The sequence below is a fragment of the Thioalkalivibrio sp. AKL8 genome (genome assembly GCF_000380525.1).
GTDB classification, from domain to species: domain Bacteria; phylum Pseudomonadota; class Gammaproteobacteria; order Ectothiorhodospirales; family Ectothiorhodospiraceae; genus Thioalkalivibrio; species Thioalkalivibrio versutus.
This window is the reverse complement of record NZ_AQYF01000012.1, coordinates 1-50447: the sequence shown is the minus strand read 5'-3', so window position 1 is coordinate 50447 and position 50447 is coordinate 1. Positions and strand designations below refer to the sequence as shown.

Annotated in this window: 64 protein-coding genes; 54 read left to right on the top strand and 10 right to left on the bottom strand. The window is 66.4% G+C overall.

Annotated elements, in window-relative coordinates; all coding sequences use genetic code 11:
* The 29 genes from tuf to rplQ form a co-directional block, all read left to right on the top strand.
* Positions 1-873, top strand: an 873-nt coding sequence (gene tuf, locus G335_RS0112775) for an elongation factor Tu (RefSeq protein ID WP_018176986.1), incomplete at its 5' end; no start/stop codon positions are given.
* Between the two features lie 5 nt (positions 874-878).
* A complete protein-coding gene (gene rpsJ, locus G335_RS0112770; protein ID WP_017941070.1) occupies positions 879-1190 on the top strand; it encodes a 30S ribosomal protein S10 in 312 nt (103 codons plus the stop codon).
* A 110-nt stretch (positions 1191-1300) separates the two neighbouring features.
* A complete protein-coding gene (gene rplC / locus G335_RS0112765; RefSeq protein WP_018176985.1) occupies positions 1301-1945 on the top strand; it encodes a 50S ribosomal protein L3 in 645 nt (214 codons plus the stop codon).
* Between the two features lie 4 nt (positions 1946-1949).
* Positions 1950-2555: a 50S ribosomal protein L4 gene (rplD, locus tag G335_RS0112760; protein WP_018168211.1), complete on the top strand. Its 606-nt coding sequence runs from the start codon at positions 1950-1952 to the stop codon at positions 2553-2555.
* Positions 2552-2848 carry a 50S ribosomal protein L23 gene (gene rplW / locus G335_RS0112755; RefSeq protein ID WP_018146458.1) on the top strand — a complete coding sequence of 99 codons (297 nt, stop codon included), beginning with the start codon at positions 2552-2554 and terminating at the stop codon, positions 2846-2848. Before rplD ends, rplW begins: the two co-directional genes overlap by 4 nt.
* Before the next feature lie 2 nt (positions 2849-2850).
* Positions 2851-3672, top strand: coding sequence for a 50S ribosomal protein L2 (rplB, locus tag G335_RS0112750; protein WP_018168210.1), 822 nt, complete (start codon positions 2851-2853; stop codon positions 3670-3672).
* A gap of 12 nt (positions 3673-3684) precedes the next feature.
* Positions 3685-3957 carry a 30S ribosomal protein S19 gene (gene rpsS / locus G335_RS0112745; protein ID WP_018146456.1) on the top strand — a complete coding sequence of 91 codons (273 nt, stop codon included), beginning with the start codon at positions 3685-3687 and terminating at the stop codon, positions 3955-3957.
* Between the two features lie 9 nt (positions 3958-3966).
* Complete coding sequence (rplV, locus tag G335_RS0112740) at positions 3967-4308, top strand: 50S ribosomal protein L22 (RefSeq protein ID WP_018146455.1); 342 nt, start codon at positions 3967-3969, stop codon at positions 4306-4308.
* A 2-nt stretch (positions 4309-4310) separates the two neighbouring features.
* Positions 4311-4991: a 30S ribosomal protein S3 gene (gene rpsC / locus G335_RS0112735; protein WP_018146454.1), complete on the top strand. Its 681-nt coding sequence runs from the start codon at positions 4311-4313 to the stop codon at positions 4989-4991.
* Between the two features lie 10 nt (positions 4992-5001).
* Positions 5002-5415, top strand: a complete 414-nt coding sequence (rplP, locus tag G335_RS0112730) for a 50S ribosomal protein L16 (protein ID WP_017941078.1) — start codon at positions 5002-5004, stop codon at positions 5413-5415.
* Positions 5415-5609: a 50S ribosomal protein L29 gene (gene rpmC / locus G335_RS0112725; RefSeq protein WP_018168209.1), complete on the top strand. Its 195-nt coding sequence runs from the start codon at positions 5415-5417 to the stop codon at positions 5607-5609. The genes rplP and rpmC overlap by 1 nt, the downstream gene beginning before the upstream one ends.
* Before the next feature lie 4 nt (positions 5610-5613).
* The gene (gene rpsQ, locus G335_RS0112720; RefSeq protein WP_018146452.1) at positions 5614-5880 is read left to right on the top strand and encodes a 30S ribosomal protein S17; all 267 of its coding nucleotides are present in this window, start codon (positions 5614-5616) and stop codon (positions 5878-5880) included.
* 22 nt (positions 5881-5902) lie between these two features.
* Positions 5903-6271: a 50S ribosomal protein L14 gene (gene rplN, locus G335_RS0112715; RefSeq protein WP_018146451.1), complete on the top strand. Its 369-nt coding sequence runs from the start codon at positions 5903-5905 to the stop codon at positions 6269-6271.
* A gap of 7 nt (positions 6272-6278) precedes the next feature.
* On the top strand, positions 6279-6593 hold the full coding sequence (rplX, locus tag G335_RS0112710) for a 50S ribosomal protein L24 (protein ID WP_018146450.1): 315 nt from the start codon (positions 6279-6281) through the stop codon (positions 6591-6593).
* 18 nt (positions 6594-6611) lie between these two features.
* On the top strand, positions 6612-7151 hold the full coding sequence (gene rplE / locus G335_RS0112705; protein ID WP_018146449.1) for a 50S ribosomal protein L5: 540 nt from the start codon (positions 6612-6614) through the stop codon (positions 7149-7151).
* Positions 7152-7166: 15 nt separating this feature from the next.
* Positions 7167-7472: a 30S ribosomal protein S14 gene (gene rpsN, locus G335_RS0112700; protein WP_019563614.1), complete on the top strand. Its 306-nt coding sequence runs from the start codon at positions 7167-7169 to the stop codon at positions 7470-7472.
* A 14-nt stretch (positions 7473-7486) separates the two neighbouring features.
* On the top strand, positions 7487-7879 hold the full coding sequence (gene rpsH / locus G335_RS0112695) for a 30S ribosomal protein S8 (RefSeq protein WP_018146447.1): 393 nt from the start codon (positions 7487-7489) through the stop codon (positions 7877-7879).
* Positions 7880-7889: 10 nt separating this feature from the next.
* Positions 7890-8420, top strand: a complete 531-nt coding sequence (rplF, locus tag G335_RS0112690) for a 50S ribosomal protein L6 (RefSeq protein ID WP_018168207.1) — start codon at positions 7890-7892, stop codon at positions 8418-8420.
* Between the two features lie 10 nt (positions 8421-8430).
* On the top strand, positions 8431-8784 hold the full coding sequence (gene rplR / locus G335_RS0112685; RefSeq protein WP_018168206.1) for a 50S ribosomal protein L18: 354 nt from the start codon (positions 8431-8433) through the stop codon (positions 8782-8784).
* A 26-nt stretch (positions 8785-8810) separates the two neighbouring features.
* Complete coding sequence (rpsE, locus tag G335_RS0112680; protein WP_018146444.1) at positions 8811-9317, top strand: 30S ribosomal protein S5; 507 nt, start codon at positions 8811-8813, stop codon at positions 9315-9317.
* Between the two features lie 3 nt (positions 9318-9320).
* Positions 9321-9500 carry a 50S ribosomal protein L30 gene (gene rpmD / locus G335_RS0112675; protein ID WP_018168205.1) on the top strand — a complete coding sequence of 60 codons (180 nt, stop codon included), beginning with the start codon at positions 9321-9323 and terminating at the stop codon, positions 9498-9500.
* Positions 9501-9502: 2 nt separating this feature from the next.
* Entirely contained in the window at positions 9503-9934 is a 432-nt protein-coding gene (gene rplO, locus G335_RS0112670) for a 50S ribosomal protein L15 (protein ID WP_018146442.1), read from the top strand.
* Between the two features lie 3 nt (positions 9935-9937).
* The gene (gene secY / locus G335_RS0112665; RefSeq protein WP_018146441.1) at positions 9938-11284 is read left to right on the top strand and encodes a preprotein translocase subunit SecY; all 1347 of its coding nucleotides are present in this window, start codon (positions 9938-9940) and stop codon (positions 11282-11284) included.
* 15 nt (positions 11285-11299) lie between these two features.
* Positions 11300-11413, top strand: coding sequence for a 50S ribosomal protein L36 (gene rpmJ / locus G335_RS14080; protein ID WP_077277041.1), 114 nt, complete (start codon positions 11300-11302; stop codon positions 11411-11413).
* 66 nt (positions 11414-11479) lie between these two features.
* A complete protein-coding gene (rpsM, locus tag G335_RS0112660) occupies positions 11480-11836 on the top strand; it encodes a 30S ribosomal protein S13 (RefSeq protein WP_018139891.1) in 357 nt (118 codons plus the stop codon).
* 21 nt (positions 11837-11857) lie between these two features.
* A complete protein-coding gene (gene rpsK / locus G335_RS0112655; RefSeq protein ID WP_017941093.1) occupies positions 11858-12247 on the top strand; it encodes a 30S ribosomal protein S11 in 390 nt (129 codons plus the stop codon).
* A 15-nt stretch (positions 12248-12262) separates the two neighbouring features.
* Positions 12263-12883 (top strand): 30S ribosomal protein S4, encoded by a 621-nt coding sequence (rpsD, locus tag G335_RS0112650; RefSeq protein ID WP_018146440.1) that lies wholly within the window; start codon positions 12263-12265, stop codon positions 12881-12883.
* Between the two features lie 30 nt (positions 12884-12913).
* Positions 12914-13903, top strand: a complete 990-nt coding sequence (locus tag G335_RS0112645) for a DNA-directed RNA polymerase subunit alpha (RefSeq protein WP_018168204.1) — start codon at positions 12914-12916, stop codon at positions 13901-13903.
* Positions 13904-13945: 42 nt separating this feature from the next.
* Entirely contained in the window at positions 13946-14335 is a 390-nt protein-coding gene (gene rplQ, locus G335_RS0112640; RefSeq protein ID WP_018146438.1) for a 50S ribosomal protein L17, read from the top strand.
* Positions 14336-14507: 172 nt separating this feature from the next.
* Here the strand turns inward: rplQ and uvrA are convergent, their stop codons facing one another.
* On the bottom strand, positions 14508-17360 hold the full coding sequence (uvrA, locus tag G335_RS0112635) for an excinuclease ABC subunit UvrA (protein WP_018176984.1): 2853 nt from the start codon (positions 17358-17360) through the stop codon (positions 14508-14510).
* A gap of 192 nt (positions 17361-17552) precedes the next feature.
* On the opposite strand from uvrA, the gene G335_RS0112630 reads away from it, so the two are divergent.
* From G335_RS0112630 to lnt, 7 genes are all read left to right on the top strand, one after another.
* Positions 17553-18923, top strand: a complete 1371-nt coding sequence (locus tag G335_RS0112630) for an MFS transporter (protein ID WP_018168202.1) — start codon at positions 17553-17555, stop codon at positions 18921-18923.
* Between the two features lie 128 nt (positions 18924-19051).
* Positions 19052-19537 carry a single-stranded DNA-binding protein gene (gene ssb / locus G335_RS0112625; RefSeq protein WP_018146435.1) on the top strand — a complete coding sequence of 162 codons (486 nt, stop codon included), beginning with the start codon at positions 19052-19054 and terminating at the stop codon, positions 19535-19537.
* Positions 19538-19582: 45 nt separating this feature from the next.
* Positions 19583-20935, top strand: coding sequence for a tRNA (N6-isopentenyl adenosine(37)-C2)-methylthiotransferase MiaB (miaB, locus tag G335_RS13615; RefSeq protein ID WP_018168201.1), 1353 nt, complete (start codon positions 19583-19585; stop codon positions 20933-20935).
* 12 nt (positions 20936-20947) lie between these two features.
* The gene (locus G335_RS0112615; RefSeq protein ID WP_018168200.1) at positions 20948-21961 is read left to right on the top strand and encodes a PhoH family protein; all 1014 of its coding nucleotides are present in this window, start codon (positions 20948-20950) and stop codon (positions 21959-21961) included.
* Entirely contained in the window at positions 21951-22466 is a 516-nt protein-coding gene (ybeY, locus tag G335_RS0112610) for an rRNA maturation RNase YbeY (protein WP_018168199.1), read from the top strand. Before G335_RS0112615 ends, ybeY begins: the two co-directional genes overlap by 11 nt.
* Positions 22459-23391: an HlyC/CorC family transporter gene (locus G335_RS0112605; protein ID WP_018176983.1), complete on the top strand. Its 933-nt coding sequence runs from the start codon at positions 22459-22461 to the stop codon at positions 23389-23391. Before ybeY ends, G335_RS0112605 begins: the two co-directional genes overlap by 8 nt.
* Before the next feature lie 5 nt (positions 23392-23396).
* Positions 23397-24887 (top strand): apolipoprotein N-acyltransferase, encoded by a 1491-nt coding sequence (gene lnt, locus G335_RS0112600; RefSeq protein WP_018168197.1) that lies wholly within the window; start codon positions 23397-23399, stop codon positions 24885-24887.
* A 4-nt stretch (positions 24888-24891) separates the two neighbouring features.
* Here lnt and G335_RS0112595 read toward each other — a convergent pair whose 3' ends face one another.
* Complete coding sequence (locus G335_RS0112595) at positions 24892-25449, bottom strand: zinc ribbon-containing protein (protein ID WP_018168196.1); 558 nt, start codon at positions 25447-25449, stop codon at positions 24892-24894.
* Positions 25450-25646: 197 nt separating this feature from the next.
* Between G335_RS0112595 and G335_RS0112590 the strand changes: the two genes are divergently transcribed.
* Positions 25647-28061: a Lon protease family protein gene (locus G335_RS0112590; protein ID WP_018176982.1), complete on the top strand. Its 2415-nt coding sequence runs from the start codon at positions 25647-25649 to the stop codon at positions 28059-28061.
* A 117-nt stretch (positions 28062-28178) separates the two neighbouring features.
* Here the strand turns inward: G335_RS0112590 and G335_RS0112585 are convergent, their stop codons facing one another.
* On the bottom strand, positions 28179-29033 hold the full coding sequence (locus G335_RS0112585) for a DUF2189 domain-containing protein (RefSeq protein WP_018146427.1): 855 nt from the start codon (positions 29031-29033) through the stop codon (positions 28179-28181).
* 221 nt (positions 29034-29254) lie between these two features.
* On the opposite strand from G335_RS0112585, the gene leuS reads away from it, so the two are divergent.
* From leuS to G335_RS0112545, 8 genes are read left to right on the top strand one after another with little or no spacing between them, the layout of a single operon-like run.
* The gene (gene leuS, locus G335_RS0112580) at positions 29255-31846 is read left to right on the top strand and encodes a leucine--tRNA ligase (protein WP_018176981.1); all 2592 of its coding nucleotides are present in this window, start codon (positions 29255-29257) and stop codon (positions 31844-31846) included.
* Positions 31843-32382 (top strand): LPS assembly lipoprotein LptE, encoded by a 540-nt coding sequence (gene lptE, locus G335_RS0112575; protein ID WP_026304845.1) that lies wholly within the window; start codon positions 31843-31845, stop codon positions 32380-32382. The genes leuS and lptE overlap by 4 nt, the downstream gene beginning before the upstream one ends.
* Complete coding sequence (gene holA, locus G335_RS0112570; protein WP_018176979.1) at positions 32382-33419, top strand: DNA polymerase III subunit delta; 1038 nt, start codon at positions 32382-32384, stop codon at positions 33417-33419. The genes lptE and holA overlap by 1 nt, the downstream gene beginning before the upstream one ends.
* 4 nt (positions 33420-33423) lie before the next feature.
* Positions 33424-34731, top strand: coding sequence for a glutamate-5-semialdehyde dehydrogenase (locus tag G335_RS0112565; protein ID WP_018176978.1), 1308 nt, complete (start codon positions 33424-33426; stop codon positions 34729-34731).
* Between the two features lie 45 nt (positions 34732-34776).
* Entirely contained in the window at positions 34777-35427 is a 651-nt protein-coding gene (nadD, locus tag G335_RS0112560; RefSeq protein ID WP_018168190.1) for a nicotinate-nucleotide adenylyltransferase, read from the top strand.
* 8 nt (positions 35428-35435) lie between these two features.
* Positions 35436-35828 (top strand): ribosome silencing factor, encoded by a 393-nt coding sequence (gene rsfS / locus G335_RS0112555; protein WP_018146421.1) that lies wholly within the window; start codon positions 35436-35438, stop codon positions 35826-35828.
* A gap of 22 nt (positions 35829-35850) precedes the next feature.
* Positions 35851-36321 (top strand): 23S rRNA (pseudouridine(1915)-N(3))-methyltransferase RlmH, encoded by a 471-nt coding sequence (gene rlmH / locus G335_RS0112550; protein WP_018176977.1) that lies wholly within the window; start codon positions 35851-35853, stop codon positions 36319-36321.
* A gap of 7 nt (positions 36322-36328) precedes the next feature.
* Entirely contained in the window at positions 36329-36919 is a 591-nt protein-coding gene (locus G335_RS0112545; protein WP_018176976.1) for a nucleoside triphosphate pyrophosphatase, read from the top strand.
* Positions 36920-36938: 19 nt separating this feature from the next.
* Here the strand turns inward: G335_RS0112545 and G335_RS0112540 are convergent, their stop codons facing one another.
* Positions 36939-37361, bottom strand: a complete 423-nt coding sequence (locus tag G335_RS0112540) for a DNA polymerase III subunit chi (RefSeq protein WP_018176975.1) — start codon at positions 37359-37361, stop codon at positions 36939-36941.
* Positions 37362-37377: 16 nt separating this feature from the next.
* The gene (locus G335_RS0112535) at positions 37378-38856 is read right to left on the bottom strand and encodes a leucyl aminopeptidase (RefSeq protein WP_018176974.1); all 1479 of its coding nucleotides are present in this window, start codon (positions 38854-38856) and stop codon (positions 37378-37380) included.
* A gap of 88 nt (positions 38857-38944) precedes the next feature.
* Between G335_RS0112535 and lptF the strand changes: the two genes are divergently transcribed.
* Genes lptF through G335_RS0112520 form a run of 3 tightly spaced genes read left to right on the top strand, consistent with a single transcriptional unit; the run spans position 38945 to position 41783 of the window.
* Positions 38945-40072, top strand: coding sequence for an LPS export ABC transporter permease LptF (gene lptF, locus G335_RS0112530; protein ID WP_018176973.1), 1128 nt, complete (start codon positions 38945-38947; stop codon positions 40070-40072).
* Entirely contained in the window at positions 40069-41142 is a 1074-nt protein-coding gene (gene lptG / locus G335_RS0112525) for an LPS export ABC transporter permease LptG (RefSeq protein ID WP_018176972.1), read from the top strand. The genes lptF and lptG overlap by 4 nt, the downstream gene beginning before the upstream one ends.
* Positions 41139-41783 carry a GDSL-type esterase/lipase family protein gene (locus G335_RS0112520; RefSeq protein ID WP_018176971.1) on the top strand — a complete coding sequence of 215 codons (645 nt, stop codon included), beginning with the start codon at positions 41139-41141 and terminating at the stop codon, positions 41781-41783. Before lptG ends, G335_RS0112520 begins: the two co-directional genes overlap by 4 nt.
* Positions 41784-41856: 73 nt before the next feature.
* On the opposite strand, the gene G335_RS0112515 is transcribed toward G335_RS0112520, so the two are convergent.
* Complete coding sequence (locus tag G335_RS0112515) at positions 41857-42396, bottom strand: RDD family protein (RefSeq protein WP_018168182.1); 540 nt, start codon at positions 42394-42396, stop codon at positions 41857-41859.
* Positions 42397-42455: 59 nt separating this feature from the next.
* Between G335_RS0112515 and G335_RS0112510 the strand changes: the two genes are divergently transcribed.
* Positions 42456-42809, top strand: a complete 354-nt coding sequence (locus tag G335_RS0112510; protein ID WP_018168181.1) for a PilZ domain-containing protein — start codon at positions 42456-42458, stop codon at positions 42807-42809.
* A gap of 19 nt (positions 42810-42828) precedes the next feature.
* On the opposite strand, the gene glp is transcribed toward G335_RS0112510, so the two are convergent.
* Genes glp through mobA form a run of 3 tightly spaced genes read right to left on the bottom strand, consistent with a single transcriptional unit; the run spans position 42829 to position 45276 of the window.
* On the bottom strand, positions 42829-44085 hold the full coding sequence (gene glp / locus G335_RS0112505; protein WP_018168180.1) for a gephyrin-like molybdotransferase Glp: 1257 nt from the start codon (positions 44083-44085) through the stop codon (positions 42829-42831).
* Positions 44086-44099: 14 nt separating this feature from the next.
* A complete protein-coding gene (gene mobB, locus G335_RS0112500; RefSeq protein WP_018168179.1) occupies positions 44100-44642 on the bottom strand; it encodes a molybdopterin-guanine dinucleotide biosynthesis protein B in 543 nt (180 codons plus the stop codon).
* 52 nt (positions 44643-44694) lie between these two features.
* Positions 44695-45276, bottom strand: a complete 582-nt coding sequence (gene mobA, locus G335_RS0112495; protein ID WP_018168178.1) for a molybdenum cofactor guanylyltransferase MobA — start codon at positions 45274-45276, stop codon at positions 44695-44697.
* A gap of 127 nt (positions 45277-45403) precedes the next feature.
* Here mobA and G335_RS0112490 point away from each other — a divergent pair, with 127 nt between their 5' ends.
* The 5 genes from G335_RS0112490 to G335_RS0112470 all read left to right on the top strand — a co-directional run bounded on the left by G335_RS0112490 (position 45404) and on the right by G335_RS0112470 (position 49970).
* Positions 45404-46945, top strand: a complete 1542-nt coding sequence (locus G335_RS0112490; RefSeq protein WP_018168177.1) for a nodulation protein NfeD — start codon at positions 45404-45406, stop codon at positions 46943-46945.
* Between the two features lie 39 nt (positions 46946-46984).
* On the top strand, positions 46985-47803 hold the full coding sequence (locus G335_RS0112485) for a slipin family protein (protein WP_018168176.1): 819 nt from the start codon (positions 46985-46987) through the stop codon (positions 47801-47803).
* 3 nt (positions 47804-47806) lie between these two features.
* A complete protein-coding gene (gene xerD / locus G335_RS0112480) occupies positions 47807-48712 on the top strand; it encodes a site-specific tyrosine recombinase XerD (RefSeq protein ID WP_018168175.1) in 906 nt (301 codons plus the stop codon).
* A 91-nt stretch (positions 48713-48803) separates the two neighbouring features.
* Positions 48804-49517, top strand: a complete 714-nt coding sequence (locus G335_RS0112475; RefSeq protein WP_018168174.1) for a DsbC family protein — start codon at positions 48804-48806, stop codon at positions 49515-49517.
* A 51-nt stretch (positions 49518-49568) separates the two neighbouring features.
* Complete coding sequence (locus G335_RS0112470; protein WP_018168173.1) at positions 49569-49970, top strand: OsmC family protein; 402 nt, start codon at positions 49569-49571, stop codon at positions 49968-49970.
* Between the two features lie 164 nt (positions 49971-50134).
* On the opposite strand, the gene G335_RS13610 is transcribed toward G335_RS0112470, so the two are convergent.
* Positions 50135-50447 (bottom strand): IS110 family transposase (locus tag G335_RS13610; RefSeq protein ID WP_043689836.1); only part of this gene is annotated, 313 nt, incomplete at its 5' end.

Genomic DNA, 50447 nt, shown 5'->3' with positions numbered 1-50447 from the left:
TCGGCGGCCGATGGCCCGATGCCGCAGACCCGCGAGCACATCCTGCTGGCGCGTCAGGTCGGTGTTCCGTACATCGTGGTGTTCCTGAACAAGGCCGACATGGTCGATGATCCGGAGCTGCTGGAGCTGGTCGAGATGGAAGTCCGCGACCTGCTGTCCTCGTACGACTTCCCGGGTGACGACACCCCGGTCATCACCGGTTCCGCGCTGAAGGCGCTGGAAGGTGACGAGAGCGAAGTAGGCGCCCCGGCGATCTACAAGCTGGTCGAGGCGATGGACAGCTGGATTCCGGAGCCGGAGCGTGCCGTGGACGGCGCGTACCTGATGCCGGTGGAAGACGTGTTCTCGATCTCCGGTCGCGGCACCGTGGTGACCGGTCGTATCGAGCGCGGCGTGGTGAAGGTGGGCGAAGAGATCGAGATCGTCGGTATTCGCGACACGCAGAAGACCACCGTCACCGGTGTCGAGATGTTCCGCAAGCTGCTGGATCAGGGCGAAGCGGGCGACAACGTCGGCATTCTGCTGCGCGGCACCAAGCGAGACGACGTCCAGCGTGGTCAGGTGCTGTGCAAGCCGGGTTCGATTACCCCGCACACGCACTTCGAGGCCGAGGTGTATATCCTGGGCAAGGAAGAGGGCGGTCGTCACACGCCGTTCTTCAACGGGTACCGTCCGCAGTTCTACTTCCGCACGACGGACGTGACGGGCTCGGTGGAGCTTCCGGAAGGCACCGAGATGGTGATGCCGGGTGACAACGTGAAGATGACGGTGTCCCTGATCAATCCGATCGCGATGGAAGACGGTCTGCGCTTTGCGATCCGCGAAGGCGGCCGCACTGTGGGCGCCGGCGTCGTCTCCAAGATTATTGAGTGAACCAGATGGCTAACCAGCGCATTCGAATTCGTCTGAAGGCCTTTGATCATCGACTGATCGACCGTTCCGCGGCCGAGATCGTCGAGACTGCAAAGCGGACCGGTGCCCGAGTCAAGGGCCCGATCCCCCTGCCGACCAAGAGCGAGGCGTATACCGTCCTGGTTTCGCCGCACGTCAACAAGGACGCGCGGGACCAGTACGAGCTGCGCACGCACAAGCGACTGATGGATATCCTCGATCCGACCGACAAGACCGTGGATGCCCTGATGAAGCTGGATCTGGCTGCAGGCGTAAATGTTCAGATCAGGCTTAACTAACGTTAAATTTTCTGCCATACTATTGGGCTTTCCGTGGCCCGGCGGAATTTTCGCCGGGCCACGGCTTTAGGGCGCTTGTTAGCGCCGTCTGATACGGAAGGGGTTTTGTAATGGCTCTTGGACTCATCGGTCGCAAGCTCGGCATGTCGCGCGTCTTTACGGACGATGGCGTCTCTGTGCCGGTTACGGTGCTACAGGTGGACAACAATCGCGTGGTCCAGATCAAGCGCACCGAAGGCGACGGCTACAACGCGGTCCAGGTGACGGCGGGCTCGCGCAAGCCGTCCCGGGTAAGCAAGCCGGAGGCCGGGCACTACGCCGCGGCGTCGGTGGAGCCCGGGCGCGGTCTGTGGGAGTTTCGCGTCGACGAGACCGACCTCGAAGGCCTGGCTGCCGGTGATGCAATCACCGTCGACCGGTTCGAGGAGGGGCAGATCGTGGATGTGACCGCTCAGAGCAAGGGCAAGGGCGTCCAGGGTGCCGTGAAGCGTCACAACTTCCGCACCCAGGACGCGACCCATGGCAACTCGCTGGCGCATCGCGCTCCGGGTTCCATCGGTCAGAACCAGAGCCCGGGCCGTGTGTTCAAGGGCAAGAAGATGGCCGGGCACATGGGCGCCGAGCGTAAAACCATCCAGAACCTCAAGGTGGTGCGCGTCGACGCTGATCGCAGCCTGGTCCTGGTTCAGGGTGCCGTGCCGGGCGCGCCGAGTACCGACGTGATGATTCGTCCGGCCGTGAAGGCGAAGGGTTAAAACAATGCAAGTTACGACTGCCGATACCGGGGCCAGCGTGGAGCTGTCCGCCACCTGCTTTGAGCGGGATTTCAATGAACCGCTGGTGCATCAGAGCGTCGTCGCTCAGCTGGCCGGCGCCCGCAGCGGGACCCGTGCCCAGAAGACCCGGGCCCAGGTCAGTGGCGGCGGCATCAAGCCGTTCCGCCAGAAAGGGACTGGGCGCGCTCGCGCTGGTACGATTCGCAGCCCGCTGTGGACGGGTGGCGGCAAGGTGTTCGCTGCGCGCACTCAGGATTTCTCGCAGAAGCTGAACAAGAAGATGTACCGCGCCGCCATGGCGTCCATCCTCTCCGAACTGCTGCGGCAGGATCGCCTGAAAGTGGTCGCTGCATTCGCCGTCGAGTCGGGCAAGACCCGTGACGGCATTGCCAAGCTCGGCGAGCTCGGCCTGGAGCGTGGGCTGGTGGTGCTGGCCGAGGATGACGCGATGACCGAACGTGCGTTGAGCAACGTCCCGCACGTGGATGTGATCGATGTGAGCGGTGTCAATCCCGCCAACCTGGTCGGGGCCGATACGGTCGTGATTACGGAAGGCGCCATCCGCAAGCTTGAGGAGTGGCTGGCATGAATTCGCGTCTGATGCAGATTATTCAGGGCCCGGTGGTGTCGGAGAAGTCGACCAATGCCGGCGAAGTGGGGCAATACGTGTTCCGTGTGCTGCCGGATGCCGACAAGGCCGAGATCAAGGCCGCGATCGAGAAGCTGTTCGAGGTTCGGGTGGAGCACGTGCGCACACTGAACCAGCAGGGCAAGAACAAGCGCTTCGGCCGCATGTTCGGGCGTCGCAACCACTGGAAAAAGGCCTATGTGGCCCTCGCTGAAGGCGAGAGCATCGACATGGGTGAAGGAGAACAGGTCTAGTCATGGCGATTATCAAGACCAATCCGACCTCTGCCGGGCGCCGTCACGCGGTGAAGATCCGCGGCGAGGGTCTGCACAAGGGGGCGCCGCACGCGGCGCTGCTCGAAAAGCAGACTCGCTCGGGGGGCCGCAACAACGCCGGCCGCATTACCACGCGGCACGTCGGTGGTGGCCACAAGCAGCGCTACCGCATCGTTGACTTCAAGCGGAACAAGGACGGCGTGCCCGGCAAGGTCGAGCGGCTGGAGTATGATCCGAACCGCAGCGCTCATTTGGCGTTAGTACTGTACTCTGACGGCGAACGCCGGTACATTATTGCGCCCCGCGGGCTGAAGCAGGGTGATGCCGTGACTAGCGGCTCGCAGGCCCCGATTCGCGTGGGTAACGCGATGCCGCTGCGCTCCATTCCGGTTGGCACGGTGATTCACTGCATCGAGATGAAGCCGGGGAAGGGAGCGCAGATTGCGCGGTCCGCCGGCGCTTCGGCCCAGGTCGTGGCACGTGAAGGCGCACACGCGACGATTCGCCTGCGCTCCGGTGAGATGCGCCGCATCCAGTCCGAGTGCCGGGCCACGATCGGCGAAGTCGGTCACAGCGAGCACAGCCTCAAGAAATTCGGGAAGGCCGGTGCCAAACGCTGGATGGGTGTCCGCCCAACCGTGCGTGGTACCGCGATGAACCCGGTCGACCACCCGCATGGTGGTGGTGAAGGTCGCAACTTCGGGCGTCACCCGGTGACCCCGTGGGGCCGCCCGACCAAGGGTTACAAGACCCGCAACAACAAACGTACCGACGGCATGATCGTGCGTCGGCGCAAGAAGTAACGGAGTGCCAGCATGCCGCGTTCACTGAAGAAAGGCCCGTTCGTCGATCATCACCTTCGCAAGAAGGTGGATGAGGCGCTCGAGAAGAACGATCGGCGTCCGATCAAGACCTGGTCGCGCCGCTCGATGATCATCCCGCAGATGGTGGGTCTCACCCTCGCGGTACACAACGGGCGTCAGCATATTCCGGTGCTGGTCAACGAAAACATGGTCGGCCACAAGCTGGGCGAGTTTGCGTTGACGCGGACCTTCAAGGGTCACATCGCCAACAAGAAGTCGCGCTGAGGACGAACGATGGAGACGATTGCAAAACTGCGCTACGCGCGCATCTCGCCGCAGAAGACGCGGCTGGTCGCCGACCAGGTTCGTGGCATGCGGGTGGAAGAGGCTCTGAACGAGTTGACTTTCAGCCCCAAAAAGCCGGCAGCGATTGTAAAAAAGGTGCTGGAGTCCGCGATTGCCAATGCGGAGAACAATGACGGTGCAGACATCGACGAGCTGCGCATCTCGCGCATCCAGATCGACGAAGGGCCGGTTCTCAAGCGCATGCAGGCGCGAGCCAAGGGTCGCGGCAACCGCATCATGAAGCGCACTAGCCACATTGTAGTGGGCGTGAGCGAGAAGGGAGCGAACTAACCATGGGTCAGAAAGTACATCCAACCGGCATCCGGCTGGGCATTTCTCGCCCGTGGTCGGCGACCTGGTACGCGGACGGTCGCGAGTTTGGTGAAACGCTGAACAACGACATCAAGCTGCGCACGTTTCTGCAGAAGAAACTTGCCCACGCGTCGGTCAGCCGAATCACCATCGAGCGTCCCGCCAAGGCCGCGCACATCACGATTCACACGGCACGTCCGGGGATTGTGATTGGCAAGAAGGGCGAGGACATCGAGAAGCTGCGCCGCGAAGTGGCAGCCGAGACGGGCCTGGAGCAGGGCAACGTCAAGATCAATATCGAAGAGGTGCGCAAGCCCGAGATCGAAGCCCAGCTGGTCGCGGAAGGCATCGCCCAGCAGCTTGAACGCCGCATCATGTTCCGTCGTGCGATGAAGCGCGCCGTGGGTAACGCGATGCGCCTGGGTGCTCAGGGCATCAAGGTGCACGTGGCCGGTCGCCTCAATGGCGCCGAGATCGCGCGTTCCGAGTGGTACCGCGAAGGCCGCGTACCGCTGCACACCCTGCGTGCGGACATCGATTACGGTTTCGCCGAGGCGCGTACGACCTACGGGATCATCGGCGTCAAGGTGTGGATCTTCAAGGGCGAAGTTTTCGGCCTGGAACCGGTCGAAGGGACGCGCGCTGCGGCCAACGCGAGCTAGGACATAGACCATGTTGCAGCCAAAAAGAACCAAATTCCGCAAGCAGTTCAAGGGCCGGAACCGGGGCATGGCCTCCACCGGCGCCAAGGTCAGCTTCGGCGAGTACGGCCTTCAGGCCGTGGAACGCGGTCGCATTACCGCGCGCCAGATCGAGGCGGCGCGGCGTGCGATGGTGCGTCACATCAAGCGTGGCGGGAAGATCTGGATCCGGGTGTTCCCGGACGTCCCGGTCACCAAGAAGCCGCTTGAAGTGCGCATGGGCAAGGGCAAGGGCGGTGTCGAGTACTGGGTCTGCAAGATTCAGCCCGGCCGCGTGCTCTACGAGATGGAAGGTGTGCATGAAGACGTTGCGCGTGAGGCAATGCGTCTGGCCGCCGCCAAGCTCCCGGTCAAGACGGTGTTTACCCGTCGGCAGGTGATGTGATGAAAGCAGAAGAGCTCAGAAAGAAGTCGGACGGCGATCTGGACCAGGAGCTGGAAGCGCTCTACAAGGAACAGTTCGGCCTCCGCATGCAGAAGTCGGTCGGGCAGCTTGCGCGCCCGGATCGTGTCGGCAAGGTGCGGCGCGAGATCGCGCAGATCAAGACGCTGATGAATGAACGTAGAAGGGCAGGTTAAGACAATGACCGAAGAAGGTTCCAGGACTCAGCGTTCCGTCGTCGGGCGCGTGATTAGCGACAAGACGGACAAGACCCGCACGGTTCTTGTCGAGCGTCGCGTCCGTCATCCGCTGTACGGGAAGTTCATTCGTCGCAGCACGAAACTGCACGTCCATGACGAAGAAAATGTATCGCGCATGGGCGATCGGGTTCGTATCCGTGAATGCCGGCCGATTTCCAAGCAGAAGCATCATGCCCTGATCGAAGTGGTCGGGCAGGACGCTCTCTGAATCGGCTGCCAGGAGATAAGTCATGATTCAAATGCAGACCGTGCTCGAGGCCGCCGATAACAGCGGTGCCCGACGCATCCAGTGCATCAAGGTGCTGGGCGGGTCGCACCGCCGGTACGCCCGGGTGGGCGACGTCATCAAGGTGAGCGTCAAGGATGCGATCCCGCGTGGCAAGGTGAAGAAGGGCGATGTCTATGACGCCGTCGTGGTGCGCACGGCCGCGGGCGTGCGCCGTGCGGATGGATCGCTGATCCGCTTCGACCGCAACGCCGCGGTCCTGCTGAACAACCAGCATCAGCCGATCGGCACCCGTATCTTCGGGCCGGTGACGCGTGAACTGCGAGGGGAGAAGTACATGAAGATTATCTCCCTCGCCCCGGAAGTGCTGTGAGGACGTGATGAACAAGATTCGCAAAGGCGACGATGTCGTCGTGATTTCTGGCAAGGACAAGGGTCGCCGGGGCACCATTATCAAGGTCCTCGATGGCAAGGTTCTGGTTCAGAACATCAACATGGTGAAGAAGCATCAGAAGCCGAACCCGCAACAGGGCGTCGGCGGTGGGATCATCGAGAAGGAAATGCCGATCGATGTGTCCAACGTGATGGTCTTCAACCCAGCAACCGACAAGGGTGATCGCGTGTCGTTCAAGACCCTGGAAGACGGCCGTAAGGTGCGGGTCTTCCGCTCGAACGGCGAAGTCGTGGACGCATAACGCGGGACGGACGGTTTTATGGAACGCTTGAGAGAAGAATACGAATCCACGGTGAAGCAGGCCCTGCGCGAGCAGTTCAGCTATGCCAACGTGATGGAAATCCCGCGTGTCACCAAGGTGACCCTGAATATGGGTCTGGGTGATGCCGTCGCGGACAAGAAGGTGATCGAGCACGCGGTCAGCGACATGACGGCCATTGCCGGGCAGAAGCCGGTCGTGACCAAGGCGCGCAAGTCGATCGCCGGGTTCAAGATCCGCGATGACTATCCGATCGGCTGCAAGGTCACCTTGCGCCGGCGGCAGATGTACGAGTTCCTGGATCGCCTGATCAGCGTAGCGCTGCCGCGCGTGCGGGACTTCCGCGGGTTTTCCGCGAAAGCCTTCGATGGCCGTGGCAACTACAGCATGGGCATCAAAGAACAGATCATCTTCCCGGAGATCGATTACGACCGTGTCGACAAATTGCGCGGCATGGACATCACGATTACCACCAGTGCAAGAACGGACGCGGAAGCCAAGGCCCTTTTGGAGGCCTTCCGATTCCCGTTCCGGCAGTAACCGAGGTAGGCGCACATGGCAAAGACATCGATGCTCGAACGCGAGAAAAAGCGCGAGCGACTGGTCAACAAGTACGCGGCCAAGCGGGCCGAACTGAAGGCGATCCTGGTCGACGAGACCAAGTCGTCCGAAGAACGCCTGGCAGCCATGCATGCGCTGCAAAAGCTGCCGCGTGATTCCGCGCGCGTCCGGCAGACGAACCGGTGCGGCGTCACTGGTCGGCCGAAAGGGTACTACCGCCGGTTTGGCCTGGGGCGCAACAAGCTGCGCGAACACGCCATGAAGGGCGAGATTCCGGGCCTGCGCAAGGCGAGCTGGTAAGGAGATTTGAACCGATGATGACCGATCCGATTTCCGACATGCTCACCCGTGTTCGCAACGCCCAGCGTGCGAACAAGGAGCAGGTCGCCATTCCTTTCAGCAAGGCCAAGGAGCGTATCCTTAAGGTCTTCGCCGATGAGGGTTTCGTAGGCGACATCCAGGTCGAGGGTGAAGTTGCCCAGAAGAAACTGGTGGTGAAGCTGAAGTACTTCGAGGGACGGCCGGTCATCGAGACCGTCGAGCGCATCTCGCGTCCGGGCCTGCGGATTTATCGCGGCAAGGACGAGCTGCCGCGAATTAACGCCGGTCTCGGGGTTGCCGTGGTCTCCACGCCACAGGGTGTCATGAGTGACCGCGCTGCCCGGGCCGCAGGCCAGGGCGGCGAAGTCCTCTGCAAGATTTACTGAGGAATCAGCCATGTCGCGCATTGCAAATCTGCCGATCAAGCTGCCGAACGGCGTCTCCGTCGAGCAGTCGGAAAGCGAGATCAAGATCAAGGGTCCGAAGGGCGAGCTACAGCTCACCTGCCCCGAGGCCGTGATCGTTACCGTCGAGGACGGGGTGGTTCGAGTGAAGGCCACGGAGAACGCGAAGAATGTCGCGTTGGCGGGTACTATTCGGGCACTCCTGGGCAATCATGTCCACGGGGTGAGCGAAGGGTTCGTCCGGGCGCTGGAGTTGGTCGGCGTCGGCTATCGCGCCCAAATGCAGGGCGCGAAGCTGAACCTGACGCTCGGGTACTCGCATCCGATCGACTTCGACATTCCGGAAGGCGTGACGGTGGAGACACCGACCCCGACCGAGGTCGTGGTCAAGGGAACGGATCGCCAGAAGGTGGGCCAGGTGGCAGCGAATATTCGCGCCTTCCGCCCGCCGGAGCCCTACAAGGGCAAGGGCGTGAAGTACAAAGACGAGCGCATCGTGCGCAAAGAAGCCAAGAAGAAGTAGGTAGGCACCAGTGGACAAGAAAGAGGCCAGACTTAAGAGGGCGCGGCGCGCACGGTTCAAGATCCGTGAGCTGGGGGTGCATCGTCTCTGTATCCACCGGACGCCGCGCCACATGTACGCGCAGATCATTGCCCCCTCGGGCGACGCGGTGCTTGCCGCGGCGTCGACCGTGGAGAAGGATCTGAAGAATGCCGGGGGTTCCACCGGCAACGCCGAGGCCGCCGCCCGCGTGGGCCAGGCCATCGCGGAGCGTGCGCGCAAAGCAGGGATCGAACAGGTCGCGTTTGACCGCGCGGGTTTTCGTTATCACGGACGGGTGAAGGCACTTGCCGACGCCGCCCGTGAAAGCGGCCTGCAGTTCTAGTCAAACGCGATCGAGCGGAGAGAGAAATGGCACGTAACGATGTAAGCGAAGCGCAGGACGGCCTCCAGGAAAAGCTGATTGGCGTCAACCGCGTTGCGAAGGTGGTCAAGGGCGGCCGGCAGTTCCGGTTTGCCGCACTGACCGTCGTCGGTGATGGCGAGGGACGAGTTGGATACGGGTACGCGAAGGCGCGCGAAGTGCCGGCGGCCATTCAGAAGGCAATGCAGCAGGCGCGCATGGAAATGCGCAATGTGTCGCTGAACGAAGGCACGCTGCACTATGCGGTGAACGGTCATCATGGCGCGGCCAACGTCTACATGCAGCCGGCTTCTGAGGGTACCGGGATCATCGCCGGGGGCGCGATGCGCGCAGTGCTCGAAGTAGCGGGCGTGCGTAACGTGCTGGCAAAGTGTGTCGGTTCGCGCAACCCCATCAACGTCGTGCAGGCGACCATCGACGGGCTCACCATGGTGAACTCGCCGGAACGGGTTGCGGCCAAGCGCGGCAAGTCCGTCGACGAAGTGAAGAGCTAAGCCATGAGCAAGCTGAAACTGACACTGGTACGCAGCACCGCCGGCCGTATCGCCACGCACAAGGCGTGCGTGCGTGGACTCGGGCTGCGCAAGACCCACAGCAGCGCGATCATCGAGGCCACGCCCGAGAACATGGGCATGGTCAAGAAGGTCTCGTACCTGCTGAAGGTAGAGGAAGTCTAATCATGCGACTGAATAACATTTCCAGCCCCGACGGTGCCCGCAAGCCGGCCAAGCGCGTCGGTCGGGGGATTGGCTCCGGTCTGGGCAAGACCGGCGGCCGCGGCCACAAGGGCCAGAAGTCTCGCTCGGGTGGTTACACGAAGGTCGGGTTCGAAGGCGGCCAGATGCCGCTGCAGCGTCGCCTGCCCAAGGTGGGCTTCCGCTCGCGCAAGCAACAGTATTCGGCCGAAGTGCGTCTCAGCGAACTGGCCAAGGTCGACGGCGACGTGACCCTGGACACCCTGAAGGCTGCGGGCGTCGTGCGCAGCGATGCGCAGAGCGCCAAGATCTTCGCCTCCGGTGAAGTCTCGAAGGCCTGTGCCGTGAAGGGCGTGGGCGTCACCAAGGGCGCGCGGGCGGCGATCGAAGCCGCTGGCGGGAGCGTTGAGGCCTAAATAATGGCACGTGGAGCGACAGCACGTTCCGGTGGCGGGCTCACCGGTTTTACCGAGTTACGCCAACGCCTGCTGTTCGTTCTGGGTGCCCTGGTGGTGTACCGGATCGGTACATTCATTCCGGTGCCCGGTATCAACCCGGTGGCCGTCTCGCAGTTCTTCGAACAGCAAAGCGGGACCATCCTGGACATGTTCAACATGTTTTCCGGGGGGGCGCTGGAGCGCCTGTCGATCTTCGCCCTGGGGGTGATGCCGTACATCTCGGCCGCCATCATCATGCAGCTTCTGGCCGCGACCGTTCCGGCGCTCCAGCAGTTGAAGAAAGAGGGCGAACAGGGACGTCGCAAGATTACGCAGTACACGCGCTACGGGACCGTGGCGCTCGCGCTGTTCCAGAGTATCGGGATCGGGATTGCCTTGAATGGTCAGACCATCCAGGGGATGCCGATGGCCCTGAACCCGGGCCCGATCTTTATCTTCACCGTGGTGGTCTCGCTGGTGACGGGGACGCTGTTCCTGATGTGGCTGGGTGAGCAGATTACGGAACGCGGCATTGGCAACGGGATCTCGATCATCATCTTCGCCGGTATCGTCGCAGGGCTTCCGGGCGCGATTGGCGGAACCCTGGAGTTGGCCCGCACCGGAGAACTGGCGGCAGCATTCGTGGTGATTCTGATCGTCTTGGCCCTGGCGGTGACCGCCTTCGTGGTGTTCGTCGAGCGCGGACAACGCCGGGTGACGATCAATTACGCCAAGCGCCAGGTGGGAAGGAAGATGGTCGGTGGCCAGTCCTCGCACCTGCCGCTGAAGCTGAACATGGCCGGGGTGATCCCGCCGATCTTCGCATCGAGTATCATTCTGTTCCCGTCGACGTTGGGGCAATGGTTCGGCCAGGCTGAAGGGATGGACTGGCTGCGCGAGATCTCGACGACGCTGGCGCCGGGACAGCCGCTGTACGTGATGTTCTATGCGGCCGCGATTATTTTCTTCTGCTTCTTCTATACCGCGCTGGTGTTCAACTCACGCGATACGGCGGAAAATCTGAAGAAGCAGGGCGCCTTCATTCCGGGGATCCGGCCAGGTGTCCAGACCGAAAGATTCATTGACGGGGTCATGACTCGACTGACGGCGGTGGGGGCGGTGTACATCACCGCAGTGTGCCTGCTGCCGGAGTTTCTGATCCTGTATTGGAACGTGCCCTTCTACTTTGGCGGGACCTCGCTTCTGATCATCGTGATCGTGGTGATGGATTTCATGGCGCAGTTGCAGTCGCATCTGGTGTCCCACCAGTACGAAGGCTTGATGAAGAAAGCGAATCTGAAGGGTTTCGGCGGGACCGGGATCCGCTAGACCAGGAGAAAGACCATGAAGGTACGTGCATCTGTAAAGCCGATGTGCCGGAACTGCAAAGTCATTCGGCGTAATGGCGTGGTCCGGGTGATCTGTTCCGACGCCCGCCACAAGCAGCGTCAGGGCTGAAGCTTGGCGTAACGCATAATCATTGCTACTATAGCCGGCTTTGCCGGATTTTGATGGAGAAGTTGGATGGCTCGCGTCGCTGGAATCAATATTCCTGACCAGAAGCACACGGTAATCGCGCTGACCGCGATCTATGGCATTGGCCCGACTCGGGCCGGCCTGATCTGCGATGGGGCGGGTGTGCGTCGGGACATCAAGGTGCGGGATCTGACGGATGCCGAAGTGGATGCTCTGCGCGCCCAGATCGACAAGATCCCCGTGGAAGGGGATCTGCGCCGGGAAGTCAGCATGAACATCAAGCGATTGATGGATCTGGGCTGCTACCGTGGCGTGCGCCACCGTCGCGGCCTGCCGCTGCGCGGTCAGCAGACGCAGACGAATGCACGCACCCGAAAGGGCCCGCGTCGCCCGATTCGCAAGTAATCAGACTGGGATCTCAGGTACATGGCACAAGCGCAAACACGGACCAAGAAAAAGGTCCGCAAAAACATCGCCGAGGGCGTGGCTCATGTGTACGCCACGTTCAACAACACGATCATCACGATCACCGACCGGCAGGGGAACACGATCAGCTGGGCCACCTCCGGTGGTTCGGGCTTCCGTGGTTCCCGCAAGTCGACGCCGTTCGCCGCGCAGATCGCGGCCGAGCGCGCCGGGACGACTGCGGCCGAACACGGCGTGAAGAATCTCGACGTGATGGTGCGGGGCCCGGGTCCGGGTCGCGAGTCGGCGGTACGTGCGCTGAACAATGCCGGGTTCAAGATCACGAATATCAGTGATGTAACCCCGATCCCTCACAACGGCTGCCGGCCGCCCAAGAAACGCCGCGTTTAAGGCTGGAGTTGAAGAATGGCTCGTTACATTGGACCGAAATGCAAGTTGAGTCGCCGTGAAGGCGTGGACCTGGGCCTGAAGAGTGGGGTCCGTGCGCTGGAAACAAAGTGCAAGCTCGACAAGCCGCCGGGTCAGCACGGTGAACGCCGTACTCGCCTGTCGGACTACGCCGTGCAGCTGCGCGAGAAGCAGAAGCTTCGCCGCATCTACGGCGTGCTGGAAAAGCAGTTCCGCAACTATTACAAGAAGGCCGCTCAGCGCAAGGGCTCGACGGGTGAGAACCTGCTGAAGCTGCTGGAAGGTCGTCTGGATAACGTGGTGTACCGCATGGGCTTCGGCTCCACCCGCTCCGAAGCGCGCCAGCTGGTTGCGCATCGAGCGATCCAGGTGAACGGCCAGGTGGTCAACATCGCGGCCTACCAGGTGCAGCCGTCCGACGTGGTTACGGTCCGGGAGAAGGCGCGCAAGCAGGTGCGCATCCAGGACTCGATGACGCTGGCCGAGCAGACCGGGTTCCCGAGCTGGATCGAAGTGGACACCAGCAAGTTCGAGGGTACGTTCAAGGCGATCCCGGATCGTTCCGATCTGCCTGCGGACATCAACGAGTCGCTCGTCGTCGAGCTGTACTCGAAGTAATCGTTTTTCGGCCTGGCGCCAGGAGTCACAATGCAGTCGAACGAACTGGTCAAGAAACAGCAGATCGAGGTCGAGGCCGAGAATCGGAATCAGGCCAAGGTCGCCCTCGAGCCGCTGGAACGCGGCTTCGGCCACACCCTGGGCAATGCCCTGCGACGTGTGTTGCTGTCGTCCATCCCGGGTGCCGCCATTGTCGAGGCCCGGATTGAAGGCGTGCTGCACGAGTACACCACCATCGAAGGGGTACAGGAAGATGTCGTCGACATCCTGCTGAACCTGAAGGGTGTTGCGCTGCGTATGCACAGCCGCGACGAGTCCACGCTGACCCTGAGGAAGAAGGGTCCGAGCGTGGTGACGGCCGGCGACATTCAGGTCGACCATGACGTCGAGGTGGTGAACCCGGAACACGTGATCGCGACGATCACCAAGAACGTGGATCTGGACATCACTCTGACGGCGCGCGCGGGTCGCGGGTACGAACCCGTCAGCACGCGTCGGCAAGCCGAGGGTGGGGATGACACGGGTATTGGTCGACTGTTGCTGGACGCCAGCTTCAGCCCGATTCGCCGCGTGTCCTATCGCGTCGAAAGCGCGCGTCTGGCCCAGCGGACCGATATGGATCGCCTGGTGCTCGAGCTCGAAACCAATGGTGCGATCGCCCCGGATGACGCCGTGCGTCAAGCCGCGACGATCCTTCAGGGCCAGCTGGCGCCGTTCGTGGACTTGCAAGAAGAGTCGGCCGAAGTGGCGGGTGCCGTGGGTGGCGCGATCGACCCGGTGCTGCTGCGTCCGGTGGACGAGCTGGAACTGACGGTGCGTTCGGCCAACTGCCTGAAGGCCGAGAACCTGTACTACATTGGGGATCTCGTCCAGCGCACCGAGGTCGAGCTGCTGCGTGCGCCGAACCTCGGTAAGAAATCGCTGACTGAAATCAAGGACACGCTGGCGACCCACGGGCTGTCGCTCGGCATGCGTCTCGAGAACTGGCCGCCGCCGGGTCTGCGCGACGACAACGAGTAATCACGGCGCCCCGCGCCCATCGTTTTTTAGAGGAAGCCTCTCATGCGTCATCGTCATTCCGGCCGTCAGCTGGGCCGCAACAGCTCGCACCGCAAGGCCACGTTTCAGGCCATGTCCGTGGCCCTGTTCCGGCACGAACTGATCAAGACCACGCTGCCCAAGGCGAAAGAGCTGCGTCGCGTCGCCGAACCGCTGATCACGCTGGCCAAGGAAGACAGCGTTCACGGTCGTCGGCTGGCGTTTGCCCGTCTTCGTGACAAGGAGATTGTGGGCAAGCTGTTCGCCGAACTGGGTCCGCGCTACCAGGCGCGGCCCGGTGGCTACCTGCGGATCCTGAAGTGCGGCAACCGCGCGGGTGATAATGCCCCGATGGCCTACGTTGAACTCGTGGATCGTCCGGAACTGGATGCCGGAGAAGGCGAAGCCGCCTGAGGGTCCGTCGCCAGAGGAAATCGCGCTCGCAGGTTGGGCGCTCGGAAAGCCGGCCTTGCGCCGGCTTTCTTGCGTCTGGGTAACCGCGAATTTAGAAAGAGAGAGGGAAGCGCGGTCTGTGGGGACGGTGCGCAGGCGCGCAGCCCGTGGAGATGGAAAAGGCCGCGGGTCGTTAACCGTTGGCGGCGTGGGAAGAGCTTGCGGCGGGGAGCAGCGGTGCAAGGAACTGCCCGGTGTGGCTGTGGGCGGTGGCGGCCACCGCTTCGGGGGCGCCTGCCACGAGGAGTTCACCGCCGCCGCTGCCGCCTTCCGGGCCGATGTCGATCAGCCAGTCGGCGGTCTTGATGACGTCGAGGTTGTGCTCGATCACGACGATGGTATTGCCATGGTCGCGGAGGCGGTGGAGCACGCGCAGGAGCTGGGCGATATCCTCGAAATGCAGGCCGGTGGTCGGCTCGTCGAGGATGTAGAGCGTACGACCGGTATCGCGCTTGGAGAGCTCGCGGGCGAGCTTGATGCGCTGGGCCTCGCCACCGGAAAGGGTGGTGGCATTCTGCCCCAGCTGGATGTAGGACAGGCCCACCTCCATCAGCATCTCGAGCTTGCGGTGGATCACCGGTACCGGCTGGAAGAAGTCGAGGGCCTCTTCGACGGTCATCTCCAGGACTTCGTGGATATTCTTGCCCTTGTAGCGCACGTCCAGGGTCTCGCGGTTATAGCGATGGCCCTTGCAGACGTCGCAGGGGACGAAGACGTCGGGCAGGAAGTGCATTTCCACCTTGATCACGCCATCGCCCTGGCAGGCCTCGCAGCGCCCGCCACGGACGTTGAACGAGAAGCGCCCGGGCTTGTAGCCGCGCGAGCGCGCCTCGCCGGTTGCGGCAAACAGTTCGCGTATGGGCGTAAACAGGCCGGTATAGGTGGCCGGGTTGGAGCGCGGGGTACGCCCGATCGGGCTCTGGTCGATGTCGACCACTTTGTCGATCAACTCCATGCCGTCGATGCGGTCGTGATCCTCGATGTGGTGGCGCCCGCCATGGAGGGCGGTGGCGACGGCCGGGTACAGGGTGTTGTTGACCAGGGTGGACTTGCCGGAGCCCGAGACCCCGGTCACGCAGGTGAACAGCCCGGTGGGGAAGGCGAAATCACCGCCCTTCAGGTTGTTGCCACGCGCGCCGATTACGCGGATCTCGCGCTCCGCGTCGGGCGGCGTCCGCTGGTCCGGCACCGGGATGCAGCGGGTGCCGCGCAGGTATGCGCCGGTGAGGGAATCCGGATGATTCGCGACCGCCTCCGGGGTGCCCGACGCCACAATGTGGCCGCCGTGGCGACCCGCGCCGGGGCCGATGTCCACGACATAATCGGCTTGTCGGATGGCATCCTCGTCATGCTCCACCACGATGACCGTGTTGCCGAGGTCGCGCAGGTGGCTCAGGGTCTTCAGCAGGCGTGCGTTGTCGCGCTGGTGCAGGCCGATTGATGGCTCGTCGAGGATGTACATCACCCCGACCAGGGCCGAGCCGATCTGCGAGGCGAGGCGGATACGCTGGGCCTCGCCGCCGGAAAGCGTGTCGGCGGAGCGGTCCAGGGTCAGGTAGTCCAGGCCGACATCGTTGAGGAACCCCAGGCGCGCGGAGATCTCGCGCACGATCTTCTCGGCGATCTGGGCGAAGCGTCCCGGCAGGCGGAGGTCGTCGAAAAAGGCCTGCGCGTTGGCCACGCTCATGTGCGTGACCTCGGGCAGGGTCATGTCGCTGACAAAGACGTTGCGTGCGGCCGAGTTGAGGCGCGTGCCGTGGCAGTCGGGGCAGGGCTGTTCCGCCTGGTAGCGGCCCAGTTCCTCGCGCACTGCCGCGGAGTCGGTCTCGCGGTAGCGCCGCTCCAGGTTCGGGATCACACCCTCGAACACGCGTTCGTCGGTGCGTAGTTGGCCGTTGGCGGCCGGGGTCGACAGCTTGACCTTCTCCGTGCCCGAACCATGCAGGACCACCGCGCGGACCTCGGCCGGCAATTCCTGCCAAGGGGCCTCCACGTCGAAGTCGTAATGCCGGGCGAGACTGGTCAGCAGGCTGAAGTACCAGGCGTTGCGCCGATCCCAGCCCCGTACGGCCCCGCCACCAAGGCTTAGCTCGGGCTGCGACACGACCCGTTCGGGGTCGAAGAACTGGTGCACACCGAGGCCGTCGCAGGTGGGGCAGGCGCCTGCCGGGTTGTTGAACGAGAACAGCCGGGGCTCCAGCTCGCGCAGGGCATAGCCGCAAATCGGACAGGCGTAGCGCGCCGAGAAGATCATCGGCTCGCGTTCCGGCTCGTCCATCCACGCGATCAGCGCCAGGCCATCGGCCAGTTCGGTGGCGGTTTCGAAGGACTCGGCCAGGCGCTGGCGCAGGTCCTCGCGCACGCGGAAGCGGTCTATCACGATCTCGATGTTGTGCTTGCGCTTGGGGTCCAGCGCCGGCAGGGCGTCGAGGTCGTGGATCTCGCCATTGATACGCGCGCGCAGGTAGCCCTGGGAGCGCATCGCCTCGAGCATCTTGTGGTGTTCGCCCTTGCGGCCGCGGACCACCGGCGACAACAGCATGACCTTGTCGCCCTCCGGCAGATCGAGTACCTGGTCGACCATCTGCGAGATGGTCTGGGCGGCCAGGGTCTCGCCGTGTTCCGGGCAGCGCGGCTCGCCGGCGCGCGCGAACAGCAGGCGCAGGTAGTCGTAGATCTCGGTGATGGTCCCGACGGTGGAGCGCGGGTTGTGCGAGGTACTCTTCTGCTCGATGGAGATCGCCGGCGACAGACCCTCGATCTGGTCGACGTCGGGCTTTTCCATCATCGACAGGAACTGCCGGGCGTAGGTCGACAGGCTCTCCACGTAGCGGCGCTGGCCCTCGGCGAACAGGGTGTCGAAGGCCAGCGAGGATTTGCCCGAACCGGAAACGCCGGTAATCACGATCAGCCGTTCGCGCGGCAGGTCGAGGTCCACGTTCTTCAGGTTATGGGTGCGGGCGCCGCGAATGCTGATGCTGTCCATGGGGCTGGATCGACTCCACTGGGTTACGTCGCGCGGCGCGCTAGCGAAAACACGGATCAGTGTTTCCATTGGGGCGCCGCAAACCATCCATGGTAACACCCGGGCCGCGCTCGCCATGGTTTCCCCGCCGCGCTTGCCGGTAAACTCCCCGGACATGAAGAGTTCTTCTTGCCTGCGTCGGTCCCGGACGCCATGAATCCCCGCGAGCTGCGCGCCACCACTGGGCTGGCGGCGATTTATGGCGTGCGCATGGCCGGCCTGTTCATGGTCCTGCCGGTGTTCATGCTGCATGCCGACCGTATCCCCGGCGCAACCCCGCTGCTGATGGGCCTGGCGCTCGGGATCTACGGACTCACCCAGGCCGTGCTGCAGATCCCGTTCGGTCTCTTGTCGGACCGGGTCGGCCGCAAGCCGCTGATCCTCGCCGGGCTGTTGCTGTTCGTTGCTGGCAGTGTGCTCGCCGCGGTCGCCGAGACCATCCACGGCATCATCCTCGGGCGTGCCCTGCAGGGGGCGGGTGCGGTGGCAGCGGTGATCCTGGCCCTGACAGCGGACCTGGTCGGCGAGGAACGGCGTATGCGGGCCCTCGCCGTGATCGGGCTGACCATCGGCCTGACCTTCACCGCAGCGATGGCCCTGGGCCCGGTGGTGGACCAGGCGGCGGGATTGTCCGGGATCTTCGGCCTGTCGGCATTGCTCGGGCTGGTTGCGATCGTGATCCTGTTCCTTTGGGTGCCAACCCCGGCACGGGCGCGGGCACACCCGGACATGGTGCCGGTCTGGTCGGCACTGCCCCGCGTGCTGCGCGCCCCGGACCTGTTGCGCCTGAACCTCGGCATCTTCGTGCTGCACCTGGTCCTGGCCGCGAACTTTCTGGTTATCCCGGTGCTGCTGGTGGAGACGCTCGGGCTAGCGGGTGCCAGCCACTGGAAGTTCTATGTGCCGGTGCTGCTGGCGGGGTTCGCGCTGATGCTCCCGGGGATCATCTTCGGCGAGCGCCGCCGGCGCGTGCACAGCGTGCTGCGCGGGGCGATCGCCCTGCTGGCCGGGGTGCAGATCCTGCTGGCCCTGCTGGTGCTCGACGGCGGCGGTCTGTGGACGCTGGCGGCGCTGATGGTCCTGTTCTTTGCCGCCTTCAACCTGCTTGAGGCGGGACTGCCGTCGCTGGTTGCGCGCGTGGCGCCGGTCGCCCACAAGGGCACGGCGATGGGCGGCTTTGCCACCGCGCAGTTCCTTGGGATCTTCGCCGGCGGCGTGCTGGGAGGTGTCCTGCTGACACTGGTCGGGCCGGTCGGGGTGTTCCTTGCCGGGGTGCCGTTGCTGCTGGCCTGGTGGTGGATCGCCCGCGGGATGCATCCGCGCTACCGGTCGAACCGGGTGGTCGCGGTACCCGACCACTGGTCCGGTCGTGACGCGGAACTGCTGCGGGCGCTTGCCGCATGGCCCGGCGTGCACGAGGCGGACCTGTCACCGGATGCCGGTTCCTTGTACCTGAAGGTGGAGCCAGGAGGCCCGGACACCCCCGAGCTGACAGCCTGGTTGGCGCGCAAGCCAGGCGCGTAGAACGCGCGCAATGCCTCCCCGACTGGCCGCGCGAATCTGTCCACATCCCGGACCGGTGCACTGTCGCGGCCGGGGTGGGCTGCTACACTACCGAATCTGTTTCTCCATGCTGGACACAAGGAGGCCCCATGGCCCGCGGCGTCAACAAAGTCATCCTGCTCGGCAACCTCGGGGCCGACCCGGAAAAGCGCGAGACCCCGAACGGGGTTACCGTCACCAATCTGCGTCTGGCGACGTCGGAGCAGTGGACCGACAAGAACTCCGGCGAGAAGCGCGAAAACACCGAATGGCACCGGGTGGTGATGTTCGGGCGCCTGGCGGATATCGCCGCGCAGTACCTGTCCAAGGGCTCGCAGGTCTATGTCGAAGGCAAGATCCAGACCCGCAAATGGCAGGACCAATCCGGTAACGATCGTTACAGCACCGAGGTCGTGGCCAACGAGATGCAGCTGATCGGCGGTCGCGGTGGCAGTGGCGGCGGTGGTGGCGGTTTCGACCAGGACCCGGGTTATGGCGGCGGCAATGCCTACGGCGGCGGTGGCCAGCAAGGCGGCAACCGCAGCAACGCGCCGGCCTCCGGCGGCGGCTTCGATGACGACGACGTCCCTTTCTAGAAAACACATAAGTCACTGTTCACCCACTAGCGAAGTACCGAGAGCATGATCCGCAAGGTCTACATCCAGACGCACGGCTGTCAGATGAACGAGTACGACTCCGATCGCATGCTCGACGCACTGCGTGAGCTGCACGGGGCGGAGCGTACCGATGATCCGGAGCAGGCCGACCTGCTGCTGATGAACACCTGCTCCATTCGCGAGAAGGCGCAGGAGAAGGTCTTCTCGCTACTGGGGCGCTGGCGGCAGATCAAGGAACGCCGGCCGGAGGTGATCATCGGTGTGGGCGGTTGTGTTGCCAGTCAGGAGGGCGATGCCCTGCGCGCCCGGGCCCCGTACGTGGATCTGGTATTCGGCCCGCAGACCCTGCATCGCCTGCCGGCGATGATCCAGTCGGTGCGCCGTGAGCGCGCCCCGGTGGTGGATATCTCCTTCCCCGAGATCGAGAAATTCGACCGCCTGCCGGAGCCGAAGGCCGACGGTCCGAGTGCGTTCGTCTCGGTGATGGAAGGCTGCTCCAAGTACTGCAGCTTCTGCGTGGTGCCCTATACGCGCGGCGACGAGATCAGCCGCCCGTTCGACGACGTGATTGCCGAGGTGGTCGCGCTGGCCGCGCAGGGGGTCAGGGAGATCAACCTGCTGGGGCAGAACGTGAATGCCTACCGCGGGCCGATGGATGACGGCGACACTGCGGACCTGGCCCTGCTGATCCACTATGTCGCGGCGGTCGACGGGATCGAACGTATCCGCTTCACTACCTCGCACCCGGTGGAGTTTTCCGATTCGCTGATCCAGGCCTTTGCCGACGAACCGAAGCTGGTCAGTCACCTGCACCTGCCGGTGCAAAGCGGCTCCGACCGCATCCTGGCGCAGATGAAGCGCGGCCACACGATCCTGGAATACAAGTCCAAGATCCGCCGCCTGCGCGAGGCGCGCCCGGACCTGGATCTCTCCTCGGACTTCATCGTCGGCTTCCCCGGCGAGACCGACGCCGACCACGCCGCGACGATGAAGCTGATCGAGGAGCTGCATTTTGATTTCTCCTTCAGCTTTATCTACAGCGCGCGCCCGGGCACCCCGGCCGCATCGCTGCCGGATGACGTGCCGATGGCGACCAAGAAGGCCCGTCTGGCCGAGTTGCAGGCCCTGATCGAGCAGAACGGCCGCGCGCGAAACGAGTCCATGGTGGGCAACATCGAGCCGGTACTGGTGGAGGGTCCGGCCAAGCGCAACCCCGGCGAACTGGCCGCGCGCACGGCGAACAACCGCATCGTCAACTTCGCCGGGGACCCCGGCCTGATCGGGCAGTTGATCCCGGTCGAGATTACCGAGGCCCTGGCACATTCCCTGCGCGGGCGTACGGTGGAGCGGACAATGCCCGCTGCCGTCGGCGCCTAGGGAAACCGAAGCATGGCCAATCGTCTGGATTTCACCCTGGAGCCTGGTGACCAGGAGACGCTCGCGCGGATCTCCGGGCCGCTGGATGCCCACCTGCGCCTGATCGAGTCACGCCTGGGCGTGGCGGTGCACAATCGCGGGCCGCGCTTCAATCTCACCGGGCCGGGCGGTGCCGTGAAGGCGGCCGGGGCCTTGATCCACGACCTGCACCGGATGGCGCAGGAAGAACCGGTCAGCCTGGAGCAGGTGCATACCGCGCTGCAGACCGCCCATGTTGAGGGGCTGGCGGAGCCCGAGGGCACGGGCGACGATCCCGCGTTGCGGCTCAAACGCGCGGTGATCCGTGGTCGCGGCCCGCGTCAGGCGAAATACCTGTCCGCGATCGCGCGGCACGATCTCAGTTTTGGCATCGGCCCGGCCGGGACCGGCAAGACCTACCTTGCGGTGGCCGCCGCGGTCGCCGCACTGGAGCAGGACCGCGTGCAGCGCCTGGTGCTCGTGCGTCCGGCGGTGGAGGCCGGCGAGCGCCTGGGCTTTTTGCCCGGCGATCTGGCGCAGAAGATCGACCCTTACCTGCGGCCGATGTACGACGCCCTGTACGAACTGATGGGCTTCGATCAGACCGCACGCTTGATGGAACGCCAGGTGATCGAAGTCGCGCCGCTGGCCTACATGCGCGGGCGCACCCTGAACGAGGCCTTCATCATCCTCGACGAGGCGCAGAACACCACCCTCGAGCAGATGAAGATGTTCCTGACCCGCATCGGCTTCGGCTCCACTGCGGTGGTCAACGGCGACATCACCCAGGTTGACCTGCCGCGGGGGCAGGGATCGGGCCTCAAGCACGCGATGCAGATCCTGCAGGGCGTGGAGGGGGTGCATATCACCCGTTTCCAGGCCGGTGACGTGGTGCGCCACCCGCTGGTGCAGCGCATCGTCGAGGCCTACGAGGCCCACGACCATGCGTCTGGCAAGCCGACTGGGGAGTCGGAGCCCGGTTCCGGGCGGGGTGCCGATGGCGCTTGAAATCGCGGTGCAATACGCTGTTCCGCGTGCCGGTCTGCCCGGCCCCACCACCTTGCACCGGGCGGCCCGCGCCGCCTGGCGCGGGGCGGGCGCGGCCACAGTCACTCTGCGCCTGGTGGAGGCCGAGGAGGGACAGTCGCTGAATCACACCTTCCGGGGACGCGACTACGCGACCAATGTGCTGTCATTCCCGGCGCCGGCGCTGCCGCCGGGCTTGCCGCCCGAGGCGAGCGCCTATCTCGGTGATGTCGTCCTGTGCGTGCCGGTGCTGGCGCGCGAGGCGGCGGAACAGGGCAAGACGCTGGCGGCCCATTACCACCACATGGTGGTGCACGGGATGTTGCACCTGCAGGGCATGGATCACCAGACGCCGGACGAGGCCGCGCGGATGGAGGCAATTGAGTCCTCGATCCTGGCCGGGTTAGGCTATCCCAACCCCTACGATGCCGACCCTCCGGCCCGCGTCCTGTCGCCGCATCCTGCCGGAACCGCCCCCGATGCCTGAACCCGAACCCGACGAACAACCCATCTGGCGGCGCTGGCTGATCCGCGCCGGCGAGATCCTGCGCCCGCGCCGCGAGCCGGCGACCCGACACGAGCTGATCGAGTGCCTGCGCGGTGCCCACGCCCGCGAGCTGGTCGATCCCGAGGCCCTGACCATGCTGGAGGGGGTGCTCAACGTCGCGGACATGCAGGTGCGCGACATCATGATCCCGCGCGCGCAGATGGAAGTGGTGCGCCGCGACGCCGGGCTCTCCGAGTTCCTCCCGGACGTGGTCGCTTCCGCGCATTCGCGCCTGCCGGTGGTGGGGGATCACCGCGACGAGGTGGTCGGCGTCCTGCTGGCCAAGGACCTGCTGCGCTTCTTTGGCGAGCCGGACGATGCCGCCTTCGATATGCAGGAAATCCTGCGCCCGGCGGTGTTCGTGCCGGAGAGCAAGCGTCTGAACGTGTTGCTGAAGGAATTTCGCCTGAGCCGCAACCACATGGCGATCGTGGTGGACGAGTATGGCGGCGTGGCCGGCCTGGTGACCATCGAGGACGTTCTGGAGCAGATCGTCGGCGAGATCGAGGACGAGCACGATGTCGAGGACTACCTGACCCAGATCATGCAGCACCCCGGCGGGCGTTACACCATCAAGGCGCTGACCCCGATGGAGGAGTTCAACGCCTACTTCCAGACCGCCTACAGCGAGGACGACTTCGACACCATCGGGGGCCTGGTGCTGTCGCATTTCGGGCATGTCCCGCGTCGTGGCGAACAGATCGTCGTGGATGGTATGCAGTTCCGCGTCCTGCGCGCTGACAACCGGCGCCTGCACCTGCTGGAGATGCGCCTGCCGGAGCCGGACATGCAGGCTGCCACCGGTGAAGGCTCGCAGCCGTTCGATGGTCCGGCCCGGGAGCCGGACGACCGCCACATCCCCTGATCGGCATGCAGACCCTTGTCGAACGCCTGCCGCCCTGGGCCTCCGGGCTCGTTGCCCTGCTGGCCGGGGCGGGTGCAACCCTGGCCTTTGCCCCGGTTGGCTGGTTCCTGGCCGCCCCGTTGGCCCTGGCCGTGTGGTTCGCCCTGTTGCCGGGTGCCCGACCGCGCCGCGCCGCGTGGACGGGCTATGCCTTCGGCCTCGGATTCTTCGGGATGGGGGTGAGCTGGATCTTCAATAGCCTGTTGGTGTTCGGGCAGGCGCCACTGGTGGTCGCCTCGCTGATTACCGTGCTATTCGTACTGGCCCTGGCGGGCTATCCGGCGTTGCTGGCCGGATTGGCGGCGCGCTTCCTGCCACTGGGGCGTCCGGCCGGCTTGCTGGCGCTGGCCGGTGGCCTGGTGCTGATGGAGCTGGCGCGTTCCTGGCTGTTCTCCGGCTTCCCCTGGCTGCTGTTCGGCCACACCGTGCTCGACACGCCGCTACAGCCCTGGCTGCCGCTGGTCGGCGAGCTGGGGGCGGGGCTGGTGGTGGCCCTGCTGGCCGTGGCGCTGGTCCTGGTGTTTCTGACCCGGCAGCGCTGGCTGGGCGCGGGCCTGGTGGGGGCACTGGTGATCGCCTCGTTGTCGCTGGGGCTCGCGCGCTGGGTGGAGCCGGGCGGCGAAACGATCTCGGTGGCCATGGTCCAGGGCAACATCGATCAGGCGCGCAAGTGGGATGCCGATGGCATCGAGTATTCGCTGGGGGTCTACGAGGAACTGACCCGCGAGGCGGGTGAGGTGGACCTGGTGGTCTGGCCGGAGACCGCGATCCCGGCGTTCTATGTCGAGGTCCAGCAGCCACTCGGGCAGCTCGCCCAGTCGCTGGCGGAGCATGACAGCGAACTGGTGACTGGGGTCTTCGACCATGCGTCGGCCGGACGCCATGTGTATAACTCGGTGGTCAACGTGACCACCGGGGCCGGCTACAACAAGCGCCAGCTGGTCCCCTTCGGCGAGTACATCCCGTTGCGCGGCCAGCTCGACTGGCTGGACCGGTTGCTGGCGATCCCGATGTCCGACCTTTCCCCGGGCACCGGCGACGGGCGTATGCGGGTGGCCGGTCAGACCGCCGGGGTCAGCATCTGCTACGAAGCGGCATATTCGCGCCACATCCGCGCCGCGCTGCCGGAGGCCGGCTTCCTGGTCAACGTCTCCAACGACGCCTGGTTTGGCGACAGCCTCGCCCCGGCCCAGCATCTGCAGATTGCCCGGGTACGGGCGGTGGAGACCGGGCGCCCGATGATCCGGGCAACCAATACCGGCATCTCGGCCCTGATTGATGCCGATGGCCGGATACTCGAGCGTTCGGGGATCTTCACCCGCGAGGTAGTCACGGGCACGCTGCAGCCTCGCCACGGCGTGACGCCGGCAACCGCCACCGGGGCGGGGCCGGCCGTGCTGGCCGCGCTGGTGCTGGTGGTTGCCGGTGCCGCGGTCGGCCGTCGCCGCCGACGCTGACGGGTTATTCGGCCTCGGTCCCGCCGGGGCCGCGACGGAACGTCGTGTTGTGGCAGTTGGAGCACGGCGGGATGCGGCCGACCTTCGTCATGTGCACGGGATGGCCGCATTGCTTGCAGAGCAGTTCGCCGGGGCCGGTGATCTCGCCGGTGTGCCACTCGCCCATCACCTGGGCGCGCGCGGTCAGTTCGGTGATCTCGATCCGGGTGCGGTCCGCGATGCGTTCCAGGGCGTTCTTGATGCTGGCCTCGATCAGACCCAGATCGATCTGTAGCCAGCCACGCCAGTCGGAGCTGCGGTTGTCGAGGTAGGCGCCCAGATCCTGCAGGTCGCGGCGCAGGTAGTCCATCACCTCGTGAGCCTCTTCGCGGGTCAGGTCACTGGCCTTCTGCACGCGGTCGCGGGCGTTCTCCAGAGCCTCGGTGATCGCCTTGCTGGTCTTGTCCTCCAGCTTTTCGAGATCCTCGGTGACCTCGTTCAGCATGCGGTGATAGGCATCGCTCAACCGGTGCTCGCGTTCCTGGTCGTGTTCCGGGGCCGTATCCCTGGGTTTGTCGCTCATGCGCTGCTCCTCGCTGATCGATATGTGGCTGTGTGTCCCGTTCGGGGACGTTTCGGATGGTCAATGCGTCCAAGGTAGCACGATGGCCGGGCCGCACCAGCGTCACGGGAGCGGGTTTCGTTGGTTACCGGCAATCAGGGGGTGCATATTGAGCTGCATCTCCCGCAAGGTAGGGGCTAACAACAGTGGAGACGGATATGACGCGACCCGCATCCCTGACCGCGGAGCAGGTCTATCAGCGGTGCCCGCCAGAGCATCTGGATTTCGAGACCACCGAGACGCTGGAGGCGCTCGAGTTGCCCTGTGGCCAGGAACGCGTGCTGCGTGCGCTCGAATTCGGTGCGTCGATGCGTGGCAATGGTTTCAACCTGTTCGTGCTGGGGCCGGCAGGCAGCGGGCGGCACGACCTGGTGCGACGCTTTCTGGAGCGCCGCGCGGCCGACGAGTCTGCCCCGCCGGACTGGGGCTACGTGTTCAACTTTCAGCAGCCGGAGTGTCCGCGGGCCGTTCGTCTAGCGGCCGGCGAGGGCCGAACCCTTCAGGCGGACCTGGACCGTCTGATCGAAGACCTGCATGCCAGTATCCCGGCCGCGTTCGAGAGCGAGGAATACCAGCGGCGCCTGCAGGAGCTGAAGGATGCGTCTGAAGAGGCCCAGACCGAGGGCGCGCGCAAGGTGCAGGAAGAGGCCGAGGCGCACGACATTGCCCTGATCAGCGCGCCACACACCTTCTCGTTCGCGCCGATGCGCGATGGGGAGATCCTCAAGCCGGAGGAATACGACGCACTGTCCGAGGAGGAACGCGGGCGCATCGACGAGAAGGTCGAGGAGCTGCAGGAGAAGTTGCAGCAGGTCATGCACCAGGTGCCTCGCCTGCGCAAGGAGCTGCAGGAGAAGATTCGGGCCCTGAATGCGGAGATGCTGCAATGGGCCCTGGGCGGTCCGATCCACGAGTTGAAGGAGAAATGGTCGCACCGGCCGGCGGTGGTCGAGCATCTGGAGGCGATCCTCGACGAGGTGGTGAGACACGCGGAGGCGTTTCGCGGCGGCCGTAGCCATGCCCCGCCCGAGGGGCTGCTGGAACGGTTTCGCATCAACCTGCTGGTGGATCACGCGGACACGCGGGGCGCCCCGGTGATCTACGAGGACCTGCCGAATCATCAACACTTGACCGGCCTGATCGAGCACCAGGTGCACGAGGGGGCCCTGGTTACCGATTTCTCGCTGGTGCGCGCCGGGGCCCTGCACCGGGCCAGTGGCGGTTACCTGATCGTGGATGCCCGGCGTGTGCTGACGCAGCCGCTGGCCTGGGAGAGCCTCAAACGGGTCCTGTTTTCCGGCGAAATCCGCATCGAGTCCCTGGAGCGCCTGTTCGGGCTGGTGAGTGCGGTGGGGCTGGAGCCGGATCCCATTCCGGTGACCCCGAAGGTGGTGCTGATCGGTGATCGCCTGTTGTACTACCTGCTGTCCGCGTTCGATCCGGACTTCCTTGAGTTGTTCAAGGTCGAGGCCGACTTCGAGGACGACTTGGACCGCAGCGACGCCAGTCATGTGCTGTATGCGCGCATGCTGGCCACGATGGCGCGGCGTGTCGAACTACGGCCGCTGAACCGCGAGGCGGTGGCGCGCGTGATCGAGCATGCCAGCCGTCTGGCCGGCGACCAGTGCAAGCTGTCGGCCCACGATCGCACCCTGCGCGACCTGCTGCTGGAGGCCGACCACTGGGCGAGGAAGGCCGGCGCGGACGTCGTCGGCGCCGGGCATGTCGAACAGGCCATCCGGGAACGCCAGGAGCGCGGTGCGCGGCTACAGCGCCGCAGCCTGGAGCAGATCCGTCGCGGGGTGGTGCTGATCGCCACCAGCGGGGCGCAGATTGCCCAGGTCAACGGGCTGTCGCTGCTGCAGCTGGGCGACGCGATGTTCGGGCGGCCAATCCGGATCACCGCGACCGCGCGCTCGGGCAAGGGCCATGTGGTCGACATCGAACGCGAGGCCAAGCTGGGTGGCCCGGTGCACAGCAAGGCGGTGATGATCCTGTCCCGGTTCATCGCCAGCCACTATGCCGAGGACAGCGAGCTCTCGCTGTCCGCCAGCCTGGCCTTCGAGCAGTCGTATGGCGACATCGAGGGGGATTCCGCCTCGGTGGCCGAGACCTGCGCGTTGTTGTCGGCGATCGCGCGGATCCCGTTGCGCCAGTCGCTGGCGGTTACCGGCTCGCTCAACCAGCATGGCGAGGTCCAGGCCGTGGGTGGGGTCAACGAGAAGATCGAGGGCTTCTTCGACGTCTGTCGCGAGGCCGGCGAACTGGATGGTCACGGTGTGCTGTTGCCGGGGAGTAATGTCGAGAACCTGATGCTGCGCCACGACGTCCGCGAGGCGATCGCGGAGGGACGATTCCATGTCTACCCCGTAGCCACGGTGGACGAGGCCATCGAGCTCCTGACCGGGATGACGGCGGGTGAACGCGGCGCGTGGGGGGGGTTCCCGGCGGGCAGCTTCAACCGCGTGGTCGCCGATCGCCTGGCGGCGTTTGCGCGTTTGAGCCATCGGCGCGGGTCCCGCGATGACGATGCGGAAGCCACGCCGGGCGGCCCCTCCGGGGAGGATGCCTGAGGGGGCATCAATTGGTGTCCCCCGGGGCTTCCGTCCGCCGACCCGAGATGGAGCGCGAGGTGGACTGGCATGGGCCCGACGCGGGGTCGGACCCATCGCGTGGGGCGTCGCTGGGGATTAACGGGCGTCGACCAGATCCCGGTAGCCGTGCCACATGGCAAAGCCCAGCCAGGGGAAGATCACGATCAGCGCCAGCAGCGCGGTTGCCACCGAGACCATGAACAGCGCGGTGATGATCAGACCCCACAGGATCAGCGTACCCGGGTTGTGGCTGAAGGCCTTCAGGCTGACCCCGATCGATTCGATCAGGCTCTTTTGCGGGGCATCATCGCGTATCCGGTGATCCAGCAGGGCCGGGATCGTGACCAGGCTGAGGGCGAATACCGCGAGGCCGAACACAATGGCGGCCACCACCACCCCGACCAGCGAGATAATGCCGGCGCCGCTGCTGAGCATCGCGCCCACCAGGTGATGCAACTGCCCCATGACCGCGATTTCGCCGATGTTGAGCACCGCGATCCACATCCACACAAAGCTGGCCCAGATCACGAACAGGATGGCCAGCAGCGCGGCAAAGGCCCAGATCGAGCCACCCATCGGCCCCAGCCAGCCGAGGCCGGAACCGCCCGGCTCGCCGCGCTCTTTCTGCAGCGCGAGGTAGTTCACACCGACGGCGAGCACGGGTCCGAGGAGCAGGATGCCGGCCAGAAGCGAGAAGGCCATCCACGGCTGATTCCAGGACAGGCCCAGCAGGATCAGCGCGGCCAGGGTGATCACCAGGCCGTGCACCAGGGCCACTGGCATCTGCCAGAGGTCCCGCCAGCCTTTGCCGAGCCAGGTGCCCAGGTCCTCCGTCGCGATCTCGCGGATGGCCGGGGAATCCGTCTCCGGCGTGTGTTCGGGGACCGTTTCCCCCAAGTCCTCGGGATAGGCGCGCTGGAGCATGGGGACCACGTCTTTCTCTTCGCTCATAACCTGCCTCCTTGGAACGTTTTGCCAACCGCTTTCTTTGAATGTAGGTCTTGTGGCAGTCAGGTGGGGGTACTGTTCCCGGAGTTGCGTGACGGATATCACATCGAAGACGTGTGGCGAGGGGTGGCCGGGCCGTTTCCCAGCCGCTTGGAGGGGGTGGGGGCGACTGGTATTCTGCGCAGTTCTTTGTTTCACGCGAACACACAGGGCAGGTGGGCCACATGCAGGAGCAGTATTCCCCGGAGATGATCGAGGCGCAGGTGCAGCGCCAGTGGGAGGAGGCCGATTGCTTCCGTGCGCGCGAGGATGCCGCCGGCGAGCCGTTCTACTGCCTGTCCATGTTCCCGTATCCCTCGGGCAAGCTGCACATGGGCCATGTGCGCAACTACACCATCGGCGACGTGATCGCGCGCTTCCAGCGCATGCAGGGGCGCAGTGTGCTGCAGCCGATGGGCTGGGACGCCTTCGGCCTGCCGGCCGAGAACGCGGCGATGCAGAACCACGTGCCGCCGGCGGCCTGGACGCGGCAGAACATCGAGCAGATGCGCACCCAGCTCAAGCGCCTGGGCTTTGCCTACGACTGGTCGCGCGAGTTCGCCACCTGCGACGCCGACTACTACCGCTGGGAACAGTGGCTGTTCGTGCGCCTGCTGAAGAAGGGCCTGGTCTATCGCAAGAAGGCGACCGTGAACTGGGACCCGGTGGACCAGACCGTGCTTGCCAACGAACAGGTGATCGAGGGCCGAGGCTGGCGCTCCGGGGCGGTCGTCGAGCGCCGCGAGATGCCGCAGTGGTTCCTGCGGATTACCGACTACGCCGACGAGCTGCTGGAGGCCCTGGACGAGCTGGACGGCTGGCCGGACCAGGTGCGCACCATGCAGCGCAACTGGATCGGGCGTTCCGAGGGCGTGGAGCTCGAGTTCGCGGTGGACGGTGGCGAGGCGCTGGCCGTCTACACCACGCGCCCGGATACCCTGTTCGGCGTCTCCTACATGGCGCTGGCGCCGGAGCACCCGCGGGTGCAGGCGCTGGCGGAGCAGGACGCCGAGCTGGCCGCGTTTGTCGCGGATTGCGCGCAGGGCGGGGTGGCCGAGGCGGACCTGGCCACGATGGAGAAGAAGGGCCGCGCGCTGGGCTTCACCGCCCGCCACCCGCTGACCGGCGAGGATGTCCCGGTCTGGGTCGCCAACTTCGTGCTGATGGAATACGGCACCGGCGCGGTGATGGCCGTGCCCGCGCATGACGAGCGCGACCACGAGTTCGCGACGAAATATGGCCTGCCGATCCGCCAGGTGATCGCTCCGGCGGATGGCGCCACGGTCGATGTGCAGCAGGCCGCGTTCACCGACGCCGGCGTGCTCGTGAACTCGGGGGATTTCGACGGCCAGGCATCGGAGGCGGCCAAGGCCGCGATCGCCGAGCACCTGGAGCAGGCCGGGCTGGGCCGGCGCCGGCGCAACTACCGCCTGCGCGACTGGGGCATCTCGCGCCAGCGCTATTGGGGTTGCCCGATCCCGGTGATCCACTGCGAGGCCTGTGGCGCCGTGCCGGTCCCGGAAGCGGATCTGCCGGTGCGCCTGCCCGAGGACGTGATCCCGGACGGGGCCGGCTCGCCGCTGGCGCGCATGCCGGAGTTTTTCGAGACGCCGTGCCCGGAATGCGGGAATCCGGCGCGGCGCGAGACCGATACCTTCGACACCTTCTTCGAATCCAGCTGGTACTTCGCCCGCTACGCCTGTGCCGACAACGACACGGCGATGCTGGATGCGCGCGCCGACCACTGGCTGCCGGTCGACCAGTACGTCGGCGGCATCGAGCACGCGGTGCTGCACCTGTTGTACGCGCGCTTCTTCCACAAGCTGCTGCGCGACGAGGGCCTGCTGGCCTCCGACGAGCCGTTCACCCGCTTGCTGACCCAGGGCATGGTGATCGCACCCACCTTCTACCGCGAACGCGATGACGGCGGGAAGGACTGGATCAACCCGGCGGACGTCGAACTGGAACGCGCCGAGGACGGCTCGGTGAAGGCCGCGCGCCACCGCGAGGATGGCCAGCCGGTCACGGTCGGCGGCATGGAGAAGATGTCCAAGTCGAAGAACAACGGCGTGGACCCGCAGGCCCTGATCGAGCGCTTCGGCGCGGATACCGCGCGGCTGTTCACCATGTTCGCCGCACCCCCGGACCTGTCGCTGGAATGGTCCGACTCCGGCGTGGAGGGCGCGCATCGCTTCATCAAGCGCCTGTGGCGCGCGGTGCACGAGCACGTGGGCGGCGAGTCGCCCGGGGCGCTGGACACGGACGCGCTGGACGATGCCGGGCGCGAGCTGCGGCGCAAGCTGCACGACACCATCGCCAAGGTTACCGACGACATCGGCCGGCGCCAGACCTTCAACACCGCGGTGGCCGCGAACATGGAACTGCTGAACGACCTCGGCAAGTTCCCGCAGGACGCAGCCGAGGCCGCGGCCGTTCGCCAGGAGGCGCTGGAGGGCATCGTGCGCATGCTGGCCCCGATCATCCCGCACGTGACCCAAACGCTGTGGCGGACCCTGGGTTACGACGAGCTGGTGGCCGCCACGCAATGGCCGCAGGTCGACGAGGCCGCACGCCAGGCCGCGCAGGAGACCCTGGCGGTGCAGGTGAACGGCAAGCGCCGTGCCGAGATTGCGGTCCCGTCCGGGGCCGACAAGGACGCGATCGAGACCGTTGCGCGCAACGACGAAAACGTGCAGCGCCATATCGAGGGGCAGGATGTGATCAAGGTGATCGTCGTTCCCGGCCGTCTGGTCAACTTCGTGGTGAAGCCGCAATGAGCGTCCTTTTGCGCGCGGGTCTGGTACTGGTCCTGGTGGCCGCGCTGGCCGCCTGCGGCTTTCAGCTGCGTGGCAGTAGCGAGTGGCCGGAGACACTGAATCCGGTGCAGATCACTGGCATCAATGCGCGCGACTCGCTGTACCGCGAACTGGCCGTGACCCTGGGCTCCTCGGGCGTGGACGTCGTGCGCCAGCGCCCGGAGGGGCAGGGTGCGATCCTGGAGATCCGTTCGGTCAACGATCAGCGCCGCACCCTGTCGGTGACCGAGGCCGCGCGGGTGTCCGAGTACGAACTGGTGCGCACGGTCGACGCGCGCCTGCGCCCGGTGGACGGGGAGGCGGTCGACCTGGGGCCAATGCGCGCCTCGCGCATCTATCTGTTCGATGGCACCGCGGTGCTCAGCCGGGGCGAGCGCGAATCCACCCTGCGCGAGGCGATGGACCGCGACATCGTCAGCCAGCTGCAGCGCCGGATTGCCGCCCTGATCGAGCCGGACGGCAGCCTGCGCGAAGCCGCGGAGGACCCGGCCCCGTAATGGCGCTGGATATCGCCCGCCTGGAGCAGGATCTGGCGCGCGGGCTCGCGCCGATCTACCTGTTGCTGGCCGAGGAGCCGTTGCAGGCGATCGAGGCGGCCGATGTGATCCGCGCTGCCGCCCGCGAGCAGGGCTTCCTGGAGCGCACGGTGCTGGACCTGACCGCGCAATCGGACTGGGGCCCGTTCGAGGCCGCGATCCGCGACCGGTCGCTGTTTGCCGAGCGCACGGTGCTGGACGTGCGCCTGGCGACCGGCAAGCCGGGCAAGACCGGTGGCGACCACCTGAAGGCCTACGCCGGCGACCCGCAGGCTGACCTGGTTCTGCTGCTGCAGTTGCCGCGGCCGGATCGCGACATGCGGCGGGCGGCCTGGTTCAAGGCCCTGGAGAACCGTGCGGTGGTGATCCACGCGCGCCCGGTGCCGCCGGCCCAGCTGGGTAGCTGGATCCGTGCGCGGCTGCAGAAGAACGGTCTGCGCATCACCGACCCGGCGCTGGCGTTGCTGGTCGCGCGGGTGGAGGGCAACCTGCTGGCCGCACGCCAGGAGATCGAGAAGCTGGCGCTGGCCGGCGTGACCGAGATCGACGAGACCGTGCTGGCGGAGGCCACCACGGACGCGGCCCGCTTCGAGCTGTTCGCCCTGGCCCCGACCGCGCTGCGCGGTGATGTCCGCCACGCCCTGCGCATGCTGGAGGGGCTGCTGGACGAGGGCCAGGCCGAGCCGCTGATCCTGTGGGCGCTGGCGCGCGAGTGCCGGCTGCTGGTGCAGGCGATGGAGCGCAAGGCCGCCGGTGCGCCCGACCGCGAGGCGTTCCAGGGCAGCTTTGGCGACGGCCAGAAGGCCCTGCGCCAGGCAATGTCGCGCCTGGACCTGAGCGCGGCGCGGGGCCTGCTGGGCGAGGCCGCGCGCGTGGATCGGGTCATCAAGGGTCAGGAAAACGGCAATGCCCGGCAGGGGTTGCTAGACTTGGTGGCCCGTATGGCGGGGCGGCCGCTGACCCGACCCGAACCCGCACTGAATTCTCAACGAGTCTGACTGCATGAACGCTGCCGTGAACCCCACTGAATCCACCGCTACCAGCGGCGTGGTCGCCCAGGTCGAGGCGCTCGGCCGCGCTGCGCGCGCCGCATCGCGGCGTATGGCCGAGGCCGAGCCGGGGGCGAAGAACGCCGCACTGCATGCGATCGCCGAGGGCATCGCCGCGCGCCGCGCCGAGCTGAATGAGGCCAACAGCCGTGACCTGGAGGCCGGGCGCGAGCGCGGCCTGGACGCCGCGATGCTGGATCGCCTGGCGCTGACCGATGCCCGCATCGATACCATGATCGAGGGCTGCCGCCAGGTAGCCGGGCTGCCCGACCCGGTGGGCACAATCTCCGATATGGCCTACCAGCCGAGCGGTATCCAGGTCGGCCAGATGCGCGTGCCGCTGGGCGTGATCGGCATCATCTATGAATCGCGCCCGAACGTGACCATCGACGCCGCCGCGCTGTGCCTGAAGTCGGGCAACGCCGCGATCCTGCGTGGCGGCTCCGAGTCGCTGCACTCCAATCAGGCCCTGGCCGCAATCATCCAGGCAGGATTGGAGCAGGCGGGCCTGCCGCGCGAGGCGGTGCAGGTGGTACCGACCACCGATCGCGCGGCGGTCGGCGCGCTGTTGCGCATGCCGCAGTACGTGGACGTGATCGTCCCGCGCGGGGGCAAGGGCCTGATCGAGCGCGTCAGCAACGAGTCGCAGATCCCGGTGATCAAGCACCTGGATGGTGTGTGCCACGTGTATGTGGATGGCGGTGCGGATGCCGACAAGGCCCTGGCCATCGCGGTGAACGCGAAGATCCAGCGCTATGGCACCTGCAACACCATGGAGACGCTGCTAGTGCACGCGGACCTGGCCGAGGCCTTTCTGCCGCTCCTGGCCGCGGCCCTGGGCGAGCACCAGGTGAGCCTGCGCGGCTGCGCGCGCACCCGTGCCATCCTGGCCAGCAGCGGGGCAGACATCGCCGAGGCCACCGAGGACGACTGGGTGGCCGAGTACCTGGGGCCGATCCTCGCGATCCGCGTGGTCGACGACCTGGACATGGCGATCGATCACATCAATACCTATGGCTCGCACCACACCGACAGCATCGTGACCGAGGACTACACCCGCGCCCGGCGTTTCCTGCGCGCGGTGGACTCCAGCTCGGTCATGGTGAATGCCTCCACCCGCTTCGCCGACGGCTTCGAGTACGGCCTGGGCGCGGAGATCGGCATCTCCACTGACAAGCTGCATGCCCGGGGCCCGGTGGGCCTGCACGGGCTGACCACGCTCAAGTACGTGGTGTTCGGCGACGGCCATGTACGTGGCTAAGGGAGACGCGCGATTGAATCAGCGTCTCCCTGGGGCGATCCCCGCGTGATCGGGATCCTTGGTGGCACCTTTGACCCGATCCACTTCGGCCACCTGCGCCCGGCGCTGGAGATCCAGCAGCACCTGGGGCTGGAGCGCGTGCACTTCATCCCCTGCCACGTACCGCCGCATCGTGCGAGCCCCGGCACCGGCAGCGACGACCGCCTGGCGATGGTGGAGCAGGCGATTGCGGACGTACCGGGATTCGTCGCCGACCGTCGCGAGCTGGATCGTCAGGGGCCGTCCTACACCGTGGATACCCTGCTCAGTTTCCGCGAGGAGCTGGGGCCGGACGCGCCGCTGGTGCTGATCATGGGCATGGATGCCTTCGCCGGGCTGCCATCGTGGAACCGCTGGCAGCAGATCTTCGAGCTGGCGCATATCGTGGTCTCGCACCGCCCCGGCAGCCCGGCCTCCCACGATCTGGGCGGCTGGCTGGGGAACGCCGCGACGCACGACCCGGCGGCCCTGCGCAAGGCGCCCGGGGGGCTGGTCTACTTCCAGCCGGTCACCCAGCTCGACATCTCCGCCACCGCCATCCGGGACGAGCTGCAGGCCGGGCGCAGCCCGCGCTTCCTGCTCCCCGGGGCCGTCAATCGCTACATCCAGGACCACGGTCTGTACCGGGCCGGGTCGAACCGCAATCACGGGACATGACCGACACAATGAACAGCGAACAACTCCTGGAGCTGGTGACCACCGCTCTGGACGACATGAAGGCACAGAACATCCGCACCATCGACGTGCGTGGCAAGACCACGCTGACGGATTTCATGGTGATCGCCTCCGGCACCTCGGGGCGTCACGTGCAGTCCACCGCCGAGTCGGTGGCCACCGAGGCCAAGCAGGCCGGTATCCCGCCGCTGGGAGTCGAGGGTCAGGAGAGCCAGGAGTGGGTGCTGGTGGACCTGAACGATGTGATCGTTCACGTGATGCTCCCGGAGACCCGCGACTTCTACAACCTGGAGAAGCTCTGGATGGCGGAGGAGGCCGCGGACACCGAAAAGGCCGCCCCCGAGGACCCCAGCCTGGAGCGGGTCCGGCGCCTGCGGCGCTGAACGCCGTGCGAGGCCTCGCCCGATGCGCCTGGACCTGATCGCGATCGGCAAGCGCATGCCCGACTGGGTGGCGGAGGGCTTCGCCGAATACGCCGGGCGCCTGCCGCGCGAGCTGGAGCTGAACCTGCAAGCGCTGGCGGGTCCCTCGGGCGCGAAGTCGATGGACACCACCACGCTCCTGCGCCGCGAGGGCGAGATCCTGCTGAAGGCGATCCCCGAGGGTGCGCGCGTGATCCTGCTGGACGAGCGTGGCAAGGCGGTCGACACCAAGGGCGTGGCCAAGCGCCTGGAGGACTGGCAGGCGGACGGTCGTGACGTCGCGCTGGTGATTGGCGGGGCCGCCGGGCTGGACGAGGCCGTGCGCGCCCGCGCCGAGTGGGCCTGGTCGTTGTCGCCGCTGACCTTCCCGCACATGCTGGTGCGGGTGCTGGTCGCCGAGCAGCTCTACCGCGCCTGGTCGCTGCTCAACAACCACCCCTATCACCGCGCCTGAGTCCCGCATGAGCCTGACGCCGCCGCTGTTGCTCGCCTCCGCCTCGCCGCGTCGGCGGGAGCTTCTGGAGCAGGTCCAGCTCGCCTTCGAGGTGGCGCCGATGGACGTGGACGAGAGCGCGCAGCCGGGCGAGACGCCGGAGGCCCTGGTCGAGCGCCTGGCCGTCGCCAAGGCGGAGGCGGCGCGCGATCGCCTGGCGCCCGGCCAGTGGGTGCTGGCGGCCGACACCGTGGTCGCCGTGGATGCCGACGCACTGGGCAAGCCCGCGGATTTCGCCGACGCCGCCGCCATGCTCGGGCGGCTGTCCGGGCGCGAGCACCGGGTCGTGTCCGGCATGGCCCTGTGGCGCCCCGGCGAGGCCATGCGCGCCCGTCACGTGACGACCCGGGTACGCCTGCGCGAGCTGAGCCCGGCCGATATCGAGGCCTACTGGGCGACCGGCGAGCCGCGCGGCAAGGCCGGCGCCTATGCCATCCAGGGCCGCGGCGCCGCCTTCGTCGAGTGGATCGAGGGCTCCTACACCAACGTGGTCGGCCTGCCCCTGTTCGAACTGGAGCAGTGGCTACGCGAGATCGCCGACCCGCCGCCGCGCGTCTGATCCGCCTCTTCCGCAGTCCTTACTGGATGCTGTGGTGGTCCAGCGGGTAGCCGCGTTCCTTGAAGAAGCGGTAGCGGGCCCGGCCGGCCTCGCGGCCTGGCTCGTCGCCGCCAACGATGTCGGCGACCCGTTCGAAACGCCCACAGTACTCCGGGACCTCGGGGGCGAGGTTGATCAGCACGTCGCAACGATCCGACGGGGCGTGCGCCTCGTGCAGGGAGACCGGGACATCCGTGTCGCGCACGTCGGTGCTGTGCGGCAGGAAGGCAGTGTCCTCGAAGGTCCACAACCATTCATCCAGGGTGCGCGTCAGCTCCGGCGAGCCGGTATGGATATGTACTCGATGTCCCTGCCCGCTGGCCTTCTTTGCCAGACGGCAGACGAAGCGCAGGCGTGCCTCCGGGGCCGGGTCCTCGAGCAGGTAGAAGCTGACGTGGGTCATGCCCGCCGGACCGCGATCAGGCCTGGTCGAGCAGGTAGCGCATCAGCATCGGCACCGGGCGCCCGGTCGCGCCCTTTTCCTTGCCGCTCTTCCAGGCCACGCCGGCGATGTCGACATGCGCCCAGGTGTAGTCCTCGGTATAGCGCGACAGGAAGCAGGCGGCGGTGATGGTGCCGGCCGGGCGCCCACCGATGTTGGCCATGTCGGCGAAATTGCTCTTCAGCTGTTCCTGGTACTCCGGCCACAGCGGGAGCTGCCAGGCGCGATCCCCGCTCTCCTCGCCGGCGGCCAGCAGGCCCTTGGCCAGGCGCTCGTTGTTGCCGAGCACGGCCGCGCCCTGGTGCCCCAGCGCGATGATGCAGGCACCGGTCAGGGTGGCGATGTCGATCACCGCCTTCGGCTTGTAGCGCTCGACCCAGGTCAGGGCGTCGGCCAGGACCAGGCGGCCCTCGGCGTCGGTGTTCAGGATCTCCACCGTCTGCCCGGACAGGGTAGTGATGATATCGCCGGGGCGGGTCGCGCGGCCGTCGGGCATGTTCTCGGCGCTGGTCACCACGCCGACCACGTTGATCGGCAGGCCCAGCTCGCAGCAGGCCTCGATCACGCCGAACACGCTGGCCGCGCCACACATGTCGTACTTCATCTCGTCCATCTCGGCACCGGGCTTGAGCGAGATGCCGCCGGTGTCGAAGGTGATGCCCTTGCCGACCAGGACCACCGGGGCGTCGCCCTTGGTGCCGCCGGAGTATTCCATGGCGATCAGGCGCGGCGGGCGCTCGGAGCCCTTGCCTACGGCCAGGATTGCGCCGGCGCCGAGTTTCTCCAGGTCCTTCTCGTCCAGCACCGTGGTCTTCAGCTTCTTGTTCTGCTTCGCCATTTCGCGCGCGGTGTCGGCCAGGCTCTCCGGGTAGCAGACATTCGGCGGGGTATTGCCCAGGTCCTTGGCGCGATTGACGCCGGTGGCGATCGCCGCAGCCTCGCTGCAGGCGCGCTTCGCCGCCTCGGCCTCGTCGCGCTCCACGCTGAGCTGGATCTTCTCCAGCTTCACCGGGGTGGTCTTCTCCTTCCCCTTGAACGGGGTGAAGCGGTAGGCGGCATCCGAGATCGCCGCCACCAGGGTATGCACCGTCCAGGCGACGTCCTTGCCGCGCGGCTGGAAGTCCGCCACCGCGATCACCGCGCTGGTGGCGGGGCGCTCGACCAGGGCGGCCGCCAGGGTCTGCGCGGCCTTGCGTGCGGCGCGGGCATCGAAGTCTTTCTTCGCGCCCAGGCCGATCAGGAGTGCGTTACCCTTGCCTCCACCGGTAGGCAGCAACAGCCGGCTGCCGGCCTCGCCGTCCATCTCGCCGGCCTTCAGCAGGGCGGTGATCTCGCCATCGCGCGCGGCATCCAGGGCGGTGGCGCCCGCGGCCGGCTTGCGCTTGTGGGCGATCCCGGCGGCGCGGATGCCGGCGCGGGGTTTGTCGAGGGTCGAGGTGGTGACGGAGAATTGCATGAATGCCTCCCGAAAATGAGTTCGATCATGGTACCAGCGCCAAGCGGCGCCCGACCACGCGCCGCGCGGGCCGCGGGGTAATGCGCGCATGATCCTGCGCCGCGCCGAGCGTCTTATCGCCCGCGAGCTGCTGGTCACGCAGACCGCGGTCACCGTCGTGCTGTTGCTGGTGATCATCGGCGGCGTGTTGGGGCGGGTGCTGCGCGATGTTGCCGAGGGCAGTATCCCCGTGGATTTCCTGCCGGGCATGGTCGCCTTCGGCGCGTTCAAGGGCATTGTGTTCCTTTGGCCGGTGGCGCTGTTCCTGGCCTTCATGCTGGTGCTGGGCCGGTTGCAGCGCGACAGCGAGCTGGTGGCGCTGCAGGCCAGCGGCATGTCCTTCGCCGCGTTTTATCGCGCGCTGTTCTGGGTGGCTGCGCCAGCCACGCTGCTGTTGCTGGTGCTGATGACGCTGGTGGTGCCACGCACCGAGGCCCAGATCGATCAACTGCGCGACCTCGCCGAGACACGCTCCGACCTGGTCGGCATTACGCCCGGGCGCTTCCTGCGCTCGCGGGTTGGCGAGCAGGTCTTTTTTGCCGAGCGCCTGAGCGAGGACCGCGAGGCCCTGCTGGAGGTGTTCATCTACCGCGAGGTCGACGGCGAGGCGCAGGTGACCGTAGCCGAGCGCGCGATCCCCGACCCGGGGGCCGAGGGCAGTGGTTTCCTGATCCTCGAGAACGGCTATCGCCATGTCGGCGTGCCCGGCGAGGGCAGCTTCCGCATGCTCGAGTTCGAGCGCCTGCGGACCCAGATCACCGAGCCGGATGCCGGGGCTGGGCGACGCTCGCTGAATGCAATGTCTACGCTTCAGCTGTGGGCGGAGCGTGATCGGCCGGACCATCGTGCGGAGCTCGAGTGGCGCATCGCGATGCCGCTGTCCATCCTGGTGCTCACCCTGATCGCGCTGCCGCTGGCCCAGGTGCCGCCCCGTTCTGGGCGCTATGCCCGCATCCCGGCGGCGATCGGTGTCTACGTGCTGTACGCGAACTTCCTGATCCTGGGTCAGGGGCAGCTGGCGGATGGCCGTACGCCACTGGCCCTGGGGCTCTGGTGGACGCACGGCCTGATGCTGGTTTTCTGGCTCTGGCTGGCCTGGCGCAAGGGCATGCTGGGCCTTGGCCGGGGCGCGGGTGGCGGCCGTCGCCGCGTGGAGCGTGACGAGGTGGCTTCGTGACGACCGTACTGGGTCGCTACATCATGCGTCAGGTCCTGATCGGGACGGCGCTGGCCGTGGTCCTGCTGGTGGCGCTGGATGCGGTCTTCGCGCTGATTGACGAGCTCCGCGACACCGGGCGTGGCAACTATGGCCTGACCGAGGCGCTGCTGTATGTGGCGCTGACCCTGCCGCGGCGGATGTACGACATGCTGCCCCCGGCGGCGCTGCTCGGCGGACTCTTGTGGCTGGGCAATCTGGCTGCCAACAGCGAGCTGACCGCGATGCGGGCCGCCGGGATGACGCTTGGGCGCTTCATCGGCTGGGTGATGCAGGCCGGACTGGTGGTCGTGGTCGTGATGGTGGTGGTCGGCGAGTTCTTCGCTCCTGCGGCCGAGAGTCGTGCACAGAACCTGAAGGCCAGCGCCTTCGATGAACAGCTGAGTGTGAGCCCCATCGGGCTCTGGGCGCGCGATGGCCAGCGTATGGTACAGGCGGATGCGGTGCTGCCGGGCAACCGCCTGATCGGCGTGCGCATCATCGAGGTGGATGCGACCCGCGAGCCGCGCGAGATTACGCGTGCGCAGAGCGCGCAGTACGTGGACGGGGCCTGGCGGCTGCAGGGCGTGGAGCGTTCGCGGCTGTCGCTGGAGCGCGTCGAGCCCGAACGCCTGGAGGAGGAGGTCATCGAGCGCCTGATCGCGCCGGAGTACTTCGACATTCTGGTGGTCGAGCCCAGCCAGATGGCGGCGCAGAACCTGGCGCGCTACATCGACTACCTGCAGGAAAATCGCCTGGACTCGGCCCCCTACGAGGTCGCGTTCTGGCAGCGACTGACCCTGCCGGCCAGCACCTTCGTGATGCTGCTGCTGGCGATCCCGTTCCTGTTCGGCTCGCAGCGCGAGGGTGGTGCCGGGCGGCGCCTGTTCATCGGCATCGCCATCGGCGTGTCGTTCGCCATCGTGATGCGCGCGATGACCCATTTGGGGCTGGTCTACAACCTGCCCCCGGTGGTTGCGGCGAGCCTGCCGGTGGTGCTGTTCCTGATCCTCGCGCTGGTGGCGCTGCAACGCATGGGACGTCAGACATGAGGGTTTGGCTGCGCGGCGGGTTCCTGATCGTGCTGGCGGCCCTGCTGGCGGCCTGTGGTGGCGCGGGCCCGGGCGACTTCGAGCCACTCCCGCGCCAGGCCACGGTGCTCGCCTTCGGCGACAGCGTGACCCACGGGACCGGGGCGGGCTCGGGCGAGGACTATCCGGCGCGGCTTGCGGCGATTACCGGCTGGACATTCATCAATGACGGGGTGCCGGGCGACCGCGCCAACAGCGCCCGCGGGCGCCTGGAGCCCAGCCTGCGCGAACACCAGCCGGACCTGGTGCTGATCTGGCTGGGCGGCAACGACTTTCTGCGCCAGCGCGATCCCGCCGCGGTCAAGGAGGATTTGCGTGCCCTGGTGGCAGCGGTGCATGAACACGGGGCCCAGCCATTGCTGCTGGGGGTGCCGCGGGCCTCGGCCCTGGGGGCCGCCACCGGGCGCCTGCGGGACGATCCGATCTATCGCGAACTCGCCCGTGAGGAACAGGTGGCCCTGATCGAGGGCGTGCTCTCCGGCGTGTTGTCCGAGCGCGACCTGCGCGCCGACCCCGTGCACCCCAACGCCCGTGGTTACCGTCGCATCGCCGACGAGATTGCCGAGGCCCTGGACGACCTCGGCCTCTGGCTCGCCCCCTGATGGCTGTTCACCACGAAGCGCCCTTCTTCGTGTCTTCGTGCGCTTCGTGGTGAAACAAACAACCGGTCCGAGATCAGCTCTTGCGGTTCTGTTTCCAGCGCGGCTTGGCGAGGCCCTGGATGCGTACCAGTTCGGTGCTGGAGAGCCAGTCGTGCAGCATCCAGCGGCGCGGGTGGAACTGCGACAGGCCGAGCGCGAACAGCGCCGCCGCCGTGACCACGGTGATCGCCACGGCGCCGTGCTCGCGCACCGCCCAGATGGCCATCAGGATCACCAGCCACTGGGCGACCGCGACCAGGTAGCGCAGCGTCGCCTGCCAGGCATTGACCGCGTGGCCACCCTCGGTGCGCAGCTGGATGTTCCAGGCCTGCATGCCAAGCGTCTGTCCGGTGCGGGTCCAGAACCAGTAGAAGAAGCCCCAGGCCACGATCAGGTTGAGCACGAAGTGCACACGCGGCGAGTACAGCCCGGTGGTATTGCCGAGGACAACCACCAGCAGGCCAAGGACCATCCAGATCGCTACCAGCAGCAGGGCATCGTAGACGATGGCGGCCAGGCGGCGGAGCAGGCTGGTCGGCTGGCCGTCGACGGACGAGGCGGCGGTTTCGGTCATGGGATTCCCGGATGGTTCTGGATTTGGCCGCAGGCGCGGAGTGGGCGTAGTCTTGCCGTATGGAGCGACGCTTTCAACGTATCCCTCTGGAATTTCCGGCTACCCTGCTCACCGACGGCGGGGACTGCGCGGTTCGCGTGGAGGATATCTCCCTGAAGGGGGTGCTGCTGGAGGGCGCGGATCTTCCGGTCCTGGCCGATGGGGACGAGGTCAGCGTCGATATCCCGCTCAGCGGCGAGGCGCGCATCACCGTCGAGGGCCGCGTGTGCTGGCACGAAGGCCTGTGGCTGGGCGTGGAGATCGAGGCGATGCCGCTCGAATCCGCCTCGCACCTGCGGCGCCTGGTCGAGCTCAACCTGGGTGACGAGGCCCTGCTGGAGCGGGAATTCGCCGCGCTCGTCCAGTCCCCCTGAGCGCGGGCGGCAACCCGGGTCACACCTCCGGGAAGATCTCCCGGAACGGCAGCACCTCCACCCAGTCCCCCGCCCGGGCCCCGCTGGACTCGCGGGGCAAAACCACGTAGGCGTTGGCCTCGCTCATCGCGCGCAGCTGGTGCGAGCCCTGGCCGCCGGCTGCGCGGACCACCCAGCCGCGGTCGTCAGTCTCGAGTAACGCGCGCTGGAAGTCCTTGCGGCCCGGGGTCTTGTACAGATCCTCCAGCAGGCGGGCGTTCAGGGTCTGCGGCTCGGTCGCGTCGCGCCCGGCCAGCTGCAGCAAGGCCGGGCGCACCAGCAGGGCGAAGGTGGTCATCACCGCCACCGGGTTGCCGGGCAGGCCGAAGAAATGCGCGCGGCCGAACTGTCCGAATGCCAGTGGCCGTCCGGGCTTGATCGCCAGCTTCCAGAAACCGACTTGTCCCGAGGCCTGCAGTACGCGGGTCACGTGATCGGCATCGCCCACCGAGACGCCCCCGGTGGTGATGATCATGTCCGCGTCCGCACCGGCCCGGGTCAGGGCTCGTGAGACCTCCGCCTCGGTGTCGCGGATCACGCCGTAGTCCAGTACCTCCACCGGATAGGCGCTCAGCAGCGCGCGCAGGGTGTGGCGGTTGCTGTCGTGGATCTGTCCCGGGCCCAGCGGTTGATCGACGGGGACCAGTTCGTCCCCGGTCGAGAAGAAGGCCACGCGCGGCCGGCGCAGCACGCTTACCCGGGCGATACCCTGACTGGCCAGGACCCCGATCTCGGCGGCGCCGATGCGCTGCCCGGAAGCATATAGCGGGCTGCCGGCGGCGGTGTCACTGCCCGGTCCACGGATGTTGTGTCCCGTTGTCAGGCCGCCGTTTTGCAGGGTGATCGATTCCCCGTCCCGCTGCACCTGCTCCTGCATGATGACCAGTTCGGCCCCGGCCGGGACGACCGCGCCGGTCAGGATGCGCAGGCACTGGCCGGGCTGCAGCTCGCCATCCCAGGGATGCCCGGCCGCTGATGTGCCCACCAGTGCGAGACAGGCCCCGTCCGTTGCGTCCGCGGCGCGCAGGGCGTAGCCATCCATGGCCGAGACCGCCGCCGGTGGCACGTCGATGCGTGCGTGAATCGGCTGGGCCAGGGTGCGCCCGAGGGCCTCTTCCAGCGTGACCTGTTCGCTCTGGGTGATCGTCCGGCAGGCCTCCAGGATCGCGGCACGGGCCTGTTCCAGGGTCTTGGCGCTGGGGTCGAATTCGTCGCAACCGGGGGCAGCCTCGGGCATGGGATGTCTCCGCTTCAGGGATGGATATTCAGGTAGTCGATGATGAAGGCGGCCACCGCGTCGGGGTCGTTGACCGGCAGCAGTGGGCCGTCGAAGTCCAGGGTCGGGGCATCGGTGGCCACCGCGATCACCCCGGCGACCTCGCGGTACAGCGGCGGCTTGCCGACCGACGGGCGGTGCACCTCGATCTTCGGCAGGTCCCACTGCTTGAAGCCCTCGACCAGGATCAGGTCGGAGCGTCGCGGGTCCAGCCGCGCGCACAGCATGTCCAGATCCGGCACGCGGCCGTCGTCGGTCTCCGGCGTCTCCACCATCAGGGCGTAGCGCCGCCCGGAGGCGACCAGCATCTGGTCCGCCCCTGAGTGGCGCAGCTCAAAGCTGTCCTTGCCCGGCTTGTCCACGTCGAACTCGTGGTGGGCGTGCTTGATCATTGCCGGGCGCAGGCCGCGGGCGCGCAGGGCCGGGATCACGCCCTTGAGCAGGGTGGTCTTGCCGCTGCCGCTCCAGGCGGCGAAGGCGATGCGGGGCAGGGGCGAGGGGATGGTCGGCTGGGTCATGGGCGTCGTTCCCGGGCACTGCGGTTCGGGATCGAAAGTATAGCGATCATGATCAGTCCCTCCCCAGGTCATCCGGTGTGTTGATGTTGGCGAACGCCTGCGGCTGATCGGAGAAATCGACGGGGATTGCCCCCATGTCGCGAAACCAGCGTCCCGCGGCCAGGGACCCGCGCTCCAGGTCGTCCAGCAGGGCCTGCGCCAGGGTCGGGCGCAGCAGCGCGAACAGCGGCTGCAGCCGTTCGCCGTCGTGGGCGACCGCGGCCGGGGCGTGTTCCCGGTCCACGGCCTGTTGCAGGCGTTCGCCGAGATCCCGCGGGCAATGCGGGGCGTCCACCGGGGCGCACAGGAGGTTCTGGCCGGGGAAGGCTGCGAAGGCCGCCGCGATCCCGGCCAGCGGGCCGCGGTAATCCGGGTGCCGATCGCACAGACAGGGAAACCCCAGCGCCCGATAGCGGTCGATATCGGTATTGCTGCTGATGGCCAGCTGTGCGGCCTGGGGCTGCAGGCGCTCGATCGCGTGTTCGATCAGCGGGCGCCCGTGGTACTCGACCCAGCCCTTGTTGCACCCGCCCATGCGGCGGCCCTGGCCGCCGGCCAGGATCACGGCGGTGAGGGTTTCGGGCGGGGTCTGCATTGCCTGCGTTTCCATGCGGGTCTGCGGGTTCGGCGCCGGTCCGGGCTTTGGTTTATCGTGGTGGTGTCGGCTGTCGCGTGTGCGCACGCAGTGTACGACGAATCCATCCTGACGGGAGAGGAAGCCCATGCGGGTTCCATTCGGGCGCAACGCGGGACAGGGCGGATGGCGCCCCTGGCGACATCTGTTGTGGCTGGCCTTGCTGGTGCTCGGTGCGGGCTGGCTGGTCGCGGCGAGTATGGCCGATACCGGGGATCGCCACGGCCTGATGCTGACCGTGGAGGACGCCATCGGCCCGGCCACCGGCGATTACATCCGTCGCGGCATTGAACGCGCGGAGGCGGAAGACGCCGAGATCCTGATCCTGATGCTGGATACCCCCGGCGGACTGGATTCCAGTATGCGCAGCATCATCAAGAACATCCTGCAATCGGACGTGCCGGTGGTGACGTATGTCCACCCGGCCGGCTCGCGCGCGGCCAGTGCCGGGACCTACATGCTCTATGGGTCGCATGTTGCGGCCATGACCCCGGCCACCAATCTGGGGTCGGCCACGCCGGTGCAGATGGGGGGCGGTGGGCTCCCGGGCATGGATCCGCCGGAAGCGGGCGAGGACGCCGACGAGGCCCGTGGCGACGAACGCAGCGACGACGATGCGGACGAGGCGCCAGCGGGCGAAAACGGAGCGCCTGACGGCGAGGTGGAGCCGGCCAGCGAGGAAGAGCTGCTGGAGGACGAGGCGGCCCCGCGGCGTGGCGACGACGCGATGGGGCGGAAGGTGCTGGAGGACGCGGTCTCGTACATCCGCGGTCTGGCCGAGCGTTATGATCGCAACGCCGACTGGGCGGAGGAGACGGTACGCGAGGGTTCCAACCTGACCGCCTCCGCGGCGCTGGAGCAGAACGTCATCGACTTTGTGGCGGACAACCTGGACGACCTGCTCGCCCAGATCGACGGGCATACCGTGCGCATGCACGACGGTGAGCGCACACTCTCCACCGAGGGACTGGAGATCGTGCGCATGGACCCGGACTGGCGCACCCAGTTGCTGTCCGTGATCACCAACCCGAACATTGCCTATATCCTGATGCTGCTGGGGATCTACGGCATCATCTTCGAGCTGGCCAATCCGGGCGCGATCTATCCCGGCGTGATTGGCTCGATCGCGCTGATCCTGGCGTTCTTCGCGCTGCAGGTGATGCCGGTGAACTATGCGGGTCTGGCGCTGATGCTGCTGGGGATGATCTTTATGGTCGCGGAGGCCTTTGTGCCCAGTTTCGGGGCCCTGGGCATAGGAGGAATCGTGGCGTTTACAACCGGTTCGATCATTCTGTGGGACGACCCCAACCTGAATGTGGCCCTGCCGCTGGTGATCGGCACGGCCATCGCCATCGGCATCCTGTCGGTCTGGGTGCTGGGGCGTCTGTTCAGTCTGCGGGGCAAGAAGCCCGCCACCGGCCATGAAGAGATGATCGGCATGCTTGGCGAGGCGCGCGAGGACTTTGAACGCAGTGGCCGGGTCTGGGTCCACAGCGAGCAGTGGAACGCGGAGACCTCGGCACCCGTGCGCGAGGGGCAGAAGGTGCGGGTGACCGCCATCGACGGACTCAAGTTGCAGGTCGAACCCGCGACCGAAGAGGACACCCCGGGCACTGCACCGACCGGCTGACCGGTCGGTGCAGTACTCACAACGTAGAAGGAGCAGGACATGAACGATCTCGGTTTCTTTGTCGTTCCGCTAGTCATCCTGATCGCCATCATCGTGATGTCGATCAAGGTGCTGCGCGAGTACGAGCGTGGCGTCATCTTCTTTCTGGGGCGGTTCCAGGCAGTCAAGGGTCCGGGCCTGATCATCGTCATCCCGGGCATCCAGCAGATCGTGCGGATCGACCTGCGCATCATCACCCTCGATGTGCCCAGTCAGGACGTGATCTCCCAGGACAACGTGACGGTACGGGTCAACGCGGTGCTGTACTTCCGCGTGGTGGATTCGGCCAAGTCGGTGATCCAGGTGGAGGACTACTACGCCGCGACCAGCCAGCTCGCGCAGACCACATTGCGCTCGGTCCTCGGCAAGCATGATCTCGATGAAATGCTCTCCGAGCGCGACAAGCTGAACAACGACATCCAGGAGATCCTCGACTCGCAGACCGACGCCTGGGGCATCAAGGTCACCAACGTCGAGATCAAGCACGTCGACCTGGACGACTCGATGATCCGTGCGATCGCCCGCCAGGCCGAGGCCGAGCGCGAACGCCGCGCCAAGGTCATCCACGCCGAGGGCGAATTGCAGGCGGCCGAGAAGCTGGTGCAGGCCGCGCAGAAGATGGAGGCGAGCCCGGCTGCGCTGCAGCTGCGCTACCTGCAGACCATGGCCGACATGTCGACCAACGGCACCGCCAACAGCATCTTCTTCCCGCTGCCGCTGGAACTGACCAAGGTGTTCGAGAGCCTGGCCGGAAAATTCCGCGCCGAGACCCCGGGGGCACCGGGCAATCCGGGCAATCCCGGGGGCGGCCAGCCGTAACGCGTGACCAGCGCCGAGACGACCTCGTCGCCCCTCGATCGTTTCCTGGACGAGCTCTGGGCGGTCGAGGGGCTCTCCGATCACACCCTGGCGGCGTACCGCCGCGACCTGGAGGGCCTGGCGCACTGGCTGGAGCCCAGGGGCGTGGACCTGGAGACCGCCGGGGCGCCCGACCTGCTGGGGTACATCAGCGCGCGCATGCAGGCCGGGGCCCGGCCGAAGTCCATTACCCGGGCGCTGTCCAGCATCCGGCGTTTCTATCGCTATCGGGTCTATCAGGGCGAGCGCGAGGATGACCCCAGTGCCGGGATCGAATCGCCCCGCGCCGGACGCCCGTTGCCGGCCAGCCTGTCCGAGGCCCAGGTGGACGCCCTGTTGCAGGCGCCCGACCTCGAGACCGCGGTGGGCCTGCGCGACCGCGCGATGCTGGAGCTGATGTACGCCACTGGCCTGCGCGTGTCGGAACTGGTGGGCCTGGAGCAGTCGGAGGTGAACAGCCGTCAGGGTGTGGTGCGCATCACCGGCAAGGGCGACAAGGAACGCCTGGTGCCGCTGGGCGAGGAGGCGGCGCACTGGCTGGCCCGTTTCCAGCGCGAGGCGCGGCCGGACCTGATGGATGGCCACCCGCCCTGCGAGGCGGTGTTTGTCACCCGCCGCGGGCGCGGGCTGACGCGCCAGGCCTTCTGGTACCGTATCAAGGCTCATGCAAGGAGTGCCGGCATCGAATCGCCATTGTCGCCGCATACCCTGCGCCACGCCTTCGCGACCCACCTGCTCGATCACGGGGCGGACCTGCGCGTGGTGCAGATGCTGCTGGGCCACAGCAGCCTCTCGACCACGCAAATCTATACCCACGTCGCACGCGCCCGTCTGCAAAGCCTGCATGCGGAACATCATCCCCGCGGCTGACGTCTATTACGCACTCTTGCCAGCTTTCGCAGGTTCCCCGCGTGGGGGCTGCTAGACTGGCTCTGTTTTCTGTACTGACACGAGAGAATCCATGCTCCTGAAACGCGTTCTTCCCCTTGCCGCGGCCCTGGCCGTGTTCAGCACCCCGGTCATGGCGACCGATGCCATCGAGGAAACCATGGCCCGGGTGATTCCGGATGCCGAGGCCGACAGCATCCGGGAGACCCCGATGGCTGGCATCTACGAGGTGCGCTACGGCACCGATATCCTCTATGTGTCCGGGGACGGCCGCTATCTGATTCAGGGCAACCTGGTCGATCTGGACACCCGCGAGAACCTGACCCAGGCCGCGCTCAGCGGGGTGCGCGCCGACATGTTCGCCGCCATCGGCGACAGTGAGCTGGTGACCTACTCGCCGAACGGTGACACTCGCGGTGTGCTGAACATCTTCACCGACCCGAACTGCCCCTACTGCCGCGAAATCCACCAGGACCTGCCGGAGTATCTGGCGGCTGGCATCAAGGTGCGCTACCTGATGTTCCCGGTCCTCGGTCGCGATTCTCCGGAGATCATGGATCGCATCTGGTGCGCGGATGACCGCGAAGACGCGATGGACCGTGCCAAGGAAGGCGACAAGCTGAACGACATCGACGGCAGCTGCGCCACGCCGCAGGATCAGCACATGGCCATGGGCCAGCAACTTGGGCTGCGCGGCACCCCGGCACTGATCACGGAGAGCGGACAACAGATGTCCGGCTACCAGGAACCGCAGGCGGTGATCGAGCGCATCCTCGGCAGTAACTGATATCCAGGCGCCGGGTCGCGCATTGCGATCCGGCTGCGGGATGGAGATGACATGCTCGAGTATCAGCTGAACGTCGAACGGGTGGACGCGCACGGCAGCCTGGCACACGCCAAGCAGGCCGAGGTCACCCTGGACACCGACATGGACGGGCGCGACGATGCCCTGAGTCCGCCGGAGCTTTTGCTGGCGTCACTCGGTGCCTGCATGGTGCGCGGCATCCAGCGCGCCCTGCCGATGCTGCGTATGGAGGTGGACAGCATCTCCATCCAGTTGCGCGGCTGGCGCCAGGACGACCCACCGGCCATCGCGAAGATCGAGTATCGCGTCGAAGTCGGCACCGATGCCGATGAGGAAATGGTCGAGCTGCTGCACCGCAACGTGCAGAAGGGCACCATCTACTCCACCCTTGCCGCCGGCACCCAACTCACCGGCGAGGTCGTCGCCAGGCAATAGGTCATGCAACAGGTGGGAAGCCCCCTGTGGGAGCGAGCTTGCTCGCGAAGCCTCCGCCCGCGCCTGCGGTTACCTCCGCAGGGAGGAAGCTCGGGCCGATGGGCTTGGCCACGGCCCGATCACCGAAGGGGCTCGGCTCCGGGGGTGCCGACGTGTAGGAGATTCTATGTCTCTCCACAAGGGATCTTAGGTTGGTAATCGGTCTGATTTTTCATCAGGGCGAAGGCGACGCGGGCCAGCTTTCGAGCCAAGGCGTTCAGTGCCTGGGTCGTCGCCAGGCCACGGTCCAGGCAGCGCTGGTAGTAGTCGCTCCAGGCGGCTTTCGACTTGGCCTGCATCGCGGCCAGATAGAGCAGCCGTCGCAACTCTGGATCGCCCTGTTTGGTGAGTTTGCGCTGCCCCCGTTTCGTGCCGGAGTCGCGTATGCGGACATCCAACCCCAGGAAGGCAACGAACGCATCACCGCTGCGGAAGGCG

Coding starts and splice junctions, on each gene's coding strand:
- G335_RS0112595 (WP_018168196.1), bottom strand. CDS start 25,449: ATGAGCGACAAACCCAGGGATACGGCCCCGGAACACGACCAGGAACGC.
- rpsS (WP_018146456.1), top strand. CDS start 3,685: ATGCCGCGTTCACTGAAGAAAGGCCCGTTCGTCGATCATCACCTTCGC.
- rplE (WP_018146449.1), top strand. CDS start 6,612: ATGGAACGCTTGAGAGAAGAATACGAATCCACGGTGAAGCAGGCCCTG.
- rplF (WP_018168207.1), top strand. CDS start 7,890: ATGTCGCGCATTGCAAATCTGCCGATCAAGCTGCCGAACGGCGTCTCC.
- mobA (WP_018168178.1), bottom strand. CDS start 45,276: ATGCAGACCCCGCCCGAAACCCTCACCGCCGTGATCCTGGCCGGCGGC.
- G335_RS0112540 (WP_018176975.1), bottom strand. CDS start 37,361: ATGACCCACGTCAGCTTCTACCTGCTCGAGGACCCGGCCCCGGAGGCA.
- ybeY (WP_018168199.1), top strand. CDS start 21,951: ATGGCGCTTGAAATCGCGGTGCAATACGCTGTTCCGCGTGCCGGTCTG.
- rplW (WP_018146458.1), top strand. CDS start 2,552: ATGAATTCGCGTCTGATGCAGATTATTCAGGGCCCGGTGGTGTCGGAG.
- rpsJ (WP_017941070.1), top strand. CDS start 879: ATGGCTAACCAGCGCATTCGAATTCGTCTGAAGGCCTTTGATCATCGA.
- lptF (WP_018176973.1), top strand. CDS start 38,945: ATGATCCTGCGCCGCGCCGAGCGTCTTATCGCCCGCGAGCTGCTGGTC.
- G335_RS0112585 (WP_018146427.1), bottom strand. CDS start 29,033: ATGAGCGAAGAGAAAGACGTGGTCCCCATGCTCCAGCGCGCCTATCCC.
- rplX (WP_018146450.1), top strand. CDS start 6,279: ATGAACAAGATTCGCAAAGGCGACGATGTCGTCGTGATTTCTGGCAAG.
- rpmJ (WP_077277041.1), top strand. CDS start 11,300: ATGAAGGTACGTGCATCTGTAAAGCCGATGTGCCGGAACTGCAAAGTC.
- leuS (WP_018176981.1), top strand. CDS start 29,255: ATGCAGGAGCAGTATTCCCCGGAGATGATCGAGGCGCAGGTGCAGCGC.
- G335_RS0112565 (WP_018176978.1), top strand. CDS start 33,424: ATGAACGCTGCCGTGAACCCCACTGAATCCACCGCTACCAGCGGCGTG.
- rplC (WP_018176985.1), top strand. CDS start 1,301: ATGGCTCTTGGACTCATCGGTCGCAAGCTCGGCATGTCGCGCGTCTTT.
- rpsH (WP_018146447.1), top strand. CDS start 7,487: ATGATGACCGATCCGATTTCCGACATGCTCACCCGTGTTCGCAACGCC.
- G335_RS0112645 (WP_018168204.1), top strand. CDS start 12,914: ATGCAGTCGAACGAACTGGTCAAGAAACAGCAGATCGAGGTCGAGGCC.
- lptE (WP_026304845.1), top strand. CDS start 31,843: ATGAGCGTCCTTTTGCGCGCGGGTCTGGTACTGGTCCTGGTGGCCGCG.
- rplV (WP_018146455.1), top strand. CDS start 3,967: ATGGAGACGATTGCAAAACTGCGCTACGCGCGCATCTCGCCGCAGAAG.
- rplD (WP_018168211.1), top strand. CDS start 1,950: ATGCAAGTTACGACTGCCGATACCGGGGCCAGCGTGGAGCTGTCCGCC.
- G335_RS0112490 (WP_018168177.1), top strand. CDS start 45,404: ATGCGGGTTCCATTCGGGCGCAACGCGGGACAGGGCGGATGGCGCCCC.
- G335_RS0112470 (WP_018168173.1), top strand. CDS start 49,569: ATGCTCGAGTATCAGCTGAACGTCGAACGGGTGGACGCGCACGGCAGC.
- rpsD (WP_018146440.1), top strand. CDS start 12,263: ATGGCTCGTTACATTGGACCGAAATGCAAGTTGAGTCGCCGTGAAGGC.
- miaB (WP_018168201.1), top strand. CDS start 19,583: ATGATCCGCAAGGTCTACATCCAGACGCACGGCTGTCAGATGAACGAG.
- holA (WP_018176979.1), top strand. CDS start 32,382: ATGGCGCTGGATATCGCCCGCCTGGAGCAGGATCTGGCGCGCGGGCTC.
- uvrA (WP_018176984.1), bottom strand. CDS start 17,360: ATGGACAGCATCAGCATTCGCGGCGCCCGCACCCATAACCTGAAGAAC.
- G335_RS0112590 (WP_018176982.1), top strand. CDS start 25,647: ATGACGCGACCCGCATCCCTGACCGCGGAGCAGGTCTATCAGCGGTGC.
- G335_RS0112615 (WP_018168200.1), top strand. CDS start 20,948: ATGGCCAATCGTCTGGATTTCACCCTGGAGCCTGGTGACCAGGAGACG.
- rpsM (WP_018139891.1), top strand. CDS start 11,480: ATGGCTCGCGTCGCTGGAATCAATATTCCTGACCAGAAGCACACGGTA.
- rpsK (WP_017941093.1), top strand. CDS start 11,858: ATGGCACAAGCGCAAACACGGACCAAGAAAAAGGTCCGCAAAAACATC.
- rplO (WP_018146442.1), top strand. CDS start 9,503: ATGCGACTGAATAACATTTCCAGCCCCGACGGTGCCCGCAAGCCGGCC.
- rplP (WP_017941078.1), top strand. CDS start 5,002: ATGTTGCAGCCAAAAAGAACCAAATTCCGCAAGCAGTTCAAGGGCCGG.
- secY (WP_018146441.1), top strand. CDS start 9,938: ATGGCACGTGGAGCGACAGCACGTTCCGGTGGCGGGCTCACCGGTTTT.
- rplB (WP_018168210.1), top strand. CDS start 2,851: ATGGCGATTATCAAGACCAATCCGACCTCTGCCGGGCGCCGTCACGCG.
- rsfS (WP_018146421.1), top strand. CDS start 35,436: ATGAACAGCGAACAACTCCTGGAGCTGGTGACCACCGCTCTGGACGAC.
- glp (WP_018168180.1), bottom strand. CDS start 44,085: ATGCCCGAGGCTGCCCCCGGTTGCGACGAATTCGACCCCAGCGCCAAG.
- G335_RS0112630 (WP_018168202.1), top strand. CDS start 17,553: ATGAATCCCCGCGAGCTGCGCGCCACCACTGGGCTGGCGGCGATTTAT.
- rpsN (WP_019563614.1), top strand. CDS start 7,167: ATGGCAAAGACATCGATGCTCGAACGCGAGAAAAAGCGCGAGCGACTG.
- G335_RS0112515 (WP_018168182.1), bottom strand. CDS start 42,396: ATGACCGAAACCGCCGCCTCGTCCGTCGACGGCCAGCCGACCAGCCTG.
- mobB (WP_018168179.1), bottom strand. CDS start 44,642: ATGACCCAGCCGACCATCCCCTCGCCCCTGCCCCGCATCGCCTTCGCC.
- G335_RS0112520 (WP_018176971.1), top strand. CDS start 41,139: ATGAGGGTTTGGCTGCGCGGCGGGTTCCTGATCGTGCTGGCGGCCCTG.
- G335_RS0112475 (WP_018168174.1), top strand. CDS start 48,804: ATGCTCCTGAAACGCGTTCTTCCCCTTGCCGCGGCCCTGGCCGTGTTC.
- G335_RS0112485 (WP_018168176.1), top strand. CDS start 46,985: ATGAACGATCTCGGTTTCTTTGTCGTTCCGCTAGTCATCCTGATCGCC.
- ssb (WP_018146435.1), top strand. CDS start 19,052: ATGGCCCGCGGCGTCAACAAAGTCATCCTGCTCGGCAACCTCGGGGCC.
- rpsC (WP_018146454.1), top strand. CDS start 4,311: ATGGGTCAGAAAGTACATCCAACCGGCATCCGGCTGGGCATTTCTCGC.
- lnt (WP_018168197.1), top strand. CDS start 23,397: ATGCAGACCCTTGTCGAACGCCTGCCGCCCTGGGCCTCCGGGCTCGTT.
- G335_RS0112605 (WP_018176983.1), top strand. CDS start 22,459: ATGCCTGAACCCGAACCCGACGAACAACCCATCTGGCGGCGCTGGCTG.
- G335_RS0112510 (WP_018168181.1), top strand. CDS start 42,456: ATGGAGCGACGCTTTCAACGTATCCCTCTGGAATTTCCGGCTACCCTG.
- G335_RS0112545 (WP_018176976.1), top strand. CDS start 36,329: ATGAGCCTGACGCCGCCGCTGTTGCTCGCCTCCGCCTCGCCGCGTCGG.
- rpmC (WP_018168209.1), top strand. CDS start 5,415: ATGAAAGCAGAAGAGCTCAGAAAGAAGTCGGACGGCGATCTGGACCAG.
- G335_RS0112535 (WP_018176974.1), bottom strand. CDS start 38,856: ATGCAATTCTCCGTCACCACCTCGACCCTCGACAAACCCCGCGCCGGC.
- rpsE (WP_018146444.1), top strand. CDS start 8,811: ATGGCACGTAACGATGTAAGCGAAGCGCAGGACGGCCTCCAGGAAAAG.
- rpsQ (WP_018146452.1), top strand. CDS start 5,614: ATGACCGAAGAAGGTTCCAGGACTCAGCGTTCCGTCGTCGGGCGCGTG.
- rplQ (WP_018146438.1), top strand. CDS start 13,946: ATGCGTCATCGTCATTCCGGCCGTCAGCTGGGCCGCAACAGCTCGCAC.
- rlmH (WP_018176977.1), top strand. CDS start 35,851: ATGCGCCTGGACCTGATCGCGATCGGCAAGCGCATGCCCGACTGGGTG.
- rpmD (WP_018168205.1), top strand. CDS start 9,321: ATGAGCAAGCTGAAACTGACACTGGTACGCAGCACCGCCGGCCGTATC.
- rplN (WP_018146451.1), top strand. CDS start 5,903: ATGATTCAAATGCAGACCGTGCTCGAGGCCGCCGATAACAGCGGTGCC.